The 56,241-nt window shown below is 62.4% G+C and carries 51 protein-coding genes (1 of these 51 only partly in view); 23 read left to right on the top strand and 28 right to left on the bottom strand.

The genetic code is table 11. The features are described 5' to 3' along the window. Positions 1–3,357, top strand: the 3' portion of a protein-coding gene (locus HU767_RS18050; RefSeq protein WP_186730143.1) for a DUF6543 domain-containing protein. Its footprint begins 621 nt before the window's first position; only the last 3,357 of its 3,978 coding nucleotides appear in the window; the start codon falls outside the window, past its left edge; the stop codon is at positions 3,355–3,357. 78 nt (positions 3,358–3,435) lie between these two features. Here HU767_RS18050 and accC read toward each other — a convergent pair whose 3' ends face one another. From accC to HU767_RS18025, 5 genes are all read right to left on the bottom strand, one after another. Beyond that, positions 3,436–4,791, bottom strand: coding sequence for an acetyl-CoA carboxylase biotin carboxylase subunit (gene accC, locus HU767_RS18045; RefSeq protein WP_186707891.1), 1,356 nt, complete (start codon positions 4,789–4,791; stop codon positions 3,436–3,438). Positions 4,792–4,808: 17 nt separating this feature from the next. Continuing rightward, complete coding sequence (gene accB, locus HU767_RS18040; protein ID WP_060739348.1) at positions 4,809–5,270, bottom strand: acetyl-CoA carboxylase biotin carboxyl carrier protein; 462 nt, start codon at positions 5,268–5,270, stop codon at positions 4,809–4,811. A 48-nt stretch (positions 5,271–5,318) separates the two neighbouring features. Then, entirely contained in the window at positions 5,319–5,771 is a 453-nt protein-coding gene (aroQ, locus tag HU767_RS18035) for a type II 3-dehydroquinate dehydratase (RefSeq protein WP_018605716.1), read from the bottom strand. Between the two features lie 451 nt (positions 5,772–6,222). Continuing rightward, entirely contained in the window at positions 6,223–8,169 is a 1,947-nt protein-coding gene (locus HU767_RS18030; protein WP_186730142.1) for a methyl-accepting chemotaxis protein, read from the bottom strand. 52 nt (positions 8,170–8,221) lie between these two features. Next, positions 8,222–9,892 carry a PleD family two-component system response regulator gene (locus tag HU767_RS18025; RefSeq protein ID WP_186730141.1) on the bottom strand — a complete coding sequence of 557 codons (1,671 nt, stop codon included), beginning with the start codon at positions 9,890–9,892 and terminating at the stop codon, positions 8,222–8,224. A gap of 284 nt (positions 9,893–10,176) precedes the next feature. On the opposite strand from HU767_RS18025, the gene HU767_RS18020 reads away from it, so the two are divergent. The 6 genes from HU767_RS18020 to HU767_RS17995 all read left to right on the top strand — a co-directional run bounded on the left by HU767_RS18020 (position 10,177) and on the right by HU767_RS17995 (position 16,970). Then, positions 10,177–11,244 (top strand): DUF2333 family protein, encoded by a 1,068-nt coding sequence (locus HU767_RS18020; RefSeq protein WP_186707897.1) that lies wholly within the window; start codon positions 10,177–10,179, stop codon positions 11,242–11,244. A gap of 3 nt (positions 11,245–11,247) precedes the next feature. Beyond that, positions 11,248–11,805, top strand: coding sequence for an NUDIX hydrolase (locus HU767_RS18015; RefSeq protein ID WP_186707899.1), 558 nt, complete (start codon positions 11,248–11,250; stop codon positions 11,803–11,805). Positions 11,806–11,974: 169 nt separating this feature from the next. Continuing rightward, positions 11,975–12,346: a translation initiation factor Sui1 gene (locus HU767_RS18010; protein ID WP_003197435.1), complete on the top strand. Its 372-nt coding sequence runs from the start codon at positions 11,975–11,977 to the stop codon at positions 12,344–12,346. Positions 12,347–12,557: 211 nt separating this feature from the next. Next, the gene (gene speA, locus HU767_RS18005) at positions 12,558–14,471 is read left to right on the top strand and encodes an arginine decarboxylase (RefSeq protein WP_186707901.1); all 1,914 of its coding nucleotides are present in this window, start codon (positions 12,558–12,560) and stop codon (positions 14,469–14,471) included. A 397-nt stretch (positions 14,472–14,868) separates the two neighbouring features. Further along, positions 14,869–16,176, top strand: a complete 1,308-nt coding sequence (locus tag HU767_RS18000) for a contractile injection system protein, VgrG/Pvc8 family (RefSeq protein ID WP_186730140.1) — start codon at positions 14,869–14,871, stop codon at positions 16,174–16,176. Further along, positions 16,173–16,970: a DUF4123 domain-containing protein gene (locus HU767_RS17995; protein WP_186730139.1), complete on the top strand. Its 798-nt coding sequence runs from the start codon at positions 16,173–16,175 to the stop codon at positions 16,968–16,970. Before HU767_RS18000 ends, HU767_RS17995 begins: the two co-directional genes overlap by 4 nt. 6 nt (positions 16,971–16,976) lie before the next feature. Here HU767_RS17995 and HU767_RS17990 read toward each other — a convergent pair whose 3' ends face one another. Continuing rightward, a complete protein-coding gene (locus HU767_RS17990) occupies positions 16,977–18,323 on the bottom strand; it encodes an MATE family efflux transporter (protein ID WP_186730138.1) in 1,347 nt (448 codons plus the stop codon). A gap of 197 nt (positions 18,324–18,520) precedes the next feature. Next, positions 18,521–18,814 carry a hypothetical protein gene (locus HU767_RS17985; protein WP_186730137.1) on the bottom strand — a complete coding sequence of 98 codons (294 nt, stop codon included), beginning with the start codon at positions 18,812–18,814 and terminating at the stop codon, positions 18,521–18,523. Between the two features lie 165 nt (positions 18,815–18,979). Between HU767_RS17985 and HU767_RS17980 the strand changes: the two genes are divergently transcribed. The 4 genes from HU767_RS17980 to HU767_RS17965 are packed head-to-tail and all read left to right on the top strand — an operon-like array spanning position 18,980 to position 21,252. Then, positions 18,980–19,285, top strand: a complete 306-nt coding sequence (locus HU767_RS17980) for a MazG-like family protein (protein WP_003186192.1) — start codon at positions 18,980–18,982, stop codon at positions 19,283–19,285. Continuing rightward, entirely contained in the window at positions 19,282–20,031 is a 750-nt protein-coding gene (locus HU767_RS17975) for a methyltransferase (protein WP_186707912.1), read from the top strand. The genes HU767_RS17980 and HU767_RS17975 overlap by 4 nt, the downstream gene beginning before the upstream one ends. Positions 20,032–20,056: 25 nt before the next feature. Further along, the gene (locus HU767_RS17970; protein WP_186707914.1) at positions 20,057–20,674 is read left to right on the top strand and encodes a DUF4136 domain-containing protein; all 618 of its coding nucleotides are present in this window, start codon (positions 20,057–20,059) and stop codon (positions 20,672–20,674) included. A gap of 20 nt (positions 20,675–20,694) precedes the next feature. Continuing rightward, on the top strand, positions 20,695–21,252 hold the full coding sequence (locus tag HU767_RS17965; RefSeq protein ID WP_186707916.1) for a DUF4136 domain-containing protein: 558 nt from the start codon (positions 20,695–20,697) through the stop codon (positions 21,250–21,252). A 226-nt stretch (positions 21,253–21,478) separates the two neighbouring features. Here the strand turns inward: HU767_RS17965 and HU767_RS17960 are convergent, their stop codons facing one another. Together HU767_RS17960 and HU767_RS17955 are read right to left on the bottom strand one after the other, a co-directional pair. Then, positions 21,479–22,333: a MaoC family dehydratase gene (locus HU767_RS17960; RefSeq protein ID WP_186730136.1), complete on the bottom strand. Its 855-nt coding sequence runs from the start codon at positions 22,331–22,333 to the stop codon at positions 21,479–21,481. 2 nt (positions 22,334–22,335) lie between these two features. Further along, positions 22,336–23,688 carry a 3-oxoacyl-ACP reductase gene (locus tag HU767_RS17955; RefSeq protein WP_186707920.1) on the bottom strand — a complete coding sequence of 451 codons (1,353 nt, stop codon included), beginning with the start codon at positions 23,686–23,688 and terminating at the stop codon, positions 22,336–22,338. 249 nt (positions 23,689–23,937) lie between these two features. On the opposite strand from HU767_RS17955, the gene HU767_RS17950 reads away from it, so the two are divergent. Next, complete coding sequence (locus tag HU767_RS17950) at positions 23,938–25,215, top strand: acetyl-CoA C-acetyltransferase (protein ID WP_186730135.1); 1,278 nt, start codon at positions 23,938–23,940, stop codon at positions 25,213–25,215. On the opposite strand, the gene HU767_RS17945 is transcribed toward HU767_RS17950, so the two are convergent. Next, positions 25,202–26,230: a bile acid:sodium symporter family protein gene (locus tag HU767_RS17945; protein WP_186707924.1), complete on the bottom strand. Its 1,029-nt coding sequence runs from the start codon at positions 26,228–26,230 to the stop codon at positions 25,202–25,204. The genes HU767_RS17950 and HU767_RS17945 overlap by 14 nt on opposite strands. A 79-nt stretch (positions 26,231–26,309) precedes the next feature. Between HU767_RS17945 and HU767_RS17940 the strand changes: the two genes are divergently transcribed. Further along, positions 26,310–27,101 (top strand): helix-turn-helix transcriptional regulator, encoded by a 792-nt coding sequence (locus tag HU767_RS17940; protein WP_186707926.1) that lies wholly within the window; start codon positions 26,310–26,312, stop codon positions 27,099–27,101. A 238-nt stretch (positions 27,102–27,339) separates the two neighbouring features. Beyond that, a complete protein-coding gene (locus tag HU767_RS17935; protein ID WP_014336406.1) occupies positions 27,340–28,233 on the top strand; it encodes a PA4780 family RIO1-like protein kinase in 894 nt (297 codons plus the stop codon). 318 nt (positions 28,234–28,551) lie between these two features. Here HU767_RS17935 and cueR read toward each other — a convergent pair whose 3' ends face one another. The 3 genes from cueR to HU767_RS17920 all read right to left on the bottom strand — a co-directional run bounded on the left by cueR (position 28,552) and on the right by HU767_RS17920 (position 31,888). Next, positions 28,552–28,953 carry a Cu(I)-responsive transcriptional regulator gene (gene cueR / locus HU767_RS17930; RefSeq protein WP_109752292.1) on the bottom strand — a complete coding sequence of 134 codons (402 nt, stop codon included), beginning with the start codon at positions 28,951–28,953 and terminating at the stop codon, positions 28,552–28,554. Continuing rightward, positions 28,950–31,343 carry a heavy metal translocating P-type ATPase gene (locus tag HU767_RS17925; RefSeq protein WP_186730134.1) on the bottom strand — a complete coding sequence of 798 codons (2,394 nt, stop codon included), beginning with the start codon at positions 31,341–31,343 and terminating at the stop codon, positions 28,950–28,952. The genes cueR and HU767_RS17925 overlap by 4 nt, the downstream gene beginning before the upstream one ends. 161 nt (positions 31,344–31,504) lie before the next feature. Further along, the gene (locus HU767_RS17920) at positions 31,505–31,888 is read right to left on the bottom strand and encodes a hypothetical protein (protein WP_186730133.1); all 384 of its coding nucleotides are present in this window, start codon (positions 31,886–31,888) and stop codon (positions 31,505–31,507) included. Positions 31,889–32,036: 148 nt separating this feature from the next. On the opposite strand from HU767_RS17920, the gene HU767_RS17915 reads away from it, so the two are divergent. Next, on the top strand, positions 32,037–32,234 hold the full coding sequence (locus HU767_RS17915; protein WP_186707934.1) for a cation transporter: 198 nt from the start codon (positions 32,037–32,039) through the stop codon (positions 32,232–32,234). A gap of 95 nt (positions 32,235–32,329) precedes the next feature. Then, entirely contained in the window at positions 32,330–33,532 is a 1,203-nt protein-coding gene (locus tag HU767_RS17910; protein WP_186730132.1) for a multidrug effflux MFS transporter, read from the top strand. A 1-nt stretch (position 33,533) separates the two neighbouring features. Here HU767_RS17910 and HU767_RS17905 read toward each other — a convergent pair whose 3' ends face one another. Both HU767_RS17905 and HU767_RS17900 read right to left on the bottom strand, forming a co-directional pair. Further along, complete coding sequence (locus HU767_RS17905; protein WP_170866862.1) at positions 33,534–33,704, bottom strand: hypothetical protein; 171 nt, start codon at positions 33,702–33,704, stop codon at positions 33,534–33,536. Between the two features lie 249 nt (positions 33,705–33,953). After that, on the bottom strand, positions 33,954–34,967 hold the full coding sequence (locus HU767_RS17900) for a zinc-binding alcohol dehydrogenase family protein (RefSeq protein ID WP_186730131.1): 1,014 nt from the start codon (positions 34,965–34,967) through the stop codon (positions 33,954–33,956). A 114-nt stretch (positions 34,968–35,081) separates the two neighbouring features. Between HU767_RS17900 and HU767_RS17895 the strand changes: the two genes are divergently transcribed. The 3 genes from HU767_RS17895 (at position 35,082) to HU767_RS17885 (ending at position 38,376) form a co-directional block, all read left to right on the top strand. After that, positions 35,082–36,011 carry a LysR family transcriptional regulator gene (locus HU767_RS17895; RefSeq protein ID WP_186730130.1) on the top strand — a complete coding sequence of 310 codons (930 nt, stop codon included), beginning with the start codon at positions 35,082–35,084 and terminating at the stop codon, positions 36,009–36,011. 141 nt (positions 36,012–36,152) lie between these two features. Further along, complete coding sequence (locus tag HU767_RS17890; RefSeq protein WP_186730129.1) at positions 36,153–36,887, top strand: helix-turn-helix transcriptional regulator; 735 nt, start codon at positions 36,153–36,155, stop codon at positions 36,885–36,887. Between the two features lie 106 nt (positions 36,888–36,993). Then, positions 36,994–38,376, top strand: coding sequence for an MFS transporter (locus tag HU767_RS17885; protein WP_186730128.1), 1,383 nt, complete (start codon positions 36,994–36,996; stop codon positions 38,374–38,376). Positions 38,377–38,493: 117 nt separating this feature from the next. Here HU767_RS17885 and HU767_RS17880 read toward each other — a convergent pair whose 3' ends face one another. From HU767_RS17880 to HU767_RS17870, 3 genes are all read right to left on the bottom strand, one after another. Next, on the bottom strand, positions 38,494–39,447 hold the full coding sequence (locus tag HU767_RS17880; protein WP_186707946.1) for an adenosine deaminase: 954 nt from the start codon (positions 39,445–39,447) through the stop codon (positions 38,494–38,496). Positions 39,448–39,531: 84 nt separating this feature from the next. After that, positions 39,532–40,497, bottom strand: a complete 966-nt coding sequence (locus tag HU767_RS17875; RefSeq protein ID WP_186730127.1) for a 2-oxoglutarate and iron-dependent oxygenase domain-containing protein — start codon at positions 40,495–40,497, stop codon at positions 39,532–39,534. Positions 40,498–40,639: 142 nt separating this feature from the next. Then, positions 40,640–41,722 carry a BMP family ABC transporter substrate-binding protein gene (locus HU767_RS17870; RefSeq protein ID WP_186730126.1) on the bottom strand — a complete coding sequence of 361 codons (1,083 nt, stop codon included), beginning with the start codon at positions 41,720–41,722 and terminating at the stop codon, positions 40,640–40,642. 356 nt (positions 41,723–42,078) lie between these two features. Here HU767_RS17870 and HU767_RS17865 point away from each other — a divergent pair, with 356 nt between their 5' ends. Then, positions 42,079–43,170: a calcium:proton antiporter gene (locus tag HU767_RS17865; protein WP_186730125.1), complete on the top strand. Its 1,092-nt coding sequence runs from the start codon at positions 42,079–42,081 to the stop codon at positions 43,168–43,170. 97 nt (positions 43,171–43,267) lie between these two features. On the opposite strand, the gene HU767_RS17860 is transcribed toward HU767_RS17865, so the two are convergent. The 3 genes from HU767_RS17860 to HU767_RS17850 all read right to left on the bottom strand — a co-directional run bounded on the left by HU767_RS17860 (position 43,268) and on the right by HU767_RS17850 (position 45,953). Continuing rightward, a complete protein-coding gene (locus HU767_RS17860; RefSeq protein ID WP_186730124.1) occupies positions 43,268–44,626 on the bottom strand; it encodes an 8-oxoguanine deaminase in 1,359 nt (452 codons plus the stop codon). 264 nt (positions 44,627–44,890) lie between these two features. Beyond that, positions 44,891–45,577, bottom strand: a complete 687-nt coding sequence (locus HU767_RS17855) for an SDR family oxidoreductase (protein ID WP_186707956.1) — start codon at positions 45,575–45,577, stop codon at positions 44,891–44,893. A 25-nt stretch (positions 45,578–45,602) separates the two neighbouring features. Further along, entirely contained in the window at positions 45,603–45,953 is a 351-nt protein-coding gene (locus HU767_RS17850) for a MerR family transcriptional regulator (RefSeq protein WP_186707958.1), read from the bottom strand. Between the two features lie 81 nt (positions 45,954–46,034). Here HU767_RS17850 and HU767_RS17845 point away from each other — a divergent pair, with 81 nt between their 5' ends. Further along, positions 46,035–46,469, top strand: a complete 435-nt coding sequence (locus HU767_RS17845) for a hypothetical protein (protein WP_186730123.1) — start codon at positions 46,035–46,037, stop codon at positions 46,467–46,469. Between the two features lie 53 nt (positions 46,470–46,522). Here HU767_RS17845 and HU767_RS17840 read toward each other — a convergent pair whose 3' ends face one another. The 6 genes from HU767_RS17840 to HU767_RS17815 all read right to left on the bottom strand — a co-directional run bounded on the left by HU767_RS17840 (position 46,523) and on the right by HU767_RS17815 (position 53,035). Then, positions 46,523–47,449, bottom strand: coding sequence for an ABC transporter permease (locus HU767_RS17840; protein WP_186730122.1), 927 nt, complete (start codon positions 47,447–47,449; stop codon positions 46,523–46,525). Beyond that, positions 47,449–48,555: an ABC transporter permease gene (locus tag HU767_RS17835; protein ID WP_186730121.1), complete on the bottom strand. Its 1,107-nt coding sequence runs from the start codon at positions 48,553–48,555 to the stop codon at positions 47,449–47,451. Before HU767_RS17835 ends, HU767_RS17840 begins: the two co-directional genes overlap by 1 nt. A gap of 11 nt (positions 48,556–48,566) precedes the next feature. Next, positions 48,567–50,120, bottom strand: coding sequence for an ABC transporter ATP-binding protein (locus HU767_RS17830; protein ID WP_186730120.1), 1,554 nt, complete (start codon positions 50,118–50,120; stop codon positions 48,567–48,569). A 535-nt stretch (positions 50,121–50,655) separates the two neighbouring features. Continuing rightward, positions 50,656–51,237 carry a YigZ family protein gene (locus HU767_RS17825; RefSeq protein WP_186707968.1) on the bottom strand — a complete coding sequence of 194 codons (582 nt, stop codon included), beginning with the start codon at positions 51,235–51,237 and terminating at the stop codon, positions 50,656–50,658. 7 nt (positions 51,238–51,244) lie between these two features. After that, the gene (locus tag HU767_RS17820) at positions 51,245–51,895 is read right to left on the bottom strand and encodes a TetR/AcrR family transcriptional regulator (RefSeq protein ID WP_186707970.1); all 651 of its coding nucleotides are present in this window, start codon (positions 51,893–51,895) and stop codon (positions 51,245–51,247) included. Between the two features lie 219 nt (positions 51,896–52,114). Beyond that, positions 52,115–53,035: a LysR family transcriptional regulator gene (locus tag HU767_RS17815; RefSeq protein ID WP_186730119.1), complete on the bottom strand. Its 921-nt coding sequence runs from the start codon at positions 53,033–53,035 to the stop codon at positions 52,115–52,117. 123 nt (positions 53,036–53,158) lie between these two features. Between HU767_RS17815 and HU767_RS17810 the strand changes: the two genes are divergently transcribed. Next, the gene (locus tag HU767_RS17810; protein ID WP_060739305.1) at positions 53,159–54,508 is read left to right on the top strand and encodes an aspartate aminotransferase family protein; all 1,350 of its coding nucleotides are present in this window, start codon (positions 53,159–53,161) and stop codon (positions 54,506–54,508) included. A gap of 60 nt (positions 54,509–54,568) precedes the next feature. Continuing rightward, positions 54,569–56,062, top strand: coding sequence for a CoA-acylating methylmalonate-semialdehyde dehydrogenase (locus HU767_RS17805; protein ID WP_186730118.1), 1,494 nt, complete (start codon positions 54,569–54,571; stop codon positions 56,060–56,062). On the opposite strand, the gene HU767_RS28865 is transcribed toward HU767_RS17805, so the two are convergent. After that, positions 56,036–56,241, bottom strand: a 206-nt coding sequence (locus HU767_RS28865; protein ID WP_238349493.1) for a hypothetical protein, incomplete at its 5' end; no start/stop codon positions are given. The genes HU767_RS17805 and HU767_RS28865 overlap by 27 nt on opposite strands.

The following is a 56,241-nucleotide window of genomic DNA, read 5'->3' as shown; positions in this document are numbered from 1 at the left end:
CAGGAGCGGCAGCAATTGGCGGCGTTGGCGCGTGTGCAATTGCCTGATTGGCTGCGCTGGCTGGGCGAAGTGGATCGAAACTGGCTGGAGACTTTGCAATCGCACGCCGTGCAAGCGCAGGCTCTGGTCGACGACTTGCTCGACGGCTTCGGCTCGCTGAAAGCATTCGCCCGACGTCAGGCCAAGGACTACATCAGGCATGAGCTGGACATGGATGTCGAGCCGGATAATGTCCGCGTGCAATTGCAGTGGCGAACCGTCATTGGCCAGCCCGTGCGAACCAATAGCCTGAGCGAGTGGGTGGCAGCGGGCCTGATCAGGCCAGATGCCGTCTCGGTATTGCTGGTGGAAAATGGCGACATGTTACGCAACCAGCCCCTGGCACCCGCGTTCATCAGTCAATTGCTGGCTGTAGTGGATGCGTCGGCTGACTATTTGCCCGCATTGTCGAGCCGATATAACCGCGCGGACCTCAAGGACGCCATGCTCGATTGGTTCATGGCGCGGGTGAAGTACAGCGCGTATGTCGCACGTTGCGCCGGTCAGATGACGGTAGTCAGCCACGGTGAGCTCAACGCGTTATGGGGGAGTGAGCCCTCGGCGCAAAACTTGGGCGGATTGCAAGTCTCCAACGTTCAGTTACCCGGTGCCTTGACCTGCGCCGATCTGTTGCTGTTTTACCGTCAGGACGTGCGTGGGGAAGCCAGCCAGCTGTTGTTGTATGCCCCAGGCAAGCCAAATGGCCAGGAATGGATCAGGTTGGCTTCGCTTCGGGCCGTCAGTGCGGAAATCGGAGGCTGGACCGCAACCGAAGCCGGTCGCGAGTATTTATTACAGCAACTTTCACCGGTCGATCGTTCCAGGGGCCGGGAATACTTCGTCAACGTGACGGAGAAACCAACCCTATGGGATTTGAACGCTGATCCCAGGGGGAGGGTACGAGGTTTCGCGGCATGCCTCGAACATGCTGTGCTAACGGGGTTGCGCCATAACCTGATGCAGGTGGATATGAGCGAGTCGCCTCGTTGGTATTCGGCGTTGCCGTTGGAGTCGCGCCGGAACATCAGTGGCTTGGGCCAGGAGTTCCGGGTTCATCAGCAGGTTTTCAATGATCAACTCGCTGATTATGAAGTCTTCTTGAGCTTCGCCAAACGTACCGTCGCGCAGGCGATTGAACCCTACATGCGTAGCAAGGGCGTGTACGAGCCCGTAGATCCCGAAACGGTGCTTATCGACTACCAGCCAGGGTTGGCTGGCCAGGGAAAGGTCGCCACCTTGTTGGAATTGGCGATTCATGGCTATGACGATAACTCAGGCATCGATAATCCCAACAAAGGTGTGCGTTCCTCGGTTGGGCAGGCACTGGAACAGGTCCGCAGTGCTGACCTGGCGCGCTACATTCGCAGGGCGTACCTGGGCGAGCAATACGCCAGGCAGGTTCGCGCCAGCTTCCTCGATACCCGTGCGCCGGAATACTCGGGGCGCCGCGTCGCTTGTCGCCACATGCTGTTGGCGAGGATGGATCGTGACTTGCGTATCGCCTATGGCCAGTCTTTGTTAAGCGCTGATCAATTCAAATGGCTCACCCGCCAAGTCACGCTATTGAGCGACAACGGGCTTGATGACCGAGCCAAATATCCCGGCACGGCCGTGACACGTGAAGGTGTGCTCAGGTTTACCGTCGGCGGGCATGTGGTATTGGGCGTCTATGTGTTTGCCTACTTTGACCCCAAGGGTTCCTACTGGCTCTACATGCCCGATGCCCCGGACGGCATCCTGTTTCGCAACTACCTGGCGTTCGCCGGGGGCATCGCCGCGCAGTTACATGATTACGTGCTGGAGCGGGTAGCGTTGACGGCGCGTTCCGAGGTTGGCGGTTTGCTGCGAGCCCTGGCGACCGGTTCTTCGCGCGTCGATACATTGCGAGAGTTCAATCGGGTGGTCGACATCGGTGCAGAGTTCGACGCCTGCATCGAGCGCGCGATAACCGATGTGGAGGATGTCACCAGCAGTCGCGCCGAGGTCATCAAGCATCAGGTCATCAAAGGACTGCTTTTTGCGGCTGTGCCCGTGTGCATGGTCTATCCGCCCTTTGCCTTGCTGCTGGACCTCGCCTTTATCGGCATCAGTACCAGGCAGGCGATCGTGGCACATGTGCGAGGCGATACCCAGGAGGCACTTGAACAGTGGCTGGCCGTGTCCTGGGGGGCGTTGTTCGCCGTGCTGGGAGCGGCCAGCATGGCGGCAGTGCTCGGGCGGACGGCGATGAACTTGAAACTTGCGCTGAGGTCCCTGTCGCTGTCGGCGCAGCGCTTGAAAAGAACCGCGCCATCGGCCGCTGCCAAAGAAACCGGGCCGCTGGTCCAGCCCCTGCGCTTGAAGCCAGGGCAGGCAGTCAAGGCAACGCCCGAGAACCTGGAGCCGGTAACCGAGGAGGGTATCTTCTATGGGACCTACCGTAGCCCGCCCAGCGTATCGCAACCGCGAGCCGCCTATTACATTCGGAGCCGAGGTCGGTATTTCCAAGTCTTGGAAGACCCTTATTTCGGTGGTGTGTGCCTGGTGGATGCCAGCCGCCCCGGCGCGTTATACAAACTGCCCATCCGCAGAATGGCGAATGGCAAGTGGGCGCATAACATTGTCGGCTTGAGGGGGGGTAATAACGGTGTGCGCTATTTGGGGCGAGTCGATGATTTGCGGGAGGCATTTCCCGGGCGCATCCCCCCCAGCGTGACAAGAGGGGCGATGCAGGGCGAGACCGTCGTAGCCAGATTCAGCGAGGCGGCGATGGACAATTACCTGTTCTCGTTGAATGCACAGACCTGTGTGGTCGCGTCGATGTACAACCCCGCCACCCGGATGGGGGCAGTCATTCATTTCGATCACAACATTCGAAAACTCATCGAGCGAGGCATCAAGGCTGTAACGTCGCGCCTGGGCGGACCTGCGAAAGACGTTCGTGTCACCCTGGTGGGCGGAGACTGGCTGACGGGGGCGGACATTGGTGAGCCGGTCAGGCAGGTGATGAGGCGCCAAGGCTTCCAGCCAACCTGGGATTACTGGTCGTATTCGTCTTGCTTTGGTAATACATACGGTGTTTCGCTGGATCTTAAAACCGGTATCACATCGGTCTTCAAGACATCACAGAGCCTGGTCGAGCGCTATTACATCCCGGTGCTGGCTCGGGCGAAAAACAGTTCCGACCCCGTATCGATGCGTGCGCGTAAATTCATGGCGCGTGTGCGCAGTGAACCGCTGGTGGTCAATGCCAATGGTGCTGTTCGCACCCGCCAGGGCAGGCCGGCGACTGCGGCGCAACTTGAAATGAACGAGTTCTCGCTGGTTGTGTTGACCTGATCCTTGATTCCGAGACCGCTGTAAAAAAAAGACCCCGGTTCAAATGAGCCGGGGTCTTTTTCTACATCCCTTGGAACATCAGTGCTGGTTACCCAGCTTGTGTTCCAGGTAATGGATGTTGACGCCGCCTTTGCAGAAGCCTTCGTCACGTACGAGGTCGCGGTGCAGTGGGATGTTGGTCTTGATCCCGTCTACCACGATTTCGTCCAGCGCATTGCGCATGCGCGCCATGGCTTCTTCACGGGTCGCCCCGTAGGTGATCAGCTTGCCGATCAGCGAATCGTAGTTCGGCGGAACGGCGTAGCCGCTGTACAGGTGCGAATCGACACGAACGCCGTTGCCGCCCGGGGCATGGAAATGCTTGACCGTGCCTGGGCTTGGCATGAAGGTCTTCGGGTCTTCGGCGTTGATCCGGCATTCCAGCGAATGGCCGCGGATGACCACGTCATCCTGGGTGAACGACAGCTTGTTGCCGGCGGCGATGCTGAGCATCTCCTTGACGATGTCGATACCGGTGACCATTTCCGAAACCGGGTGCTCCACCTGAACACGGGTGTTCATTTCGATGAAGTAGAAACGACCGTTCTCGTAGAGGAACTCGAAGGTACCGGCGCCGCGATAGCCGATGTCGATACAGGCCTTGACGCAACGTGCCAGGACTTCCTGGCGAGCCTGCTCGTCGATGCCGGGTGCCGGCGCTTCTTCGAGGACCTTCTGGTGACGACGTTGCAGCGAGCAGTCGCGGTCGCCCAGATGGATGGCTTGGCCCTGGCCGTCGGACAGCACCTGGACTTCGACGTGACGTGGGTTGGTCAGGAATTTTTCCAGGTAGACCATCGGGTTGCCGAACGCCGCGCCAGCTTCGGAGCGGGTCAGTTTCGCCGAGGAAATCAGGTCTTCTTCCTTGTGTACCACGCGCATGCCGCGACCACCGCCGCCGCCAGCGGCCTTGATGATCACCGGATAACCGACTTCGCGACCGATGCGCAAAGCGGTTTCTTCGTCTTCAGGCAGCGGGCCGTCGGAACCCGGAACGGTCGGCACACCCGCTGCAATCATGGCGTGCTTGGCCGAGACCTTGTCGCCCATCAGGCGGATGGTGTCGGCTTTCGGGCCAATGAAGGCAAAACCGGAGTTTTCCACCTGTTCGGCGAAGTCGGCGTTTTCCGCCAGGAAGCCGTAGCCAGGGTGAATGGCGGTGGCGCCGGTCACTTCGGCAGCGGCGATGATCGCAGGGATGTGCAGGTAGGAGTGCGCAGCCGACGCCGGACCGATGCAGACGGATTCGTCCGCCAGGCCCAGGTGCATCAGTTCTTTGTCGGCCTTGGAGTAAACGGCGACGGTCTTGATGCCCATCTCTTTGCAGGCACGCAGAATCCGCAGGGCGATCTCACCGCGGTTAGCGATCAGAACTTTTTCCAACTTCGCAGTCATCAAAGGCTCTCCGCGGTTCAAACGATGGTGAACAGCGGTTGGTCGTACTCAACCGGCTGGCCGTCTTCGACGAGGATGGACTCGATCACACCGCTGGTTTCAGCTTCGATGTGGTTCATCATCTTCATGGCTTCGACGATGCACAGGGTGTCGCCTTTCTTCACGGTCTGGCCGACTTCAACGAAGGACGGCGAGGATGGCGAAGACTTGCGATAGAACGTGCCCACCATTGGTGAACGGGCAACAGTGCCGTTCAGCGTTGGTGCCGCCGGTGCGGCGGGGGCTGCGGCGGCAACCGGGGCTGCTGGAGCTGGCGCGGCGGCCGGAGCCTGCATCGGGGCCGGTGCATAGAACTGCTGGGCCGGGGTCTTGCTGTGGCGGCTGATGCGTACGGACTCTTCGCCTTCCTTGATCTCAAGCTCGTCGATGCCGGACTCTTCCAGCAATTCGATCAATTTCTTAACTTTACGGATATCCATGAATCATCAACTCCCAAGGGTCGGTCAGGGGCGCTTAACGCTTGTTGTTCAAGCTGTTGCCTGTTTCTCAAGCTGCTCTAGGGCGGCCTCCAGGGCCAGTCGGTAACCGCTGGCGCCAAGGCCGCAGATCACTCCCACTGCTACATCGGAGAAGTAGGAGTGATGGCGGAAAGGTTCGCGTTTGTGCACGTTGGACAAATGCACTTCGATGAATGGGATGCTCACCGCCAGCAGCGCGTCACGTAATGCGACACTTGTGTGTGTAAAAGCTGCTGGATTGATCAAAATGAAGTCCACGCCTTCGCCACGCGCGGCATGGATACGGTCGATCAATTCATATTCGGCATTGCTTTGCAGATAGAGCAAATGATGGCCGGCGTTGCGGGCCCGCTGTTCCAGGTCCTGGTTGATCTGGGCCAGGGTCACGGCGCCGTAGACGCCCGGTTCGCGGGTGCCCAGCAGGTTCAGGTTGGGTCCGTGCAGGACCAATAGGGTCGCCATCTGCTGTTCCTTGTTATCTGTGAGCAGGTATCAGAACCCGGCGACTATGCCGCAAAGCCTTAATGACTGTCCAGTTCTCGGCAATAGCCAGCACGATGACCGATGTTTGCGCGAAATTTATGACCATGCCCCCGGATCCGGTCACCCGCTCGCGAACCTGGGGGAGCGAGCCTGCTCGCGATGACGGCGGCCCATTCAATCCTGGTGCAAACTGACCCACCGCTATGGCGAGCAGGCTCGCTCCCACAGGCGATGGCGGTTGACGGTGAGTGTCCACTTTCTATCGGAATCGACCCTGTGGCGAGGGAGCTTGCTCCCGCTGGGCTGCGCAGCAGCCCCAAGACCATTCAACATGGTGTATCGGAAAAAAACAGTAGGCAGGTTCTACGACTGCTGCGCAGCCGAGCGGGAGCAAGCTCCCTCGCCACGGTGATTCATAGGGTGCTTGGTGCTAAACCCGAAACGCCTGGACTGCGGTGTGCAATTGCCCGCCCAGCACCAAGAGATGGTCGCCTTGCTCCCGGCCCTGGCCGATGCGCAGCAGGTTGTCCCCGCCCAGTTGGTGGATCCGCTCGCTGTGGTCGCGGATTTCGCTGACGGCTCCGCTCTGTTGGGCGGTGACGTCGGCGATGCGGACCGCTGTGTCGGCGATGGTCTGGATGGCGCCGACGATTTCATCCAGTGCACCGTCCGCCGCTTGCGCCTGGCTGGCGGTGGCTTCGGCGTGTTCGACCTGGGCGCGCATGCCGTCCACCGATTGGCGCGCGGCCAATTGCAGGCGGGCGATCAGGGTCTGGATTTCGGCGGTGGCGCCGGCCGTGCGTTGGGCCAGGGAGCGGACTTCCTCGGCCACCACCGCAAAGCCCCGGCCCATTTCCCCGGCACGGGCTGCTTCGATGGCGGCGTTGAGGGCCAGCAGGTTGGTCTGGTCGGCAATCGAGCGAATCACCGTCAGCACGCCGCCGATAGTGGCCGACTCCTCGGCCAGTTGTTCGATCATCTGCGCGTTGCCTTGCACTTCCCCCACCAGCGCGTGCAGGCCCGTGAGGCTCAGGCCGATGACTTTCTGCCCTTGCTCCACTGCTTGCCCGGCGCTGCGGCTGGCGTCTGCGGCCTGGCTGGCGTCGCCGGCGACTTGCTGGATCGTCGCTTCCAGTTCGCTGAGGGAATCACGGATCAGCGCCGTGTCGCCGGCCTGATGCTCGGCCCCGCTGTGCAATTCGCCGCTCAGCTCGGCCAGGGCCCGGCTGCTGCCCGCGACCTGTTCGGCATTCACCCGAATGGTGCCCACCAGGTCCACCAGATAAGCGCGCAGGCGATTGAGCGAAGCCTCGATGTCTTGCATTTCGCGGTTGCTGGCGCCCACGTGGATGCTCCGGCTGAAGTCCCCTTCGGCCCAGGTCGACAGGGCCGGAGCCAGGTGCGTCAAGGTGCGGGCCAGGCGTCGCTGCAAGGTGTCGATCAACAGTGCGATCAGCAGGATCAGGCCGATCATCACCCCCTGAATCAAGCGTACCTCCCCCTGGATCTGCCCATGCTGGGCCCGCACGGCCGGTTCCAGGGTATCGATCGCGGTTTGCACGTCGGTGATTTTCAGGTGCGTGGCGCTGCTTAGCTCGGTGCGTTTCTGGATCAATTCACGGGTGCGGGTCAACTCCGCCGGATAACGGCCGAGCAGGCTGTTGAGTTCGCGCTTGAGGGCGATGCCAGCGTCTTCGGCGGCGGCTTTTTCCTGAGTCTCCAGGCCCATCAGCGCGGCGAAATCATCGCTGCCCGAATCGCTGCTGGCGGTGACACCCAGCAGCGGTAGGCTATCGAGGCGTTCGGCCTCGACACGGATGCTCGCCAGTTCCCGTTCGACATCGGCGGCCAGTTCGCTGCGGCCGCTGCTGACCAGTTTGTCCCGCGTGAGGGACAACCGGCCCAGGTGCTGCGACGCGGCGAACAAGGGAGGCAAGTAAGCTGGGGCGCCGTTGGCGTATTGGGCCAGTTGATCGAGGCTGGCGCTCAGTTCGCGCTCGGCCTGCAGCAGCAACGCCTGCGGATCGCCGGCCAGTTTGCCGGCGGCCAGCAGATCGGTCTTGCTGAAGCTATCGAGGTTCGACAGGCTCGGACGCAAGGTTTTGGCCAGCTCCAGGGGAAACTGGTCGAGGTCTTTTTGCAGCGTTTCCAAGGCCTGGGTGGCCGCGCTCAGGCGCAAGGCGTCGCCGCTGGCCAGGTAGTCCTCGATGTTGCGCGCCACTTCGCCCTGGAACTGCCGCGACAGGCCCAGATAACGCTCCATCAGCAAGTAGGGCCGCTCCAGGGCGATCTGCGACCACCATAGGGTGACCCCGAGGCCCAGGCAAACGGCAACTAAAAGAAGGGTGTTGAGATTGGTCAGCAGCTTCAGGCGCATCAAGGGTCTACCGGGGGCAGAATCGTAAGTGCCTGAATTTATTGCGCTTGAGTTACAGGTTTATGACCGAATCAGTCGATTCCGATGAAAAAGTGGCACTTTGCTTTGATTGACGGGCGCTCTGTACCCGGTTGCGTCCGGCGTGCTTGGCGCGATACAGCGCTTCGTCCGCCTGGCTGGCCATCATCAGGCTGTCGGAATCATCGCTCATCTCCACCACGCCAGCGCTGAAGGTGCACCACAAATCATGGGGCTGGGCCGGGTAATGGATTTCGGCAAAGCGCTGGCGAATCTCATCCAACACCTTGCAGGCAGCGTCGATGTCGGTGTCGGGCATGACAATGGCGAACTCTTCGCCGCCGTAACGGCCGATGAAGTCGGTCTTGCGCAGGCGTTGCTTGAGAAACAGCGCCAGGCTCTTGATCACCCGGTCGCCCATGGGGTGGCCGTGGCTGTCGTTGACCCGTTTGAAGTGGTCGATGTCGAGCATGGCGAAGCTCAGGGGCTTGCCTTCGCGGCGGGCGCGGAAGCTGCAATCTTCGAGTAATTGCAGGATGTGGGTGTGGTTGTACAGGCCGGTGAGGCTGTCGCGCACCATCCGCGCCTTGAGGTTGCGCGCCCGGGCCGCACGGTTGCGCACGGTGGTGATCAGATGCCGAGGCTTGATCGGCTTGGTCAGGAAGTCGTCGCCACCTTCGCTCATGGCGTCGAGCTGCTTGTCCAGGTCGTCTTCGGCGGACAGGTAGATGATCGGCACGCTGACGTAGCGGTCATTGTGGCGGATCACCTTGGCCAGTTCCGTGCCGGTGCAGGCGGGCATGTACATATCGAGGATGATCAGGTCGGGCTGGAAATCCGCCAGCTCGGCCATGGCCTGGATCGGTTCGATCAGCGTGCGGGTAATGATGCCGGCGCTGTTGAGCAGGCGCTCGGTGTGCAAGGCCTGGGCACGGGAGTCATCGATGATCAGCACTTTGTAGGGATCGTATTGGGCAACGCAGGTCAGCACCTCGATCTTTTCCAGCAGGCTCGAGGCTTCGAGGGTGCCGGTGAGGAATTCCTGCCCGCCGGCGCGTACCGCGGCCAGGCGTGTCGGCGTGTCGGTTTCCAACAAACTGAAGAACAACAGCGGCAAAGGTTGCTCCAGGCCTTCCTGGGCTTCGGCGGCCAGTTTCAGGCCGGCGCCGGGGCCGCTGAAATCCACATCCATGACAATCGCCGCCGGCAGGCGCTCGACCATCGAGGCGCGGAACGCCACGACACTGTTCAGCGCCTGGGCACTGAGGCCGAAGAACTCCAACTGCTTGGCCAGGCGCTCGGCGCGGTCATGGTCCTGCAGCATCACGTAGACGGGTTTGCGCAGCGGCGGCAGGAAAGTTTGTTCGAGCTGGTCGCCGTGGCGCAGGCCGGTGCGCGACAAACGCTGCATCAGGCGGTTGATTTCGGTGATCAGGTGGCTGCTCAGGCGCCCGCGATTGGCATCCACCGCTTGCAGCGACTGGCTGATGCCTTGGGCCAGTTGGGAGTGCTCGGGCTGTTCGAAGCGCTCGGCAAAGCGCAGCAGGCGCAGATTGGCTTCGCTGAGTTCCGAGAGGTCGGTGCTTGACCATTCGCTGCGTTGCAGGCGCTGCCAAATCTCCAGGATCTGACGAGCCTGATGAATTACCCGCTGGGCAAAGTGGTGCTTGAGGCGCTCACGGCTGGGGTCTTCTGGCTCGGTCATATCCTGACTACTAGTTAGGGTGCATGCTGAGATCGACTGGTGGCTCTATGCTAGCACCTCTTTTCCCTCGCATGAGTGTCGTACGTCAATATTCTGTCCAGTCGCGAAATTCAGTTTGTGACTGGACAGTCTCGTAGGCCGATGGCAACGCTTCCTTTATAGTGCTGTTCGATTGCCCTGTCGCGCCCGGCATGATTGGCGCCGCATTATCGCGTTTCAAATCAGGCACGATGGCGTAGGGTTGTGGTCGAACCGAGAACTCAAGTGATTGAAGGAACATCGCCATGCTGGACTGGAAAAACCGCGCGGGCAGCGCGCCTGAACGCGCCGCCGAGCCGAAATCGGCCACCCGCAGCTACCTGGGTGGGCTTTTTTTCAGCCGCGCACTGGCCACGCTGATCGCCCTCTACCTGCTGGTGACCATTGCCGTCGGCTGGTACTGGAGCCAGGAGCCCGCGTTGTTCCCTGTGCAGCAGAACGCCCAGGCCGCGGCCGAGAAGGACGGTCGGCAGATGGTGGTGGGCTACACCACGGTCGAGACCCTCAAGACCGTGGCCGGGACCTTGCTGACCAAGCAAGGTGGCTACATCTCCAACGACCGCTTCCCGCCGGGCCTGTGGATGGACAACATGCCGAGCTGGGAATATGGCGTGCTGGTGCAGGTCCGCGACCTGAGCCGTGCCCTGCGCAAGGACTTCGCCCGCTCCCAGTCCCAGTCCGCCGAGGACGCCGACCTGGCCAAGGCCGAGCCGCGCTTCAACTTCGACAACCGCAGTTGGGTGCTGCCCTCCAGCGAATCCGAATACCAGGAAGGCATCAACTCCCTGAGCCGCTATCAGGCGCGGCTGTCCGACCCGAACCAGAAAAGCGCGCTGTTCTACGCGCGCGCCGACAACTTGAACAACTGGCTGGGCGACGTCGGCACGCGCCTGGGTTCGTTGTCCCAGCGCCTGTCGGCCAGCGTTGGCCGGGTCAAGCTCAACACCTCGCTGAAAACCGAAGTCCCGGCCCCGGGCCAGGTGCCGCAGGTGGATGAAGAGGTGGTCGAGACCCCATGGCTGCAGATCGACAACGTGTTCTATGAAGCCCGCGGCCAGGCCTGGGCGCTGTCGCACCTGCTGCGCGCCATCGAAGTGGACTTCGCCGATGTGCTGGCGAAAAAGAACGCCACGGTCAGCGTGCGGCAGATCATTCGTGAACTGGAAGCGTCCCAGGAACCGGTCTGGAGCCCGATGATCCTCAACGGCAGCGGCTTCGGTGTGTTGGCGAACCACTCGCTGGTCATGGCCAACTACATTTCCCGGGCCAACGCAGCGGTCATCGACTTGCGGCAACTGCTGAACCAGGGTTGATCCATGAACGAAAGCCCCCGGGAGGTCGCTCACCGAGTGGCCTCGGATGCCGAGTTGATCGCGTGGGTCGACGAGCACGACAACCTGCTCGGCAGCCTGGTGCGTTCGCAGTTGCGCGAACGCGGGCTGATCGGACGTGGCACCTACATCATGCTGTTCAACTCGGCCGGTGAACTGTGTGTTCACCGGCGCACCCTGAGCAAGGCCATCTACCCGGGGTTCTGGGACGTGGCGGCGGGCGGCATGGTCCAGGCCGACGAGACCTATGCCGAATCGGCGGCCCGTGAACTGGCGGAGGAGCTGGGCGTGAGCGGCGTGGAACTGACCGCCCATGACCATTTTTATTTCGAAGACCCCGGCAGTCGCCTGTGGTGCTCGGCGTTCTCGGCGGTGTGGGACGGCCCATTGGTCCTGCAACCCGAAGAAGTCCTCGAAGCGCGGTTCCTGCCCCTCGAACAGGTGCTCGACGAAATCCAGCGCATGCCTTACTGCCCGGACTCCCTGGCGGCACTTGAGCGCTATTTGCGCGTCCACGGTGGCAGCGTCGCAAAGAAGCTATAAATTGGCGCTGATTGGCCCTTAGCAAGTCGGCTTTTTGCCGTTACACTGCGCGACTTTTCAAGCTGAACCGTGTCTGCGGTCCAGTAGCGCTGCCCCTGCCTGAGTGGGGTTTCGCGGTCGAGGCCCATTCTCCCCTCGACCAGTCTTTGTCCTCCCAAGAGGATTGCCGGTGGCCAAAAAAGCCGCATCCTTCGCCGCCCTGGGCGGCCTGGTATTTTCTACCGACGCCGGTCGTCATTGCCCTGATTGCCGTCAGCCGGTGGATGCCTGCATCTGCAAACAGACCGCCATCCCCGCCGGTGACGGCATTGCCCGTGTGCGCCGGGAAAGCAAAGGGCGCGGCGGCAAGACGGTGACCACTATCACCGGTGTGCCGTTGGCCGAAGACGCGCTCAAGGAACTGGCCACCACGTTGAAGAAACGCTGTGGCACCGGTGGTGCGTTGAAAGACGGCATCATCGAGATCCAGGGCGATCACGTCGAGCTGCTGCTGGCGGAACTGGTCAAGCACGGCTTCAAGGCAAAGAAATCCGGCGGCTAGCAGCTTCTGTGAAAACCACCCTCGGCTTGACCCGGACCCGCCGTCCGAGGTCGCCCGCATGGTTTTCACAGAGCCTGTTCTGAACGGGTTTCTAAACTCATCGCTGGGAGCAGGGTCTACCTTGCTAACAGGCAATTCGTCATTTTCACTCTCTAGACTGCCCCAGCCTCCGACCGGATGGTGCATTTTGACTTCTTTATAGGGGACTTCGATGTCCGTACGACGCACACGCAAAGACGATGGCAGCCAATGGACAGTTGCGGACAGCCGCAGCGTTTACGGGATTCGCCATTGGGGGGCCGGGTATTTCGCGATCAATGAAGCCGGTCGCGTCGAAGTCCGTCCGAACGGTCCAGGCAGTTCGCCCATCGACCTGTTCGAGCAAGTCGACCAGTTGCGCCAGAGCGGCCTCTCGCTGCCGTTGCTGGTGCGCTTCCCCGACATCCTGCAAGACCGTGTGCGCCAGCTTACCGGCGCGTTCGACAGCAACATCGCGCGCCTGGAATACCAGAGCAAGTACACCGCGCTCTACCCGATCAAGGTCAACCAGCAGGAAGCGGTGATCGAAAACATCATTGCCACCCAGAACGTCTCCATCGGCCTGGAAGCCGGTTCCAAGCCGGAGCTGCTGGCGGTGCTGGCTCTCGCACCGAAGGGCGGGACCATCGTCTGCAACGGCTACAAGGACCGCGAATTCATCCGCCTGGCGCTGATGGGCCAGAAGCTTGGCCACAACGTCTTCATCGTCATCGAGAAAGAGTCCGAAGTCGGCCTGGTGATCGAAGAGGCCGCGGTGCTCAAGGTCAAGCCACAGGTCGGCCTGCGGGTGCGCCTGTCTTCCCTGGCGTCGAGCAAGTGGGCCGATACCGGTGGCGAGAAGTCCAAGTTCGGCTTGTCGGCCGCGCAACTGCTGTCGGTGGTCGAGCGTTTCCGCGCGGCTGGCCTGGACCAGGGCATCCGCCTGTTGCACTTCCACATGGGTTCGCAGATCGCCAACCTGGCGGACTACCAGCATGGCTTCAAGGAAGCGATCCGTTACTACGGTGAGCTGCGCAACCTCGGCCTGCCGGTGGATCACATCGACGTCGGCGGCGGCCTCGGCGTGGACTACGACGGCACGCACTCGCGCAATGCCAGCTCGATCAACTACGACATGGACGATTACGCCGGTGTCGTGGTTGGCATGCTCAAGGAGTTCTGCGACGCCCAGGGCCTGCCGCACCCGCACATTTTCTCGGAAAGTGGCCGCTCGCTGACCGCTCACCACGCGATGCTGGTGGTGCAGGTGACCGACGTCGAAAAACACAACGACGACGTGCCGGCGATCGACAACAAGCAGGAACTGCCGGAAACCGTGCAATGGCTGGTTGACCTGCTGGGCCCGACCGACATCGAGATGGTCACCGAGACCTACTGGCGCGCCACGCACTACATGAGCGACGTGGCGGCGCAATATGCCGACGGCAAGCTGACCCTGGCGGAAAAAGCCTTGGCCGAGCAGTGCTACTTTGCCGTGTGCCGTCGCCTGCACAACTCGTTGAAGGCCCGCCAGCGCTCGCACCGCCAGGTGCTGGACGAACTCAACGACAAGCTGGCCGACAAGTACATCTGCAACTTCTCGGTATTCCAGAGCCTGCCGGACACCTGGGCCATCGGCCAAGTGCTGCCGATCCTGCCGCTGCATCGCCTGGACGAAGAGCCGCTGCGCCGCGCCGTGCTGCAAGACCTGACCTGCGACTCCGACGGCAAGATCAAGCAGTACGTCGACGAGCAGAGCATCGAGACCAGCCTGCCGGTGCACGCCCTCAATCCCGGTGAAGACTACCTGCTGGGCATCTTCCTGGTGGGCGCCTACCAGGAAATTCTCGGCGACATGCACAACCTGTTCGGCGATACCGACTCGGTGAACATCTACCAGAACGCCGACGGCAGTGTGTACCACGCAGGCATCGAAACCCACGACACCATCGAAGACATGCTGCGCTACGTGCACTTGTCGCCAGAGGAGTTGATGACGCACTACCGCGACAAATGCGCCAGCGCCCGCATCAGCGCCGCCGAGCGCACCCAGTTCCTCGATGCGCTGCGTTTGGGGCTGACGCGTTCGTCGTATCTGTCGTCCTGATAGAAGATAGCCCCACAGCCGCTCCCTCAAGGTTGGCGCGATTCACTGTGGCGAGGGAGCTTGCTCCCGCTTGGCTGCGCAGCAGACCCATTCGTTGTGGCTGCTTCGCACCCAAGCGGGAGCAAGCTCCCTCGCCACAGGATTGCATCAGGTCCACCTCTTGGCTGATCGACACTGCCCGCCGGGGCTGTCAGAAAAAACACCGTACATTGCGGTTTTTTTCGGACAGTCCCGGAGGGCATTTTTGTTTATGCCACGGCTATTTCTTCACACCGGTTCATTTAATCGGCGATGTCCTTATTTCATGTAGTCCCTTTCCTAACTTGTACTTGGCCCCTCTACGCGGCCATGTCGGTCGGCGAGAATCCCCGGCCGCCCCTCCTGTAGAGAAACGCCGATGTCCGATCCAGCCCGCGAGCCAGCTTTTCGTCTGGAGATAGCCGGTCTGCCCGAGCCCGTTGACGTGGTCGCTTTTACGGGCAGTGAAGCGATCAGCGAACCCTTCGTCTATGAAGCGGAGCTGCCGTTGCTCGATCCGAGCCTGGACTTGGCGGGCTTGCTGTACCGCAGCGTCTGGTTGAGTTTCGGAGCGCCAGGCCGAGGCATTCATGGGCAGATCCATGAGTGGGTCCAGCATTCCCATGGCGCCGGCTGCCGGGTGCGTATCAGCCCCAGGCTGGCCTGTCTGGCTCAGCGCTTCAACCAGCGAGTGTTCAGCGCCCGCTCGGTGCCGCAGATCATTCGCCAAGTGCTCAAGGCCCATGGCATCAGCGGGCGCAGCCTGTGCCTGGACCTGAGTGGCGATTACCCACCGCAGGATTTCTGTACCCAGTATCGGGAATCGGACCTGCAGTTCCTCCAGCGCGTGTGCGCCCAAGCGGGTATCCACTTTCATTTCGAACACGCCCGCGACGGGCATTGCCTGGTGTTCGCGGACAACCCGCACAGTTTCCCCCCTGCCGGCCAGGCGGTCTATGCGGACGACGGGCCGACTGCCGCGGTGCGGACCTTCAGCGTGCAAACCGCTGTGGCGGGGCAGCAAGTCGCCCAGGGTCGTAGCGACCTGACGAACCTGCACGCGGGCCAGATACTGACGCTGATGGCCCATCCGTTTGCCAGCTGGAACCGGCGCTGGCTGTTGACCAAGGTTGAGCATCGCGCCCAGGCGGGCATGTATGGCAATCATTTCAAGGCCATTCCCCGGGGCGTGCTGTTCAGGCCGGACAACGTCCCGGTCAAGCCCCGCATGGCAAGCCGGCAACGCGGTTGGGTCGTGGCGGTTGACGAGCCTCCGGTGCTCGGGGCAGGGCGCGTGGCGGTGGAGTTCGACTGGGTCTATCAGGGCGAAGGTTCCAGTCCCAGCCATTGCTGGTTGCCTTTGGCGCCCGAGCTGGCGGCTGGCGGGGTGGACGCGATGGGTGACGGTACCGAGGTGCTGGTGAGCTTTATCGAAGGCGATCCGGATCGGCCGTTGATCAGTGCATTTCTGAGCGAGCCTGCCTCGGTAGAGGGGGCGGATGAGTCATTCTCGGGCGAAACACTTGGGCCATCCGTGGTCGATCCGGTGCTGTTGTCGGCGCTGCGGGAGGCCGAGCCGCTGATCTTGTTGTGCCTGTTGCCCGAAGGCGGGCCTTTCAACCCTTGCACCCAACCCCTGTGCACCTGCCGCATGCTCATGGGCCGCGGCGCGGGCATTGCTCGATGAGCGCCGTGGCCGTGCCTGGATCGACGCCGCAGTGGTTGTTGCTGGACGCACCGAGTGCGCCTGAGGCGGTGCAGCGTGTTCACGCGCAGTTCGCCGATGCCCAGCACTTTGCCCTGTTCGAAGGTACTGAGCTGCATGGGCTTCGCGACCACGGCCCGCTGTTGGTGGATCTGCGCCAATCGCCCGCGTTGACGAGTCTTTGCCACCTGGACCCGCGCGCCTGGCCAGGGCTGTTGCTGGCCTGTCCACAGCCTGCGGTGCAATTACTGGCGCATCTGCGGCGCATGCTGACGGTGACGCTGGGCCTGCATCACAAAGCCTTGTTGAATTACTACAACCCGCACACCGCCAGCTATTTCTTCGACGGTTGCGACGCCCATGAACTCAGTTGCTGGCTGGGTCCGATCAGCCTGTTGCGCTGGTTCGGCGGCACATGGGCCGACCGGGCGATCGGCAGCCAGGGCTGGCAGCAACTGTCCAACCCCGGATTGCCGGTGGCGGCGTTGGAGAAGGAGCACGGCCTCAGCGATCGACAGCAGGGCCAGTTGCAGCGCTGCCTGCTGGAGCGTCACGCGTGGCAATGGTCCCATTCCACCGGCCGTGATTACCGCCGGCTCTGGGAGGATGTGCAGCAGGGGCTGGCGCTGGGTTTTACCGAGCGGACGGTGCTCGACGACTGGCTCTGGCTGCGGCTGCAATACCCCAATGCCCGGCTCTTGCCGGGGCCGGAGGGTGGTTCGCAGCGCGAGCGGCTCGATCACCTGCGGCGACGCTGGCAGGGCCGTCAGGGTTGAGGATTATTACGTCGGCGCGCCGAGCCAACGGTCGTGCCGCTGCAAGTGCCAGGCAAACGCACCGAGGGTGAGGCTGCGCAAGGCCATGAACAGCAAGAAGGTGATCCACAGTCCGTGGTTGCCCAACCCCAGCAGCATCCAGGCGATTGGCGCCACCAGCAGCAGGGTCAAGACCATGCCGTTGCGCATTTCCCGGGCGCGGGTGGCACCGATGAACAGGCCGTCGAGCAGGTAGCTCCAGACCGCGATCAGCGGCAAGGTCGCCAGGTAGGGCAGGTAGCCATAAGCGGTGGCGCGTACGTCGGGGATGTCGGTCTGCATGTCGATGAAGACGTGGCCGGCGAGCAGGAACAGCAGGGCAAAGCCGAGGCTGGCAATCAGCGACCAACCGCCGGCCACCACCAGCGAACGACGCAGGGCGAGGCGGTCGCGAGCGCCGATGGCATGGCCGCACAACGCCTCCACGGCGTGGGCGAGGCCGTCCAGGGCATGGGCGGTCAACAGCAGGCCGTTGAGCAGCAGGGCATTGGCTGCCACGGTCGCGTCCCCCAGGCGCGCGCCTTGCACCGTGATCAGGAAGAACACCGCTTGCAGGGCCAGGCTGCGAATGAAAATGTCCCGGTTCACCGCCAGCAGCGGACGCCAGTTCCGCCACACGCCCAGGGCTGCCCAGGCGATTTGTCCGGGCCAGGCCCGCAGTGTCTTGCGAGCCAAGGCCAGGCCAACCAGCGCACCGGTCCACTCGGCAATCACCGAGGCCCGGGCCGAACCGGTCACGCCCCAGTCCAGGCCGATCACGAACCACAGGTTCAGGGCGATGTTGACCAGGTTGGTCACCAGCAGGATCGCCAACGGCGCCCGGGCATTCTGGGCGCCAAGGAACCAGCCCACCAGCGCATAGCTGGCCAGCGCCGCCGGCAAGCCGAAGAGCCGGGTGTGGAAGAAGTCGCGGGTCAACTGGTTGAGCTCAGCGGACGGCTGCATGAAGTGCAAGGCCACGTCGCTCAACGGCACGCCGACGGCGCCGAGCAACATCGCCAACCCCATCGCCAACAGCAGGCCTTGCAGCAACACTTGCCGCAACGCCGCGCCGTCACCCCGCCCGGCGGCCTGGGCGGCGAACCCGGTGGTGCCCATGCGCAAGAAACCCATGGCCCACGCCAGCACCGTGTACAAACTCGCCCCGACCGCCACCGCGCCCAACTGATGGGCATGGGGCAAGTGGCCGATGACCGTGCTGTCCACCAGCGCCACCAGCGGTACGGAAATGTTCGAGAGGATCATCGGCGCAGCCAATGCCCAGACCCGGCGATGGGTGAGGCGGTCGCGCCAGTCGGTGGTCAGGTTGGGCATGCGGGCTCCTTGATGGAGCGCGATTGTAGCGGGTTCTTGCCTGCTCGTTCCCTGCGGAACTTGGATTCATTGTGGCGAGGGAGCTTGCTCCCGCTGGACTGCGCAGCCGTCCCCAAAAACAGGGCCGCTGCGCGCCCCAGCGGGAGCAAGCTCCCTCGCCACAGAGTGTTGTGTCGGGCGAGGGGATGCTGGAGGCTCTAGTGAATGATCCAGCTCAACAACCACAACCCCAGCACCAGCCAGATGATGCCCATGACGATCGAGGCCCGCATGAACGCGCGAATGGCCGTGTACAGCAGCATCAGCCCGAGGATCAGGGCGATGATGCTGATGATCGAGGTGTCCATGCCCAGGGTGCGTGACAGCCCGTCGACGAAGTTGCCGCCGGCGTTGGCCAGGGTGTTGAAGAGGCCGCTGAGCAGGTCGACGATGAACCGGATCACCGAACCGAGCGCCTGGCCGAGCCATTCGAAAAAGCTTTCTGCCTGCATATGTGCATCCTGATGGGAGGGAATCTGCGTTGAGCCGTTGGCTCCTGATTGTAGGAGCTGTGGCGGCCGAGTTGGTTCGATTATGGGGCAAACCGCCGCTTCGTACCGAGGACTCTTGCCTTCCCCGATCATCCCCGTGAAGCTATGCGCATTCAGGAGAACCCGATGAACCTTGTTGAACTGACCGAACGCCTGCATGCCATTCGCGATCGTAACGATTGGCGGCAATTTCACAGCCCGAAAAACCTCGCCATGGCCGCCAGCGTGGAAATGGCCGAGCTGGTGGAAATTTTCCAGTGGCTGACCGAGGATCAGTCCCGCCAGTTGCCGGCGGACAAACTGGCCCACGCCGGGCAGGAAGTCGGTGACATCGTGTTGTACCTGTTGCTGCTGTGCAGCGAGTTGGGGCTGGACATGGACGCCGTGGTGCGCAGCAAGCTGGCGGACAGCGAACGGCGGTTCGGCCAATGAGCGACCGTCATTTCGATCAGCTCGCCACGCGTTTCGCGGAGAAAATCTACGGCGGGGCCAAGGGCGCGATCCGCCTGGCAGTGCTTCAGGCCGACCTGCTGGAAAGCTTGCCGCAACGCCCGTTGCGCGTGCTGGACATCGGCGCCGGCCTGGGCCATATGTCGTTGTGGCTGGCCGAGCGCGGCCACCAGGTGACCCTGGCCGAGCCGGCCGAACCCATGCTCGAAGGCGCCCGCCAACGCTTTGCCGAGGCCGGCCAGCAGGCCACGTTTATCCAGGCGCCGTGGCAGGACCTGCTCGGCCAGTTGACCGAGCCTTACGACCTGGTGCTGTGTCACGCGGTGCTGGAGTGGCTGGCCGAGCCCCACGCGATCCTGCCGGTGCTGCATCAACTTACGGTCCCGGGCGGTTGGTTGTCCCTGGCGTTCTACAACCGCGACGCGTTGGTCTATCGCAACCTGCTCAAGGGGCATTTTCGCAAGTTGCGTAAAAACGACATGGCCGGCGAAAAACAGAGCCTGACACCACAACAGCCCCTTGATCCGCGCGAATTGGCGGCGCAACTTGAAGGCCTGTGGCAGGTCGAAAGCCAGAGTGGCGTGCGGGTTTTCCATGACTACATGCCCGTAGAATTCCAGGGGCGGGTGGAGCTAGCGCAGTTGCTGGAAATGGAGCTGGCCCACCGTCGCCATCCGGCATTTGCCGGGTTGGGGCGTTATCTGCACTGGATCTGCCGTCCCCTCTGATCTGAACGTGCAATCGGAGCGCGAAATGAAAGGTCGTTCAGGGTTGTTGGTGCTGTGCCTGGGGCTGGTGGCCTGCCAGGGCAGCAATCCCTATGTCGCCACGTCCAACCCGCTGCCGCCGGCGCCGCCCGAGGCCGCCACGGTGTTCGACCGCAGCGCCTATCCGGCGCCGCCCCGTGATTATGGGCGCTATCGCAGTTGGGCCTGGCGTGACGGGCGTTTGCCACCGGGCACTGCCTGGGCGGATTCGGCCCAAGTGGCCGAAGCGGTGAGCAATGCCCTCGACCAGCGGGGCCTGCGGCCGCTGCATGACAACCGGCCCGCCGACCTGTTCGTCAGCGCCGACCTGCGCCTGGAAACCCGCGTGCGTCAGGTTCGGGACGACTATGATGCGGGGTACTACGGTGGCTACAACCGTTACGACCGCTACGGTCCGGGTTATGGCGTGTACCGTCCGATGCCGATGGTGCGCACGTATCAGGAACAAGTCGTGGTGGTTCGGGTGGACCTGTTCGATGCCCGCACCGGTCAGCCGGTGTGGAGCGCCAGCGCCGAGACTGGCCAGCGGGGCAGCCAGACCGAGCGCACCGACGCCATTCGTGAAGCGGTGGAAAAAGCCCTGTCGGCGTATCCGCCAAGTTGATTACGCAACGGAGAAAAACCATGTTTCGCCGTCTTGCTCTACTGGCCTTCACCTTGCTGCTGGGGGCCTGTGCTTCTAACCAGGTCAATCATGACTTCGACACCAGCCGTGATTTCGCGGCATATCGCAGTTGGAGCTGGAAAGACCCGGCGCTGCAATATCGTCCTGATGACCCCCGTATCAAGAGCGACCTGACCGAGCAGCGGATCCGCCAGGCGGTGGCCGATCAACTCGACCAGCGCGGCCTGCGCCCGGCCGCGGCAGGTGGGCGCGGCGATGTGCTGGTCCAGGCCTATTTGATTGTCGAGGACCGCCAGCAACAGGTCACGACCAACTATGGCGGCGGTTGGGGCGGCCCTTGGAACGGGTATTGGGGCGGGCCGATGTACAACGAAACCCGCAACATCAGCTACAAGGTCGCCACCGTGCAGATCGACCTGCTCGATGGCAAGGACGGCAAGCTGGTGTGGCGTGGCAGTGATGAGCAATTGCTCAGCAACTCCCCCAACCCGACCGACCGCAACACGGCTGTGCGCGAGACGGTCGGGCGGATCCTGTCCAACTACCCGCCGCGCTGAGTGGGGTGATTCAAGATGGATGCAAGCTGACCCACCGCCATCGCGAGCAAGCTCGCTCCCACAGGGATTGGTGGTGGCTATCGGATCTATGAACATCCCTGGACAAACTGTGGGAGCGGGCTTGCTCGCGAAGACGGCTGCACAGTCACATTGATTCAGACTGACCCACCGCTTTCGCGAGCAAGCCCGCTCCCACAGGGGGGCGCGGTGAATACCATCGACCTGCTCAGGCCACCGGCCGCCATGCTCCCACCATATGCTCCAGCGCCCCGGCGCCCATCAGTTGCAGTTGCCCACTGGAGCCCGCCGCGCTGGCCAGCAGGGTCACTTCGCTGGGCAGGCGCACTGGTTTTTTGAAGGTCACGTCAATTTCGATGTTGGCCTCGGCCAGGTGGTCATCCAGCGCCGCCAGGGTCCTGGCCTTGTTCCACAGACCATGGGCGATGGCGGTGGGGAAGCCGAACAGCCGAGCGCTCATGCCACTCAGGTGGATCGGGTTGTAGTCGCCGGAGACCTTGGCGTACTGCCGACCGATGTCAGCCGGTGCGGCCCAGCGCGCGACTTCAATCAAGGGCAAGCTGGCCTCGGGCGAGTCGTCCACCAGTGCGCCGTCAAGCTGGACCCCTTTGCACAGCATCTGGCTCCGAGCTTCCCACAGCGGCCCCAATTGATCATCCAGGCGGGTCACCAGGTCGAAGACCGCGCCCTTGGCATGGGCTTGCAGGTTCTCGACATGGACGCTGGTCCGCACCTGGCCGACGCCGCCCATGGGCCGCAATACACGAATGCGGTTGCTCAAGTGGATCAGCCCCAACAACGGAAAAGGGAAGTCCCGCCCCGTGAGCAATTGCATTTGCAGGGCGAACGCCAAGACGTGGGGATAGGTCGGCGGCAGCAGTCCGTTATCGACGAAACCGCAAACCTTGCGATAAGCCGCCAGCCGTTGCGGGTCGACCTGGAGCACCTGGCGCAACCCTTCCTCGGGCAAGGTCGTTCCGGTGATCTTGCGCCGTGTCGCCGCTTTCGAATACAGCCCGGACATGGAGGGCGGGCTGCTGACGTCATGCCATTGAATCGTCATGGTCACGCTCCCAGAAGGCTTTGCCCGCATACCCGCAGGGCCTGACCGGTCACGGCCCCCGTGCCTGGTTGCGCGAGCCAGGCCACGGCTTCGGCGACGTCCTGGGGCAAACCGCCCTGGCCAAGGGAACTCATGCGCCGTCCGGCCTCGCGCAAGGCGAAGGGGATCTCGGCGGTCATGCGGGTTTCAATGAAGCCCGGCGCCACGGCATTGATGCTGATCCCGCGTGTTTGCAACTGCGGCGCCCACGCCTGGGCCAGGCCGATCAGCCCGGCTTTGCTCGCCGCATAGTTGGTCTGCCCACGGTTGCCGGCAATGCCGCTGATGGACGCCAGCAGAACCACCCGGCCATTGTCCCGCAGGGTGCCGCTGTCCAGCAGGGCCTTGGTCAGTACTTGCGGGGCGTTGAGGTTGACGGCCAGCACGGCGTCCCAGAATTCCGGGGTCATGTTGGCGAGGGTCTTGTCCCGGGTGATGCCGGCGTTGTGCACCACGATATCGACGCCGTCGGGCAAGTGCTCGATCAACTGAGGGGCAGCCTCTTCTGCGCAGATATCCAGCGTCACGCTGCGCCCGCTCAAGCGTGCCGCCAGGGCGTCGAGATCGGTCTTGGCCTGGGGGACGTCCAACAGGATCACGTCGGCGCCATCGCGGGCCAGGGTTTCGGCGATGGCGGCGCCGATCCCGCGGGCTGCACCGGTGACCAACGCCTTGAGCCCCGTGAGCGGCCGGGTCCAGTCCTGGACTTGGGTGTCACAGGCGTTAAGACGAATGACCTGCCCGGAAATGAAGGCGCTTTTGGGCGACAGGAAAAACCTCAGCGCACCTTCCAACTGGGTTTCGGCACCGTCGCCGACGTACAGCAATTGCAGCGTCCCGCCGTGGCGCAGCTCTTTGGCCAGGGACCGGCTGAAACCCTCCAACGCTCGCTGGGCACTGGCGGCGAACGGATCGCCAAGGCTTTCCGGTGCACGCCCGAGGATGACGACATGGGCGCCGTGGTCGAGGTTTTTCATCAGCGGCTGGAAAAATTCCCGCAGTTGCTTGAGCTGGTCGGCCTGGACCAAATGGCTGGCGTCGTACACCACCGCCTTGATTTTCGGGCCGTGGCCGGGGATCCATTCCGTGGCCAGGGTCGGTTCGCCGCCGTAGATGAAAATGCTGTCGGTCAGGCGCTTGGCAAAGGTGCTGACCTGTTCGGTCAACGGCCCACCGCCCAGCAGCAGCGCGCCTTCGATCGGCCGCAGCCGCCCGGCCTGCCAGCGTTCCAGGCGTACCGGCGAGGGCAGGCCGAGGGACCCGACCATGCGCCGGCCAATGGGCGAATTGGCGAAGTCGATATAACGGTCAGACATGGAACACACTCCGGCTGATGAGGTTCCAAGTGTGGACCATGATTGGCAATCAGTCGTTCGATCGGCGAGATAAAGCCTAAGCTTGTGCCGGAGCGCTGTTTCCAGGGTACGGGATACCTGTGGGAGCAAAGCTTGCTCGCGATGCAGACACCGCGTTTTTCAGGTAGGTCGCGTCATCGTTCATCGCGAGCAAGCTTTGCTCCCACAGGGTCCGGTTGAGTTTTCACAGGGTACACAGGGAGTTCTTTCATGACACAACTACGTCGCGTCGCGATCATCGGCGGTAACCGCATTCCCTTCGCCCGCTCCAACGGGCTCTATGCCACCGCCAGCAACAAGGCGATGTTGACGGCTGCCCTCGAGGGGCTGATCGAACGCTACAACCTGCATGGCTTGCACATCGGCGAAGTGGCGGCCGGTGCGGTGCTCAAGCACTCCCGGGATATGAACCTGACCCGCGAATGCGTGCTCGGTTCGCGGTTGTCACCGATGACGCCGGCCTATGATGTACAGCAGGCCTGCGGTACGGGGCTGGAAACGGTGCTGCTGGTGGCCAACAAGATCGCCCTGGGCCAGATCGACAGCGGCATTGCCGGCGGCGTCGACACCACATCGGACGCGCCGATCGCCGTCAACGAGGGGTTGCGCAGGATCCTGCTGCAAGCCAATCGCGCCAAGACCACCGCCGAGAAAATCAAGACTTTCCTGCAATTGCGCCCCCAACACCTGATACCGGATCTGCCGCGCATCAACGAACCGCGCACTGGCCTGAGCATGGGCGAGCACTGTGAATTGATGGCCCAGACCTGGCAGATCCCTCGGGAGGCGCAAGACCAGTTGGCCCTGGAGAGCCATCAGAAAATGGCCGCGTCCTACGCAGAAGGTTGGCAGAACGACTTGATGACGCCGTTTCTCGGCCTGACCCGGGACAACAACCTGCGCCCGGACCTGACCCTGGAAAAACTCGCGTCCCTCAAGCCGGCCTTCGAAAAAAGCGCCAAGGGCACGATGACCGCCGGCAACTCCACGCCACTGACCGACGGTGCCTCGTTGGTGCTGCTGGGCAGCGAAGAATGGGCCAAGGCCCGGGGCCTGTCGATCCTGGCGTACCTGCGTGACGGTGAAACGGCGGCGGTGGATTTCGTCAACGGTGCCGAAGGGCTGCTGATGGCCCCGGTCTACGCCGTGCCGCGATTGTTGGCGCGCAACGGCCTGACCTTGCAAGACTTCGATTACTACGAAATCCACGAAGCGTTCGCCGCCCAAGTGCTGTGCACGCTCAAAGCCTGGGAAGACCCGGACTACTGCAACACCCGCCTGGGTCTCGACGCGCCGCTGGGGTCCATCGACCGCAGCCGGCTGAACGTGAAGGGCAGTTCCCTGGCCGCCGGGCATCCGTTTGCCGCCACGGGCGGGCGCATTGTCGCCAACCTCGCCAAGTTGCTGGATGCCGCCGGGCGAGGTCGAGGGTTGATCTCCATCTGTGCCGCCGCCGGCCAGGGCGTGACGGCGATCATCGAGCGTTGACGAGGGCGCCGTCCTGGCCGGATGTCAGCGCCTTGTGCTGGCTGGCATAGCGCTCGGCCAGGATCGAGCAGACGATCAACTGCAGCGGGTGATAGATCATGATCGGCAGCAGAATCAGCCCCAGGCCCGGATGGTTGCCGAAAATCAACGCCGCCATCGGCACCCCGGCGGCAAGGGATTTCTTGCTGGCGCAAAACACCGCGGCGACTTCATCGGCGCTGTTGAACTTCAGGGCGCGGGCGGTACGGGTGGTCGCCCACAGGATGATTGCCAGCAGCACGGCACTGCCCACCACTGCGCTGAGCAACACGCCGTTGCCTTGCTGGCGCCAGATGCCGGACACCATCGAGTTGCAGAACGCCGCATAGACCAGCAGCAGGATGACCAACTTGTCGATGAGGCTGGTGTAGCGTTTGTATCGTCCGAAAAAGCCGGCCAACCAACGCCGCAGGAACTGCCCCAGCACCAGCGGCAGCAGCAACATCAGGCACAGGTCGAGCAAGGTTGACCCCAGGTCGATGCCCCCGGCGCCACTGCCGACGACGAAACTGACCAGCAACGGTGTCAGGAAAATCCCCAGTACGCTGGACAGGCTCGCGTTGAGAATTGCCGCTGGCACGTTACCTTTCGCACTGCCCGTCAGGGCCACCGAGGAAGAGATCGTCGAGGGCAGGGCGCAGAGGTAGAAGAACCCCAGCATCAGCAGCGCCGGCACATGGCTGCCCAGCAGCCAGTTGCTGAGTAGCCAGATCAAGGGGAACACGCCAAAGGTGAAACCCTGCACCATCGCATGCAGCCGGATGTTCTTCAGGCCGTGGCGGATCTGCTCGCCGGACAGGTTGACCCCGTGCAGGAAGAACACCACGAAGATGCCGATGTTGACCACCCATTCGGCATGCATGGCACCGCCCGTGGCGCCAAAGGTCGGGAAGAAATACGCCAACAGCGTGGCGAGCAACATGCCGCACAGGAACCAGTCGGTCACCAGGCGTTTGAGGTGTCTGACGATATGCATAGGGCACCGCAAGTTGTAGGAAAAGTCGACTTAGCCTAATGTCATCTTCATTAGTCGTCTTGCGACATAAGGCCAATCAATGCCGCCTAACGGACATCAGCAGCTGGAACGCCATATCCCCGACCTGGCGCAATTGCCGAGGCCGTTGTACGCCCGTGTCGAAAGCCTGAGTGCCGGTTCCTGGACCCAAGCCCATCGTCATGATTGGGTGCAGTTTTCCTACGCCATCAGCGGCGTTCTTGGCGTACACACCGCCGCCGGCAGTTTTTTTGCCCCGCCACAACGGGGTATCTGGATTCCGGCGGACCTGGAGCATCAGGTGGTGACCTCGACCCGGGCGGAAATGCGCAGTCTGTACGTCCATCGCCACGCTTGCCCCTGGGCCGATGAGCGCTGTCGGGTGCTGGAGGTCACGCCACTGGCCCGTGAACTGATCAAGGTGTTCTGTCAGCTGCCGGTCGATTATCCCCAGGGTAATACCCAGGAAGAACGGCTGGTGCAGGTGCTGCTGGATCAGTTGGCGACGCTGCCGGAGGTGGGATTTTCCTTGCCACTGCCGCGACATGCCCGCTTGCTGGCGCTGTGCAACGAATTAATCGAACAGCCCGAACAGAACGTCACCTTGCACGCTTGGTCCGAGCGTCTGGGCACGTCGGAAAAAACCCTGATGCGTCTATTCCAGCGCGAGACCGGCCTGAGCTTTCGGGCCTGGCGCCAGCGCATGCGTTTGTTGTCGTCCCTGGGCTCGTTGGAGAAAGGCGACAGCGTTACCAGCGCCGCGTTGTCCTGTGGGTATGATTCAACGTCCGCGTTCATTGCCGCGTTCAAGGGGATGTTCGGGTTTACCCCGGGGGAGTTGTTCAAGCATTGAGTCGCCGCACTGGCCTACGGCGGCTGTAGGCATGGCTGTCAGCTCTTGTCGCAAATACCTGGGCATTCAGTTGCCAACGCCAGGTCCGGTCTCGGCTATGATTTGGCGCGGTCGATAATCCGGCACATTGTGTGCATCACCGGTTCATAGGTCGGCAACCCCTCCCCGTGGAGCAAGGATTGCCGTATAACGACTGTCATTCGCGTGTTTGGTAATAAAGGACCCACAATAAAAGCTGATGAAGACTCCAAAACGCATTGAACCCCTGATCGAGGACGGTCTGGTCGACGAGGTGCTGCGCCCACTCATGAGTGGTAAAGAAGCAGCTGTTTATGTGGTGCGCTGCGGCAACGAGCTACGTTGCGCGAAGGTCTACAAGGAGGCGAACAAGCGAAGTTTTCGTCAGGCGGCCGAATATCAGGAAGGCCGCAAGGTGCGCAACAGCCGTCAGGCCCGGGCCATGGCCAAGGGCTCGAAGTTCGGGCGCAAGGAAACCGAGGACGCCTGGCAGAATGCCGAAGTGGCGGCCCTGTTCCGCCTGGCGAGCGCGGGTGTGCGTGTGCCCAAGCCGTACGACTTCCTCGAAGGCGTGCTGCTGATGGAGCTGGTGGCCGACGAGTATGGCGATGCGGCACCGCGCTTGAACGATGTGGTGCTGGAGCCGGACCAGGCCCGTGAATATCACGCCTATCTGATTTCCCAGATCGTGCTGATGCTGTGTACCGGTCTGGTGCATGGTGACCTGTCGGAGTTCAACGTCCTGCTCACGCCAACGGGACCGGTGATCATCGACCTGCCACAAGCCGTAGATGCCGCGGGTAACAACCATGCCTTCAGCATGTTGGAGCGGGACGTGGGCAATATGGCGTCCTACTTCGGCCGGTTCGCCCCGGAGCTCAAGCGCACCAAGTACGCGAAGGAAATGTGGGCACTGTACGAAGCCGGCACCCTGCACCCGGCCAGCGTGCTGACCGGCGAGTTCGACGAGCCGGAAGAGCTGGCGGATGTCGGCGGGATCATGCGTGAAATCGAGGCTGCACGCCTGGACGAAGAACGCCGCCAGGCGGTCCGCGCCGCCGACGATGCACCGCCCGGCAAGACCGAAGAACCACCGCCGCCGTGGATGCAATGATCGGTTGAACAAAAAACCGGCCAATGGCCGGGTTTTTTGTGGCCCTAAAACAGCCCCACCGCCCATCCCCTGTGGCGCAACCCTCCTTGTGGGAGCGGGCTTGCTCGCGAAAGCGGTGGGTCAGCTTGGATCAATGTTGAATGTGCCGCCGCCTTCGCGAGCAAGCCCGCTCCCACAGAGGTTTTGTGTTGGAGCTCGAATCTGATGTCCCCCACCAAGCCCCCTGTGGGAGCGGGCTTGCTCGCGAAAGCGATGTGCATGGATGTTGAATGGGCAACCGTCTTCGCGAGCAGGCTCGCTCCCACAGGGCGGTTGGCATCAATTCTTACAGCACCCCGACGCCAGTTCCTTGAGGATCGGACAGTCCGGGCGGTGGTCGCCGTGGCAGTGTTCGACCAGGTCTTGCAGGGTGTCGCGCAGTTCGGCCAACTCGCGGATTTTCTGGTTCAGCTCATCGATGTGTTGCCGGGCCAGGGCCTTGACGTCGGCGCTGGCGCGTTGGCGGTCTTGCCAGAGGGTCAGCAGTTTGCCGACCTCTTCCAGGGAAAATCCCAAGTCGCGGGAGCGCTTGATGAACGCCAGGGTGTGCAGGTCATCGGTGCCGTAGATCCGGTAACCGCTGTCGGTACGATGTGCAGCCTTGAGCAGGCCGATGGATTCGTAATAACGGATCATCTTCGCGCTCAGGCCGCTCTGGCGGGCCGCTTGGCCGATGTTCATCGCTTGTCCTCCAATGGCTTGGGTGTCCAGAACTTCAACAGTAACGCATTGCTCACCACGCTGACGCTCGACAGCGCCATGGCCGCGCCGGCCAGCACCGGGTTGAGAAAACCGAACGCCGCCAGGGGGATGCCGATCAGGTTATAGATAAACGCCCAGAACAGGTTCTGGCGGATCTTGGCGTAGGTCTTGCGGCTGATGTCCAGCGCCGCCGGCACCAGGCGCGGATCGCCGCGCATGAGGGTGATGCCCGCGGCATGCATCGCCACATCGGTGCCGCCGCCCATGGCAATGCCAATGTCGGCGGCGGCCAGGGCCGGGGCGTCGTTGATGCCGTCGCCCACCATCGCCACCACCGAATGGCGCTTCAATTGTTGGACGATGGCGGATTTATCCGCCGGCAGTACCTCGGCATGGACATTGGAAATCTCCAGCGCCTGGGCCACTACTCGGGCGCTACCTTGGTTGTCGCCGGTGAGCAGGTGGCTGGCGATGTGCTGTTCATCCAAGGCTTGTACGGCTGCCAGAGCACCAGGCTTGAGGGTGTCACCGAAGGCAAACAGGCCTAGCATCCGCGGCACTTCGCCTTGTTCGATCAGCCAGGACAACGTGCGCCCTTCGGTTTCCCAAACCTGCGCAGATTCGGCCAGCGAACCGGGCTCCAGACCCCGTTCTTCAAGCAGACGACGATTGCCCAAGGCCAGGCGGCGCCCGTCGAGGCTGCCGGCAATACCGCGTCCGGCCAGGGACTGGCTGTCGCTGACATCCGGCACGTGCAGGCCGCGCTCGGCGCAGGCATCCAGTACCGCTTTGGCCAGCGGATGTTCGCTGCCGCGTTGCAGCGCCCCGGCCATTTTCAGCAGCGCGTCCTCGTCGCCGTCGAGGGCGGTCAGGTGGGCGATGCGGGGCGTGCCGGAGGTGAGGGTGCCGGTCTTGTCGAACACCACGGTCGTGACTTCATGGGCGCGCTCCAAGGCCCCGGCGTCCTTGATCAGAATCCCGTGGCGCGCAGCCACACCGGTGCCAGCCATGATCGCCGTGGGCGTCGCCAGGCCCAGGGCGCAGGGGCAGGCGATTACCAGCACCGCAACGGCGTTGATCAACGCGGTTTCCAGTGGGGCTCCGTACAGCCACCAGCCGATCAATGTCGCCAGGGCCAGCACCAGCACCACCGGCACGAAGACCTGGCTGACTTTATCCACCAGTTTCTGGATTGGCGCCTTGGCGGCCTGGGCGTCTTCCACCAGGCGGATGATGCGCGCCAGAACGGTTTCGGCGCCCAAGGCTTGCGTGCGGACCAGCAGCCGGCCTTCGCCATTGATAGCGCCACCCGTGACTTTGTCGCCGGGCTGCTTGGGCACCGGCAGGCTTTCGCCGCTGATCAGCGCTTCGTCGGCATGGCTCTGGCCTTCCAGCACTTCACCGTCCACCGGGAAGCGTTCGCCGGGCTTGACCAGCACCCGGTCATTCAAGCGCAGGGCGCTGATGGCAACGTCCCGCTCCTGGCCATCGATCACCTGGATCGCCCGCTCCGGGCGCAAGGCTTCGAGGGCGCGGATGGCGCTGGCGGTCTGGCGCTTGGCGCGGCTTTCCAGGTATTTGCCGAGCAGCACCAGGGCAATCACCACCGCCGAGGCCTCGAAATACAGGTGTGGCATGCCGCCGGGACGGGCGATCGCCCATTCATACACGCTCAAGCCATAGCCGGCGCTCGTACCCAGGGCCACCAGCAGGTCCATGTTCCCGGCACCGGCCCGCACGGCCTTGAAGGCGGCGACGTAGAACCGCGCGCCGAAGATGAATTGCACCGGCGTCGCCAGGGCGAACTGCACCCAGGCCGGAAGCATCCAATGCACGCCGAACGGCTGCAGCAACATGGGCAGCACCAACGGCACGGATAGCAGGATCGCCAGCACCAGTGCCAGGCGTTCACGATTCAGGCGGTGGTTCTGGGTATCGGCGGCCCGCTCGGCCTGCCAGACCGTGGCGTCGTAGCCCGCGCGCTTGACCGCATCGATCAGGATTTGCGCATCCACGTGGCCGAGCAGTTCGAGATGGGCTCGCTCGTTGGCCAGATTGACGTTGACGTTGTTCACGCCATCGACCTTGTCCAGGGCGCGTTCGACCCGACCGACACAGGAGGCGCAGGTCATCCCTTCGATGTTCAACTCCAGGGTTTGCACGGGAACGCTATAGCCCGCCTGTTCGACGGCCTGCTTCAAGGCCGGCAGGCTGCCTTTGGGGGCCTGGACTCGGGCCAGTTCCGTCGCCAGGTTGACGCTGACAGCACGGGTACCGGCGACTTTGCTCAAGGCTCGCTCGACCCGCCCGGCGCAACTGGCACAGGTCATCCCGGCAATGGGTAGATCGAACGTGGTGGATTCGGACATGGGTCAGGCTCCCTGTAGTGAATGACTACAGGATCAACCTTGCCATGCTGGCAAGGTCAAGCGCCAATCCAAAACAGCGTTGCCGATCCCTGATCTGGGGAGTTGGCTCTGTGGGAGCAAAGCTCGCTCCCACAGGGGTTGGCAACCACAAGATGGGGGTGTCAGTAACCGAGCCCAGCCTGCTTGAGGTACATGCCTTGTTCATTCATGGCGATGCGGAACTTCAAGATGTCACCGGCCTTGAGGGTGATGTTCTGAGACCCTGGCGCGAGCATGCCCGGATTACAACCCGGCGCCTGCCCCGGCAGCAACTTCAGGCGCAAGGAGACTTGACCTGGCGGCAGGTTGAACGAGGTGCTTTGCTCCTGGAACAGCCGGGCCGAGAGTTGGTCCTGGATATAGATGCCGATTTCGCAATTGGTCGACACCTCCAGGCGCTCGCGGGAAATGATCAACACGCCATAGTCTTCGCCGGCGGCCGAGGCCTGGGGCGCTACCGCTGAAAGACCGAGCATGCAAAACAGGCTGAACGCTGACCAGCGCATGGCTGAACCTCCGGTGTGAAATCCTTGATGTGTGCAGCTTGGCTGAGGGCGAGGCCGATTGCCAGCCCGGCAGTTTTTGTCAGAACTTGACCTTTCCGTCGTGGCAAGCTTGAGACTGGCGGCAACCTCAATCCCAAGGAGTCATCTCATGCAAACTTTTAATGTCGAGGGCATGTCCTGCGGTCACTGCGTCAAGGCCATCACCGAGGCGGTCCAGGCCAAGGATCCGGCGGCTGACGTGCGCGTCGACCTGGGCGCGAAGACCGTCCAGGTCCAGAGTTCGTTGCCGGCCGATGCCGTGGTCGCGGCCATCAAGGAAGAGGGTTATGGGATCAGTGTGGCTTGAGTTTTTTTAATCGTTAGCGACCTATCGGAATGTTCAAGAGCGCCCGGCACGGCTAGACTGTCGGGCTGTCGAACGACGCCTGAGCTGGACGCCCGATGAACCTCCGTACGATTCTGATTCTTGGCGCCTTGAGCGCTTTCGGTCCCTTGGCGATCGATTTCTACCTGCCCGCCTTTCCGGCGATGGCCACGGCCTTCGGTACTGACGAAAAACACATCCAGCTGACCCTGGCGGCCTATTTCCTCGGCTTGTCCATCGGGCAGTTGGCCTATGGGCCTGTGGCGGACCGCTTCGGACGGCGGATTCCGCTGCTGACGGGCGTCGGCCTGTTCACCCTGGCGTCCCTGGCCTGCGCCTATGCGCCAAACCTCGAATGGCTGATTGGCGCCCGCTTCGTCCAGGCCTTGGGCGGCTGCGCCGGGATGGTGATTTCCCGGGCCGTGGTCAGTGACAAATGCGACGCGGTGGGCTCGGCGAAGGTGTTTTCGCAACTGATGCTGGTGATGGGCCTGGCGCCGATTCTCGCGCCGATGCTGGGTGGGTTGCTGGTGAACCTGCATGGCTGGCAGTCGATCTTCATTGCCCTGACCGTGTTCAGCGCATTGGCGTCGACGGCGGTGGCCTTGTGGTTGCCGGAAAGCTTGCCGGACCATGTGCCACGCCCCCCTTTGTCGGGCGCGTTGCGCCAGTATGGCCGATTATTGACCGACGCCGTCTACCTCGGCCATGCGCTGACGGGGGGCATCGCTATCGCTGGGATGTTTGCCTACATCGCCGGTTCGCCTTTCGTCTTCATCAAGCTCTACGGTGTACCGGCCGAACATTTCGGTTGGCTGTTCGGCACCAACGCGGCGGGCTTCATCCTGGTTGCCCAGGTCAACGCCCGGTTGCTGTCCAAGCGCGGCCCGGCGTTCCTGTTGAACCGCGCGGTATGGGTCTACCTGGGGGCGGGGCTGAGCCTGCTGGCGGTCAGTTCATTGCAACCTGCGCAGTTGTGGCCGCTGCTGGTCCCACTGTTTATCTGCATCGCCAGCCTGGGTTGCATCCTTCCCAATGCCTCGGCCTGCGCCATGAACGGGCAGGGCGCCCGGGCCGGCAGTGCCTCGGCGATGCTGGGATGCCTGCAGTTTTCCGTGGCGGCGGGAGCCGCTGCGTTGGTCGCTGCATTGCATGACGGCACCGCTGTGCCGATGGCCTTGGTCATAAGCCTTTGCGGGTTATTGGTGGTGGCTGCCGCCATGCTCACCCGTCGTCTGCAAAACGCCCGGGCACTGGTCCAGGCCAGTCGCGAAGGCTGACTCAGCCGGCCGCGCGCTGCTGTTGTTCGGGGAAACGATGGGGCGCGTGGATCCGCGCCTGCAAGGTCGTGGCAAAAGCCTGGGCTTCGGCCTCGGTACGGAAGGTGACGACGTGCTGGTCAAGACGCACTTGCCATTGAGATTTTGCCACTTCTTTTATCAGGATCTTCATTGCTGACCTCCTCACGAAAAGATTGCGTTGCAAAGGCCTCGAGTGTAGACCCGAATGCGATCGCATTTGTGACAAGGATCAACTCTCAGACTGACGGTTAGTCGCCGGCTAATGAGGCAATCACTGTGGCGAGGGAGCTTGCTCCCGCTCGGTTGCGCAGCAACCGCAAAAACCAGGGGCCGCTACGCAGCCCAGCGGGAGCAAGCTCCCTCGCCACGGGATTGTTAGCGGGGCGACCGCCGTGTTCGGTCAGAAGCCCTCGAGCACAATCTTGCCCTTGGCCTGGCCGCTTTCCAGCAAGGCATGGGCCCGACGCAGGTTTTCGGCGTTGATGGTGCCGAAATGCTCGCCCACCGTGGTCTTCAGCGTGCCGGCGTCGATCAGGGCGGCCACGCGATTGAGCAGCTTGTGCTGTTCAAGCATGTCGGCCGTTTCGAACAGCGAGCGGGTGTACATGAATTCCCAATGCAACGACAGGCTCTTGCGCTTGAGCTTGGTCACGTCCAGCGCCTTGGGGTCGTCGATCAGCGCCAGCTTGCCCTGGGGTGCGAGGGCTTCGACCAGTTGGTCCAGATGCTGGTCGGTCTGGGTCAGGCTGGCGACGTGAGTCACCTGGGGCTGGCCCGCTTCTTTCAATACTTCGCTCAAAGGGCGGCTGTGGTCGATCACCAGGTCAGCACCCAGGCTGCGCACCCATTCCTGGGTTTGCGCACGGGACGCGGTGCCAATCACCTTCAACCCGGTGAGTTGGTGGGCCAGTTGCGTCAGGATCGAACCCACGCCTCCCGCCGCGCCGACGATCAACAGGCTCTGACCCTGGTCATCCTGGTCTTCCTGGATGTGCAGGCGCTCGAACAACAGTTCCCAAGCGGTAATGGCCGTCAGCGGCAGCGCCGCAGCGTCGGCGAAACCGAGGGTCTTGGGCATATGGCCGACGATGCGTTCATCCACCACATGCAGCTCGCTGTTGCCACCGGCCCGGGCGATGGAACCGGCGTAGAACACCTTGTCCCCGGCTTTGAATAGCGTGACCTCGCTGCCGACTGCCTTGACCACGCCGGCCACGTCCCAGCCCAGCACCTTGGCGGTGCCACCTTCGGGCTGGACGTTCTGGCGGACCTTGGTGTCCACCGGATTGACCGAAATGGCCTTGACCTCCACCAGCAGGTCCCGGGGGCCTGCGACCGGTTCCGGCAGCTCGATGTCCTGGAGCGATTGCGGGTCGGTGATGGGCAACGAATGGTAGTAAGCGATGGCTTTCATGAAGCGGCTCCGTGAGGTGAGTTTCGATGAAGGCCATGTTTAGCTATTTATCACCGAGATAAAACCGGCTAAAACAACAGGCTCTTTCAATAATATTTTGATAATGGAGTCGTCATGCTTCGCTTCGATGACTTGCAATTGTTTGTCCGGGCGGCGGACCTGGGCAGTCTCTCGGCGGCAGCCAGGGTCATGGACCTGTCGGCGGCGGTGGCCAGTGCCGCGTTGAAACGGATCGAACAGCACCTTGGTGCGCGGCTGTTGGCCCGTTCCACCCGCAGCCTGCGCCTGACGGCCGAAGGCGAGGGGTTTCTCGAATACGCCCGTGCCGCGTTGAGCAGTCTCGACGAAGGACGGCGGTTATTGACCAGCGGCCAGGATCAGGTCAGCGGGGTGTTGCAGTTGTCCGCGCCCTCGGACCTGGGGCGCAACCTGCTGTTGCCCTGGCTGGATGAGTTCCAGCGCGAGCATCCCGGGCTGACGGTGCGGCTGCTGCTGGGAGATCGCATGGCCGACTTGTTCAAGCAGCCGGTGGACATCGCCCTGCGTTATGGCGAGCCGGAAGATTCAAGCCTGGTGGCCTTGCCCGTCGCCCCGGATAACCGCCGGGTGCTGTGTGCGTCGCCAGACTATCTGGCGCGCCAGGGTGAACCTCATCAACTGGAACAACTGGCCCAGCACAACTGCCTGTTGTACATGCTGGGCAGCCGGATCCATGACCGATGGGTCTTTCATGACGGCAAACGGGAGGTGAGCCTCACCGTCGGCGGCGATCGCTTCAGTGATGACGCTGATGTGGTGCGCCGCTGGGCGGTGGCGGGGGCCGGGATTGCCTACAAGTCGTGGCTGGATGTGTCCACCGACGTACTGGCCGGGCGCTTGAAAATCCTCTTGCCGCACCTGCAATGCGAGCGCGCGCCCCTCAATCTGCTGTGTGCCCACCGGGCGCAATTGAGCAAACCCATCAACCTTTTGCGCGACATGCTCCGGGACCGCTGCGGTGAGTTGACGGCTCGATTTCCACTCCCGGCGGGGGCGGGCCATTAGTCGCACGCAATTAGAGACTTTTCCCTCACGAACAATCGCCTCCAAAGGTTTCCGGAGGACAGGAAAGCGCGGTCACCGCGCTTATACTAGTGACCGCCTGCGCCAGAGCAGTAGACGAATGATTCAACAGGGAGTGAATACATGGAACATGCACCTTGCATCAGCCAGATCGCCACGCTGCTGGCTGACCCCAAGCGCAGCGCAATGATGTGGGCCTTGATGGACGGCACGGCCCGCCAGGCCGAGGAGCTGGCGTTGCTCGCCGGATTGTCGCCGTCCTCGGCCAATGCGCACCTGGGGCGCTTGTCCGCGGGAGGTCTGTTGAAAGTCGAGGCCCGGGGCCGCAAGCGGTTCTTCCGCCTGGCCGCGCCTGAAATCGGCGCCGCCGTCGAAGCGCTGGCCAGCGCGACCCTGGTCAGTACGCCACGGAAGATTCCGGAGGTCTTCAGGCGCCGGGTGATGCCGACCAAGGCCCCGTCGGTCCCCGCTTCGTTGATGCGGGCCAGGCTGTGCGACGACCACCTGGGGGGAACCCTGGCGGCCGACCTCTACCAGCGCCTGCTGGACGCCGGATGGATCGAGCAGTTCGAACAAAGGGTGATCGTCACGCACAAGGGTGCCAATCAACTGGCCGAGCGGGGCTTGTTCATCCAGGCCCTGGCTTATCGCAATGCCCGTATCGCGTGCCCCTGCCCGGACTGGAGCGAGCGTCGTCCGCACCTGGGGGGCGCGCTGGGGGCGGCGTTGTTGCAACTGTTCATGCAGTCAGGTTGGCTGGCCTTGCCCAACGATTCGAGGGCCTTGCAGGTGACGACGCTCGGCCAGCAGGAAATCCACCGGTTCGCCCGGCAGGATGCCGTGGAGATGGCGTTCTAGGGAACTGGCACGTCGTTCAGGGCTGTCGACAGGTCGTATTCAGCAATAGCCGCTCGCAAGGTTCGCGCACACTCGGTCCGGGGAATTCTCGGATTGGGGAGGCAGCATGGACACTCACGGTTACAGCGCGGCGGAACGCCTGGAGCGGTTACCCATCAGTGGGTATCACCGGGTGATTTTCATCATCATTGCCCTGGCGTTTTTCTTCGACTCGATGGACCTGGCAATGATGACGTTCCTGCTGGGCTCGATCAAAACCGAGTTCGGCCTGAGCACCGCCCAGGCCGGTTTGCTCGCCAGCTCCAGCTTCTTCGGCATGGTGCTGGGGGCGTCGCTGTCGGGCATGCTGGCCGATCGGTTCGGGCGCAAGCCGGTGTTCCAGTGGAGCATCGTGTTGTGGGGCATTGCCAGTTACCTGTGCTCCACCGCCCAGGATGTCGAGACCTTGACGCTGTTTCGCGTCCTGCTGGGTATCGGCATGGGCATGGAGTTTCCGATTGCCCAGTCGATGCTGTCGGAGTTGATCCCGGCCAAGCGTCGAGGGCGCTACATCGCCTTGATGGATGGCTTTTGGCCCCTGGGCTTCGTGGCGGCGGGGGTGCTGTCGTATTTCCTGCTGCCGGTGATCGGCTGGCGCGACATCTTCCTGGTGCTGGCGGTGCCGGCGGTGTTTGTCCTGGCGATTCGCTTCTTCATTCCCGAGTCGCCGCGCTGGCTGGAACAGGCCGGTCGGGGTGACGAAGCGGACGCGGTGCTCAAGCGGATCGAAGACAAGGTCCGGACCTCGCTCGGACGTCGCGATCTGCCGGAGCCGATCCGCCTGCCAAGGGTGGAGAGTGTGCCGGGCAATTTCTTTTCGGCCCTGGCGCAGATCTGGTCGCCGCTGTATCGCCAGCGCACGATGATGATCTGGAGCGTCTGGTTCTTTGCCTTGCTCGGTTTTTATGGCCTGACGTCCTGGCTCAGCGCACTGTTGCAGCAGTCGGGGTTCGCCGTGACCCAGTCGGTGTATTACACCGTGGTGATTTCCCTGGGCGGGATTCCCGGCTTCCTGATGGCGGCCTGGCTGGTGGAGCGTTGGGGCCGCAAGCCGGTGTGCATCATCACGTTGCTGGGCGGCGGGGTGATGGCGTTTCTGTATGGGCAGAGCGCGGTGTTTGGCGGTAACGTCGGGCTGCTGATCGGCACCGGGTTGCTGATGCAGTTTTTCCTGTTCGGCATGTGGGCGGTGCTCTACACCTACACGCCGGAGTTGTACCCGACCTCCGCCCGGGCCACCGGCTCGGGTTTTGCTTCAGCGGTTGGGCGTATCGGTTCGCTGCTCGGCCCCTTGGTGACCGGCCTGGTGTTTCCCATCACCGGCCAGGGCGGCGTATTCGCCCTGGGCGCGCTGTGCTTCGCCGTGGCGGCGGGGGTGGTCTGGTTGTTCGGGATGGAAACCCGGGGCAAGACGTTGGAAGAGTTGAGCGAGGCTACTGTCGCCGATTAAACACGATCCCCTGTGGGAGCGGGCTTGCTCGCGAAAGCGGTGTGCCAGTCGACATCATGTTAGCTGACACACCGCTTTCGCGAGCAAGCCCGCTCCCACAGGGGTTGATTGTCGGGGTTAAGGTTTCACCAACCGCGCATCCAGGCTGTTCTGCGCCAGGCGCTTGGCCTGGTCCTGGGTCATGCCCAGGTGGGTGTGCAGGGCGTGGAAGTTTTCGGTGACGTAGCCGCCGAAGTACGCCGGGTCATCGGAGTTCACCGTCACCTTCACGCCGCGCTCGAGCATGTCGAGGATGTTGTGTTGCGACATGTCGTCGAACACGCACAGCTTGGTATTGGACAGCGGGCATACGGTCAATGGAATCTGCTCGTCGATGATCCGCTGCATCAGCCGCTCATCTTCGATGGCGCGCACGCCATGGTCGATGCGCTGGATCTTCAGCAGGTCCAGGGCTTGCCAAATGTACTCGGGCGGGCCTTCTTCGCCGGCGTGGGCAACGGTCAGGAAGCCCTCGTTGCGTGCGCGGTCGAATACGCGCTGGAACTTGCTCGGTGGATGGCCCATTTCCGAACTGTCCAGGCCCACGGCCACGAAGGCGTCGCGGAACGGCAGCGCCTGGTCGAGGGTCTTCTCGGCTTGTTCTTCGCTCAGGTGACGCAGGAAGCTCAGGATCAGGCCGCTTGTAATGCCCAGTTGCTGCTCACCGTCCTTGAGGGCGGCGGCGATGCCGTTGAGCACCACTTCGAATGGGACGCCACGGTCGGTGTGGGTCTGCGGGTCGAAGAACGGTTCGGTGTGGATCACGTTCTGCGCCTTGCACCGCAACAGGTAGGCCCAGGTCAGGTCGTAGAAGTCCTGGGAGGTGCGCAGCACATCGGCGCCCTGGTAATAGAGGTCGAGAAATTCCTGCAGGTTGTTGAAGGCATAGGCCTTGCGCAGCGTATCGACGTCGTTCCACGGCAGGGCGATCTTGTTGCGTTCGGCCAGGGCGAACAGCAGCTCGGGTTCCAGCGAGCCTTCCAGGTGCAGGTGCAGTTCAGCCTTGGGCAGGGCGTTCAGCCAGTCGTACATGGTCTTTTCTCATCAGCGAATCGATGGCGGGCATTCTACAGGGGGCTGGCCGCCCTGTCGGGTAAAACCTGACCGGCTGATCCACTACACGGCCTGGGGCTCCCGCCGGTAAGCATAGGTGTCGGCGAAGCGCGACAGCAGGAATTCGGCGCAGGTCGTCGTTGGGTACTTGAGTGGGTGGGCGTCCTCCTGGCAACCGGGCAGGCACTGGATCAGCGTGTCGGGGTGCGGTTCGGCAAAGAATGGCATCGAATAGCGGTCCACTCCCAGCGGGCTGATCACCCGATGCGGCGTGGACAGGTAACGGTCGTTGCTCCAGCGCGCCATCATATCGCCGAGGTTGACCACGAAGGTGCCATCGATGGGCGGCGCGTCGATCCACTGGCCATTGACGTTGCGCACTTGCAGGCCACCGGCGGCGTCCTGGTAGAGCAGGGTGATGCAACCGTAGTCGGTATGGGCGCCGGCACCTTGCTGTTCGGCGCAACTGGCGGTGTCGCGGGGCGGGTAATGGATCAGGCGCAGCACGCTCACCGGTTCGTTGAAGCGCGTGTCGAAAAAGTCCCGTTCGATGCCCAGGGCCAGGGTCATGGCCCGCAGCAGGGTTTGCGCAAGCGCCTGCATGTCACGGTAATGCTGCTCCATCAAGGCTTGCCAGCCGCTCAGGTCTGGGTGGCGGTTGGGGCCGCGCAACGGTTTTTCCGCCAGCACCTCGGGGTGATCGGCCGGCAGATGCAGGCCCATGTCGAAGGTTTCCTTCAGGTCGCTGGGCTTGGTCGGGTCCAGTTGTTCCGTGGCGACGGCGCCGTAGCCACGATGGTGGCGGGTCTGGGTGATGTCGATCTTGAGTTTTTCTTCGACGGGCAAGGCGAAGAAGCGTTGGGCATTGCCCAGCACCTCGGCGATGCGCGCCGGGCTGATGGGGTGGCCCTTGATGTAGAAGAAGCCCCACTGACGGCAGGCGCGGTCGATCTGCTCGGCGACGCCTTGCCAGGCGTCGGGCTCATCGCCGTAGAGCGGGCTGATGTCGATGATGGGCAGGCTGTTCATACTGCTTTCCTGAATTCGGATGCGGACTTCTGTGGGAGCGGGCTTGCTCGCGAAGGCGGCGGGACATTCAGCATCAATGTTGACTGACACTCCGCCTTCGCGAGCAAGCCCGCTCCCACAGGGTTTTGTGTTGATTCGCCAGCTATTTCGGAATCTCAGCCTTCATCCCTTCGACGTAATAATTCATCGACGCCAGTTCCGCGTTGGTGGCGCTCACGCCCGCGGGGATTTTCTCGACGCCGGCCTGGTCCTTGATCGGGCCGGTGAACGGGTGAAAGGCGCCGTTCTCGATATCGGCGATGATCTGCTCGGCTTCGCCCTTGACCGCTGCCGGCACCAGGTCGCTGATCGGCAGTTTCACCGTGCCTTCCTTCAGGCCACCCCAGTAGTCCTGGGGTTTCCAGTTGTGGTCAAGCACGCTCTGGGTCGCCTGGATGTAATGCGGGCCCCAGTCATTGACGATGGAGGTCAGCACCGCCTTGGGCCCGAAATGGGCCATGTCCGAAGCGTAGCCCACCGCATAGACGCCGCGGCGTTCGGCGGCCTGGATCGGTGCTGGGCTGTCGGTGTGCTGGAACACCACGTCCACGCCCTGGTCGATCAGCGCGTTGGCGGCGTCGGCTTCCTTGCCCGGGTCGAACCAGGAATTGACCCACACCACTTTGATTTCGGTGCCGGGGTTGTATTTGTTCAGGGCCAATTGGATGGCGTTGATATCGCGAATGACTTCCGGGATCGGGAACGAGGCGACGTAGCCGATCTTCTTGGTCTTGGTCATCTTGGCCGCGAGGAAGCCGCCGACGTAGCGACCTTCATAGGTGCGAGCCAGGTAGGTGCCGAGGTTCTTGTCCTGCTTGTAGCCGGTGGCGTGTTCGAAGGTTACCTTGGGAAACTGCTTGGCGACTTTCAGCGTCGGGTTCATATAGCCGAAGGACGTGGTGAAGATCAGGTCGTACTTGTCCTTGGCCATGTTACGGATCACCCGCTCGGCGTCGGCCCCCTCTGGTACGTTTTCCACGTAGTGGGTGGTGATCTGCTCGCCGAACTTCGCCGCCAGTTCCTTGCGCCCTTGTTCATGCTGATAGGTCCAGCCGTGGTCGCCGATGGGGCCGATGTAGACGAAGCCGACCTTCAGCGGGTCGGCGGCACTGGCATTCAGGCCGGCACCCAGGCCGACGGCCGCGACGACGGCGCAAAGCAATTTCTTCAAGGGACGTTTGTGCATGAACTCGAACTCCATTTTGTTGTGAGGTTGGCTGTGCAGCAGCAATGCAAAATGCTGACCAACAGGACAACTAATCGACACGACCTTATTGTGGCGAGGGAGCTTGCTCCCGCTGGGCTGCGCAGCGGCCCTGTTTTTTACGGTTGCTTCGCAACCGAGCGGGAGCAAGCTCCCTCGCCACAGGTTCTACATCCGCATAACCCGTGGGAGCGAGCTTGCTCGCGATGGGGCCGTCCAGATCGATAACGGTGCACCTGCCAGCCACTCGCCACCCCCTGGTGCGTCACAATCGGACGAAACGTTCGCGTCCCTCCACAGTCAGTAACTCATGATCCGTTCACAGTGACAGGCCCGCGATGCTCACTTTGATCAAGCAAGAAAAACTGCTGTTGCTGGCGCTGGCCGCCGTATGTGTCGCCTACCCGCTGGAGCACTGGCTGCTGGGCAGCGGGCAACTGGTGGCGTTGATCGGCGGCCTGGTCCTGATCGGTTTCATCGTCGCCGCCTCCATGCGCGTAGCCCATCACGCCGAGTTGCTGGCGGAAAAGGTCGGTGATCCTTACGGCACCATGATCCTGACCTTGTCGGCGGTGCTGGTGGAAGTGGTGATCCTGGCGATCATGATGAACAACGAAGCCTCGTCGACGCTGGTGCGGGACACGATCTACTCGGCGGTGATGCTCGACATCAACGGCATCCTCGGGCTCGCGGCGCTGATGGGCGGGATCAAGCATGGCGAGCAGGTCTATAACGACGATTCGGCGCGCACCTACAGCGTGATGATTCTCACGGCCATGGGCGTGTCGATGGTGGTGCCGGAGTTCATCCCCCGGGATAGCTGGAAAACCTATTCTGCCTTCACCATCGGCGCGATGATCGTGTTGTACACGCTGTTCCTGCGCATGCAGGTCGGGCCCCACAGTTACTTCTTCAGCTACAGCTACCCGGAAAAGCGCCGCAAGAAAGAACCGGTGGAAAACGAACCAGAACCTATCAGCCTGACGATTTCCATCGGTGCGCTGGTGTTTGGCGTGGTGGTGATCGGTGCGTTGGCTGAAGTGATGTCCAAGGCCATCGACCTGGGGCTGGAAGGCTCGGGTGCTCCGCCCGTGGTCACGGCGATCCTGGTAGCGGCGATCTCCGCCGCGCCGGAAATCCTCACCGCCCTGCGCGCGGCCCTCGCCAATCGCATGCAGGCGGTGGTGAACATCGCGCTGGGCGCGTCGTTGTCCACCGTGATCCTCACCGTGCCGGTGATGGAAGCCATGGCCCTCTACACCGGCCAGCCTTTCCAGATGGCGATGACCCCGGTGCAGACCGTGATGATTTTCATCACCCTGATCGTCTGCGCGATCAACCTCAACGATGGTGAAACCAATGCCATCGAAGGCATGACCCATTTTGTGTTGTTCGCGACGTTTATCATGTTGTCCCTGCTGGGCCTCTAGAAGAGCATCGCGGGCAAGCCTTGCTCCCACAGATCAATGCAAATCTATGGGATTCATGAAAACTGTGGGAGCAAGGCTTGCCCGCGATGGCGTTGGGTCAGGCGCCGGCGATCAATTCCCGCGCCGCCTGGCTGTGATCGGCAATCAAGCCCTTCAAGTCCAACCCCTCGACTTGCCCGTCGATCACCCGCCATTGCCCACCGATCATCACCCGATCCGCCCGGTCCGCGCCGCACAGCAGCAGGGCCGAGACCGGGTCATGGCTGCCGGAGAAGCGCAGCTCATCGAGCTTGAACAGCGCCAGGTCGGCCTGTTTGCCCACGGCCAATTCGCCGATATCGCTGCGCCCGAGCAGTTGCGCCGAGCCCCGGGTCGCCCAGCCCAGTACGCGCTCCGGCGTGATCGCTTGCGCGCCGTAGCGCAGGCGCTGGATGTACAGCGCCTGGCGGGTTTCGAGGATCATGTTCGAGGCATCGTTGGATGCCGAGCCGTCGACACCCAGGCCCACGGGTGCGCCGGCGGCGGTCAGCTCCAGGGTCGGGCAAATGCCCGAGGCCAGGCGCATGTTCGAACTGGGGCAATGGCAGATGCCGGTGCCGGCGGCACCGAGTCGGGCGATTTCGTCAGGGTTGAAGTGAATGCCATGGGCCAACCAGGTCCGAGGGCCGAGCCAGCCGACGCTGTCCAGGTAATCCACGGTGCGCAGGCCGAAGCGTTGCAGGCAGAACGCTTCTTCGTCGAGGGTTTCGGCCAAGTGGGTGTGCAAGCGAACGTCGAGGGTTTCCGCCAGCTCGGCGCTGGCGCTCATGATCTGCGGCGTGACCGAAAACGGCGAGCAGGGCGCCAGGGCAATCTGGATCTGTGCGCCGTCGCCGCGCTCGTGGTATTCGGCGATCAGGCGCTGACTGTCGTCAAGAATCACCTCGCCCTGCTGCACGGTCTGTTGCGGTGGCAAGCCACCGTCGGCCTCGCCCAGGCTCATGGAGCCACGGGTCAACATCGCCCGCATGCCCAGCTCACGGACACTTTGCACTTGCACGTCGATGGCATTTTCCAGGCCCTGGGGAAACAGGTAATGATGGTCGGCCGCCGTGGTGCAGCCCGACAGCAGCAACTCGGCCAAGGCCACTTTGCTCGCCAGGGCGAGTTTTTCCGGAGTCAGCCGCGCCCACACCGGGTAGAGGGTCTTTAGCCAAGGAAACAACGGCTGGTTCACCACTGGTGCCCAGGCGCGGGTCAGGGTTTGGTAGAAGTGATGATGGGTGTTGATCAACCCCGGCAGGATCACATGCTCGCGCGCGTCGAAGACGTGGTCACAGGGCTGGGCGGGTTGTTGGCCGGCGCTCAGCAGTTCGACGATCACACCGTCCTGCAGGACGAGACCGCCACGGGCATCGAGGTCGTTGGCCGTGAAAATGGCGAGGGGATTTTTTAACCAGGTACGGGTCGCAGGCATGGTGGCCGGCTCCTCTGAAAGTGGGTTCAGGTTAGCCAGCTCAGTGATGCCCTGTCTGCTGATCCAGGGTCGCCCATTGGATAGGGCGAGGTGCGGAGTTTACTCAGGTTGTGCTGCAGTTTTCCAGAGCTCGCCGAGATCAAATGTGGGAGCGGGCTTGCTCGCGAAGGCGGTGTATCAGGCGATATCTATGTTGAATGACAATCCGCTTTCGCGAGCAAGCCCGCTCCCACAGGGGATCGGTGTGCCACAGGTATCGGGTGGTTACCAGGGGATTGTTTCGCCTTTGTAATTGACGAAGTGATGCCCACCCTTGCCGGCGAAGGCGTTCACCTGGTCGATCAGCCCACGGGTGCTGGTCTCGACATCGAGGTCCGCGCCTTCGCCGCCCATGTCGGTCTTTACCCAACCCGGGTGCAGCGACAGTACCGTCAATGACTGCTCGCCCAGTTGGCTGACGAAGCTGTTGGTCATGGAGTTGAGCGCTGCCTTGCTGGCCTTGTACAGCGCCAGTTCCGGCGCGTCGGGCATGGTCACGCTGCCCAGCACTGAACTCATGAATGCCAGCACGCCGCTGCCGTCGCGGATCTGGCCGACGAAGCGCTGGGCCAGGTTGATCGGCGCCACCGCGTTGGTGAAGAACAGCTGGCCGACTTCGGCCAGCGTCGCGCCGCCCGGGCTCTGGTTATCCGGGCCCTTGACCCCGGCGTTGACGAACAACAGGTCGAAGGTCTCGCCCTTGAGCTGCTGGCTCAAGGCGATGACGGCTTGCTGGTCGTCCATGTCGAGTTTTTCGATCCGCACCGGGCCCAGCGCTTTCAAAGCCTCGGCGTTCTGCGGGTTGCGCACGGTGGCGGTCACGTTCCAGCCATCGCTGAGCAGCGTCTTCACCAGGCCGAGGCCCAGGCCCCGGGAGGCGCCGATGATCAATGCGTTTCTTGCCGAAGTCATGAGGGGCATCCTTGAAAGAAAAAGGTCACGGGTTTAATGGACAACGTTGCCCGAGCCGTTGTTTCAGCTCTTGACGCAACGCGTCGAGTTCGGTCATGCGGGTTTCGATCAGGTTCAGCTTGTCTTGCAGCAATTGCGTCACGGCGCAGTCGGGGTCGGGGGCGTTCCACAGGGCGGCGACGCTCGCGCCGATCTCGCCCAGGGTAAAGCCCAGGCGCTGGGCGGTCTTGATATAGAGCACCAGTTGGACGATGTCGGCGGGGTAGTCGCGATAGCCATTGGCGCTGCGCGATGCTGCGATCAGGCCACGTTGCTCGTAGAAACGCAGCGTGTCTCGACTGACGGCGCAGGCTTGGGCTAATTCACCGATACGCATTGCGAAGCTCCAGAGGACTTGACCTTGGAGCATACCCCAGGCTTTAGCCTCTTTGCTCCTCGATTATCTGGAGCAACGTGTATGTGGAGTTCGATGCAATATCGCCGGGTGGTGCTTGGCAGCGCCTGGTACGACCTGATCGTGTCGGCCGCGCTGGCCACGCCGTGGAGCTTTGCGGCGGTGCATGGCGTGTTGGTGAGCATGACTCAGCTCTTTGACCTGCCTGGGGACCTGCCACCGTTTGCGCCGGCGCATGTGCTGATGGTGAATCTGATGGGCTCGATTGTCTGCGTGTGGGCGGTGCTGCGGATTCGTGATCCGCAGGCGCTGTATGGGCGTTATGACGCGGTGGGGCGGTTTCTGTTCTCGGCCTGGATGCTGTATGCGCTGCTTCATGGAGCCAGTGCGGTGTTGTGGGTTTTCCTGTTTTTCGAAGTGGTGTGGGGCGTCATGCAGATGCTGCCCGTCCGTGGCGAGGGAGCTTGCTCCCGCTGGGGGGCGCAGCACCCCTCATAGGCAGGCGACTGCTGCGCAGTCGAGCGGGAGCAAGCTCCCTCGCCACAGGGTTCTCAATGCCCCGCCTGCCAAGGCTGCCCCAGGGACACCGGCGCATACAGTCGCGTGCGCACGGCATCCCGGGACAGCAACACCAGCACCAAAATGGTCGCGGCATACGGCAGCATTGCCAACAGGCTCGACGGAATCGCCAACCCCAATCCCTGGGCCACCAGGTGCAGGATGCTGGCGAGGCCGAACAGGTAGGCGCCCAGCAGCAGGCGCCACACCCGCCAACTGGCGAACACCACCAGCGCCAGGGCGATCCAGCCGCGCCCGGCGCTCATGTTCTCGGCCCACATCGGCGTGTAGGCCAGCGACAGATAGGCGCCGGCCAACCCGGCCATGGCGCCGCCAAACAGCACCGCCAAGGTCCGCACCCACAACACCGGCAGGCCCATGGCACTGGCGGCATCGGGGTTCTCGCCGACGGCCTGGATGATCAGCCCGGCGCGGCTCTTTACGATCACCCACGCCACCAGCGCAAACAGCGCAAAAGAGAGGTACACCAGCAGGTCCTGGGCGAACAGCATTCGTCCGATCAGCGGGATGTCACTCAAGTAGGAAATGGCCAGCGGCTCGAAGCCGGCCAACGGCTTGCCGACCCAGGCCGCCCCGACAAAGCTCGACAGGCCCACCCCGAAAATCGTCAGCGCCAGTCCGGTGGCGACTTGATTGGCGTTGAACACCAGCGCCACCAGCGCGAACAATGCCGACAACAGCATCCCCGCGGCCATTGCCAACAGCACGCCGAGCCAGAGGTGGCCGCTGTTGAACGCGACGATAAAACCAATCACCGCGCCGAACAGCATCATCCCTTCCTGGCCCAGGTTCAGGACGCCGCTTTTTTCGCAAACCAACTCACCCAGGGCCACCAGCAGCAGCGGTGTGCCGCAGCGAACCATGGCATAGAAAATATTGCTCAACAGGTCGATATCCATCACAAGGCTCCTGCCTGTACCGCGGTCGTTCGGGCGCGCCGAGTCCAGCGCAGGTTCAGGCGTGGCCGGTAGAGAATCAGCACGTCGCAGGCCAACAGGAAAAACAGCATCATCCCCTGGAACAATTGGGTGATTGCCTGGGGCAGGTTCAGCGACATCTGCGCACTCTCACCGCCGATATACAGCAGGGCCATCAACAGGCTGGCAAACAGAATGCCGATCGGATTGAGGCGCCCGAGGAATGCCACGGTAATCGCCGCATAGCCATAGCCCGGCGACACCTGCGGCACCAGTTGGCCGATCGGCCCGGCGACTTCGCAGACGCCGGCCAGACCGGCCAGCGCACCGCTGATCAGCAGCGCCAGCCACACCAGCGGCTTCTGGCGAAAGCCGGCAAAACCAGCGGCGCGGGCATCGAGGCCCAGCACCTTGATCTGAAAACCAACAAAGCTTTTCTGCAGCAAGACCCACACCGCTACCAGCGCCAGCAGGGCGAAATACAGCCCGGCATGAACCCGGCCATCGTCCAGCAGTAACGGCAGGCGACTGGCCTCGCCGAACATCGCCGACTCGGGGAAGTTGAACCCCGCCGGGTCTTTCAACGGCCCGTGGACGCAAAAGAGCAGCAGGTTCAGGGCGATGTAATTGAGCATGATGCTGGTCAGGATCTCGTTGGCGTTGAAGCGCGTGCGCAGCCACGCCGTGAGCGCGGCCCAAGCCGCCCCGGCCAGGGTGCCGGTCAGCAGGATCAACACCAATGCCCAGCGACTCTGCACGTCGATGATGTTCACCGCCACGGCACTGCCGGCCAGGGCGCCCAGCAGCAATTGGCCTTCGGCGCCGATGTTCCAGATCCGCGCCTGATAGGCCACTGCCAGGCCGAGGGCGCAGAGCAGGATCGGCAAGGTCTTGATCAGCCATTCGGACACGCCGTACAGGTCGCTGATCGGGGCGATCAACAGGGTGTACAACGTTTGCAACGGGTCATGCCCAAGGGCGATAAACAGCAGCGAGCCGCAGCCCAGGGTCAACACGGCGGCCAAGAGCGGCGAGCACCAGAGCATCAGGCGCGATTGCTGGCCGCGGGGTTCGAGAGAAAGCAGCATGTGGAACTCCGTTAAACCGGCGCGGGGGCAGGGGATTGAGGGGCGTCGAACTGGCCGGCCATCCAGGCGCCGACGTCGCTGAGGCGGGTCTCGACGGTGGGACGCAAGGCCGACAGACGCCCGCCGCACAAGGCCCCGAGACGGTCGCTGATCTGAAACAGTTCATCGAGGTCTTCGGAGATCACCAGGATCGCCGCGCCCGCGTCGCGCAGGGTGATCAGGGCGCGATGGATGGTCGCCGCCGCGCCGACGTCCACGCCCCAGGTCGGGTGCGCGGCCACCAGCAGCTTCGGCTGTTGAAGGATTTCCCGGCCCAGGATGAATTTTTGCAAGTTGCCCCCCGAAAGGCTGCGCGCTGGGGTTTTGGTGTCGGGCGTCTTCACGCCAAAACGACGGATGATCTCCTCGGCCAGGTGTTCGACCTTGCTGCGTCGAACCAGCCCATGGCTGACCAGGCCCTGTTGGAAGGCGCTGAGCAAGGCGTTATCCGCCAGACTCAATTGCGGCACGGCGCCATGGCCCAGGCGTTCGGCGGGGACGAATGCCAGGCCAAGCCGGCGACGAGCGTCGGGGCGCAGGTGCGCTACGGGCTGGCCGCCGAATCGAATCGTTTCGCCTTGCTGGCGGGGAAGCGGCGTTTCCCCACTGAGCAACGCCAGCCATTCATCCTGGCCATTGCCCGCCACCCCGGCGATGCCGACGATTTCGCCGCTGCAAACCTCAAGGTCAATGTCCCGTAGCGAGCAGCCGAACGGGTCCGGGTTGTGCCAAGACAGCTTGTTGATGTGCAAGAAGGCTTTGTCTGCGCTGACCTTGGGGTAATCCGTGATCAATCCTGCAGCCTCGCCAACCATCAGTTGCGCCAGCTCTCGGTCCGAGCAATGCGCCGGGGTGCAATGCCCTGAGACGCGTCCGCCACGCAGCACCGTGGCGCTGTGGCACAACGCGCGCACCTCCCCGAGCTTGTGACTGATAAACAAAATGCTGCAGCCCTCGCTCGCCAGGCGGCGCAAGGTCACGAACAGTTCTTCGGCTTCTGCGGGCGTGAGTACCGAGGTCGGTTCATCGAGAATCAACAGCCGAATGTCTTGCATCAGGCAGCGAATGATCTCTACCCGCTGGCGTTCGCCAATCGACAGGCTGTGGACCAGCCGCTGCGGTTCCAGGGCCATGCCGTAGCGCCGGGAAACTTCGCGGATCCGGGGCTCCAGTTGCGCCGGCGTACCGGCTGCCGCGCCCATCGCCAGGGCAATGTTCTGCGCAACGGTGAGGGTTTCGAACAGCGAGAAATGCTGGAACACCATGCCGATGCCCAGGCTGCGAGCTTGGGCCGGGTTACGCAGGTTGACGCGCTGGCCTTGCCAGATCACCTCACCCGAATCGGCAGCGGTGACGCCGTAGATAATCTTCATCAGGGTGCTTTTGCCCGCACCGTTTTCCCCCAGCAGGGCGTGGATTTCGCCGGGCTGGATGCTCAGGTCGATGGCGTCGTTGGCCAGGCAACCGGGGTAGCGTTTGCTGATCTTGCGCAATTGCAGGCGCGCGATGGAGTCGGGGTTGGACATGACAGGCTCGGGCCGATGGACAGGAATGCCTGTGGATAAAGCAATTTCCTGGCCATCAGGTCAGGAAATTGCCTTGAGGGCCGTTGCTGAGGCCTTCCGCGTCAGGTCTGAGCATCTGTAGTGGGGAAATTCTGCACCGCCTTGGCGCGCACGGGTCTGGCCCAGGCAGCGGTTTGCCCTGAAATGGGTGGTCAAAATTTGAACAAGCGGCTGTGAGCCATGTCCTTCATGGGGCGGAAGGAGCCATGAACGGGTTATCCACAGCTTGCTCCACAGTTATTGTGTGCAAGCCGGAAACTCGGGCATAAGCACTGCGAGGCTTTCTTCTAAAGGTGATAAACCGCCGCAAGCGGTTGTTTTGTGGATGGATTTGTCGTTTCTGCAGGACTTTGGCTGAAAAATGAGCAACCCGCTGAAACCCGCATGACAGAAGGGTTACAGAGGGATGTGCTCAGGTTATCCACAGTCGGGTGCACAGTGGATGTGGGCAAGTTGAACGATTGCGCGATGCCCTGAAAGATTGCAGCCTGCGAACTCAACGCTCCAACAGGATCCGTCCACGGCTCAGGTCGGCCAGTTGCGTTTGCAAGGTTTCGATGTGGGCTTCGCCCACGGCCAATTGCAGGTCCACGCCATTGGCGGTGAAGCGCTCTTCATTCACCAGCCCACCGCACTCGGCGACGCGCAGTTTCACCAGGGGCAGTTCGGCGAACCCGCAACTACAGTGCAGCGGCACGCGGCTGATCAATTCGATTTTCTCAGCGTTTTGCAGGCACTTGTTCGCGCCGCCGCCGTAAGCCCGGGCGAGCCCACCGGTGCCCAGTTGAATCCCGCCATACCAGCGAATCACCAGCACCACGACCTGATCGCAGGCCTGGGCTTCGATCGCGGCCAGGATTGGCCGCCCGGCGGTGCCACCCGGCTCGCCATCGTCGTTGCTGCGGTACTGGTCGCCGAGTTTCCAGGCCCAGCAATTGTGGGTGGCATCCAAGTCGCTGTGCTGCTCGATGAAAGCCTGGGCATCGGCGGGGCTGGTGATGGGCGCGGCGAAGGTAATGAAGCGGCTTTTGCGAATTTCTTCGCGGTGCTCGCAAAAACCGGCAAGGGTAAAGGGCATGGCGATCTTAAAGAGTGGGTGTCAGGCCGCAGCCCTTGAGAATGATGCGGATCAGGTTGTCGCCTGCGTCGATCATGTCTTGTTTGGTCAACTTGCTGCGACCGGTCACGCGACAGATCTGGGTGGCGAAGTCGGCGTAATGCTGGGTGCTGCCCCACAACAGGAAGATGAGATGCACCGGGTCGATCGGGTCCATCTTGCCGGCGTCGATCCAGGCTTGGAACACGGCGGCCCGGCCATTGAACCAGGCACGGTAATCCTGGTTGAAATATTCGGTCAGGCATTCGCCCCCGCTGATCACTTCCATGGCGAACAGTCGCGAGGCCTGGGGCTGGCGACGAGAGAACTCCATTTTGGCGCGGATGTAGCGGGTCAAGGCTTCGGCCGGATCATCCTCGGCGGTGAGGGTGTTGAAGGTGCTGTCCCACAATTCGATGATGTTGCTCAGCACCGCCACGTACAGGCCGAGTTTATTGGTGAAGTAATAATGCAGGTTCGCCTTGGGCAGCCCGGCCTTGAGGGCGATGGCATTCATGCTGGTGCCTTTGAACCCGTGGCGAGCGAATTCATCTTCGGCGGCCTTGAGAATCGTCTCTTCGTTCTTTTGACGAATGCGGCTGGTGGGCTTGCCACCGTGGGCAGGGACTTCAAAGGTCATGGGCGTTTCCGGGCTGGGTCTGTGGGCAAGCAAATGCGTTGATAGCGCACCGGCATCGATCCGACAAGTGCCATCACACTAAAAAGCCCTCGACCAAAGACTTTGCCAACCCAACCAATGTGGGAGCGAGCCTGCTCGCGATAGCGGTGTGTCAGTCACATATTTGTTGCTGACACACCGCTATCGCGAGCAGGCTCGCTCCCACAGGGTGTAAAAAGGTTAGCGGGTGGCTGCGAGGCTCTCGAGAAAACTCTCCAGCACCAAGTGAGGCCGGCGCCCCTTGCGCGTGACCGACGCCAGACTCAGGTCATAGAACCGTGCCGCAGGCTTGAGGGCCCGCAACCGACCTTGCTGGACCCAGAGGTTGGCGTAGTGATCGGGCAGGTAGCCGATGTAGCGCCCGGTAAGAATCAGGAACGCCATGCCTTCGCGGTCCGATGCACTCGCGGTGCAATTAAGCGCCTGGTAGTGGGCCTGGATCTCGGCCGGCAGGCGGAACGTCGGGGCGATGGCGTCCTGGCTGTTGAGGCGTGCGTCTTCAAGTTGTTGGTCATCGACATAAAACAGTGGATGCCCGACCGCGCAGTACAGCAGCGAACGTTCACTGTAGAGCGGTTGATATTCCAGCCCGGACAGGGCACTGGCCTGGGGCACCACGCCGACATGCAAGCGACCGTCGAGCACGCCTTGCTCGACTTCGTTGGGGGCGATCATGCGAATCTGGATCTGCACGTCGGGCCCGCGCTCTTTCAATTGCGCCAGGGCGTGGGTGATGCGCATGTGGGGCAGGGTGACCAGGTTGTCGGTGAGGCCGATGGTCAACTCACCGCGCAGATGCTGGTGCAGCCCGTTTACCTCGGTGCGAAAGCTTTCCAGTGCGCTCAATAACTGCAACACCGATTGATAGACCTCGCGCCCTTCTTCGGTCAGGGAAAACCCCGCGCGCCCACGTTGGCACAGACGCAGGCCGAGGCGCTGCTCGAGGTCGCTCATCTGCTGGCTGATGGCCGAGCGGCCGATGCCCAGTACGGTTTCCGCGGCGGAGAATCCACCGCACTCCACGACGCTGCGAAAAATGCGCAGCAGGCGAATATCAAAGTCGCTGACCTGGGCCAGAGGATCGGGACGACGAGCGCTCATAGTTTAGTGATCCGCCGACTGAAGGTTACAAAAGTTGGATTTCATTGACTTTATCGTCGTGGCAACTTAGCTGCAAGAACGCCTTTCGATCCCCTGTCGCTTATGACCTGCGAGGTTTTGTCGATGAACATGCCCGAACACGCTGCCGGTTCCCTGGCTAGCCAGCTCAAGCTGGATGCCCACTGGATGCCTTACACCGCCAATCGCAATTTCCAGCGCGATCCGCGCCTGATCGTCGCTGCCGAAGGCAGCTGGTTGGTGGATGACAAGGGGCGCAAGGTCTACGACTCGCTGTCGGGCCTGTGGACATGTGGCGCCGGGCACACCCGCAAGGAAATCCAGGAAGCGGTCGCCAAGCAACTGGGTACTCTCGATTATTCGCCGGGGTTCCAGTACGGTCATCCGCTGTCATTCCAACTGGCGGAAAAGATCACCAGCCTGACCCCGGGCAACCTCAATCATGTGTTCTTTACCGATTCCGGTTCCGAGTGCGCCGATACCGCAGTGAAGATGGTCCGCGCCTACTGGCGTCTCAAGGGCCAGGCGACCAAGACCAAGATGATTGGCCGTGCCCGTGGCTATCATGGTGTGAACATCGCCGGCACCAGCCTCGGCGGTGTCAGCGGCAACCGCAAGCTGTTCGGCCAGGCCATGATGGACGTCGATCACTTGCCCCACACCTTGCTGGCCAGCAATGCCTATTCCCGTGGCATGCCGAAAGAGGGTGGCATCGCCTTGGCGGATGAGCTGTTGAAGCTGATCGAACTGCACGATGCGTCCAATATCGCTGCGGTGTTTGTCGAGCCGATGGCAGGATCAGCCGGCGTATTGGTGCCGCCTGAGGGTTACCTCAAGCGCCTGCGGGAAATCTGCGACCAGCACAGCATTCTGCTGGTGTTCGACGAAGTGATCACCGGTTTCGGCCGCACCGGTTCGATGTTTGGTGCCGACAGCTTTGGCGTGACCCCGGACCTGATGTGCATCGCCAAGCAAGTCACCAATGGCGCGATCCCCATGGGCGCGGTGATTGCCAGCTCCGAGATCTACCAGACCTTCATGAACCAGCCAACGCCCGAGTACGCAGTGGAATTCCCCCACGGCTACACCTACTCGGCACACCCGGTGGCCTGCGCGGCGGGCCTGGCGGCGCTGGACCTGCTGCAGAAGGAAAACCTGGTGCAGAGCGTGGCCGAAATCGCCCCGCATTTCGAGAATGCCTTGCACGGCCTGAAGGGCGCGAAGAACGTCATCGACATCCGCAACTACGGCCTGGCCGGCGCGATCCAGATCGCCGGGCGCGATGGCGATGCCATCGTGCGTCCGTTCGAAGCCGGCATGGCGTTGTGGAAAGCCGGGTTCTATGTGCGGTTCGGCGGCGACACTCTGCAGTTCGGGCCAACGTTCAACAGCAAGCCACAGGACCTGGATCGCCTGTTCGATGCAGTCGGTGAAGTGCTGAACAAACTCGACTGACGCATTCTTTTTACAACGGGCGCCCGGCCACGGGCGCCTGTGGATAATTCTGGAGTCCCCATGAGCCTCATCCCGCATTTGATCAATGGCGAACTGCTGAGCGACAGCGCTCGCACCGCCGATGTTTTCAATCCGTCCACTGGCCAGGCCATTCATAAGGTGCCATTGGCTGATCGTGCGACTATCCAGCAGGCCATCAATGCCGCCAAGGCGGCTTTTCCGGCCTGGCGCAATACGCCAGCGGCCAAGCGCGCCCAGGTGATGTTTCGTTTCAAGCAATTGCTGGAGCAGAACGAGGCGCGTATCGCCCAGTTGATCAGCGAGGAACACGGCAAGACCTTGGAAGACGCAGCCGGTGAGCTCAAGCGCGGCATCGAAAACGTCGAGTTTGCCTGTGCAGCGCCGGAAATCCTGAAGGGCGAATACAGCCGTAACGTAGGGCCGAACATCGACGCTTGGTCAGACTTTCAACCTTTAGGCGTGGTGGCGGGCATCACTCCGTTCAACTTCCCGGCGATGGTGCCGCTGTGGATGTATCCGCTGGCGATCGTCTGCGGCAACTGCTTCATTCTCAAGCCGTCCGAGCGTGATCCGAGTTCGACGCTGCTGATCGCCCAGTTGTTGTTGGAAGCCGGTTTGCCCAAGGGTGTACTGAGCGTCGTCCATGGCGACAAGGCTGCGGTGGATGCACTGATCGAAGCGCCGGAAGTCAAGGCGCTGAGTTTTGTCGGTTCGACGCCGATTGCCGAGTACATCTATGCCGAGGGCACTCGACGTGGCAAACGTGTCCAGGCGCTGGGTGGGGCGAAGAACCATGCGGTGCTGATGCCGGATGCCGACCTGGACAATGCCGTCAGCGCGCTGATGGGCGCGGCATACGGTTCATGCGGTGAGCGTTGCATGGCAATTTCGGTGGCGGTGTGTGTCGGCGACCAAGTGGCAGATGCGTTGGTGTCCAAACTGGTGCCGCAAATCAAGGCGCTTAAGATTGGCGCCGGTACGTCTTGCGGGTTGGACATGGGGCCGCTGGTAACCGGTCAGCATCGGGACAAGGTCAGTGGCTATATAGAAGAGGGCGTGGCGTCAGGCGCTTCACTGGTGGTTGATGGTCGCGGCTTGAGTGTGGCCGGGCATGAGGAGGGGTTCTTCCTTGGTGGTTGCCTGTTCGATCGCGTGACCCCCGAGATGCGTATCTATAAGGAAGAGATCTTTGGACCGGTGCTGTGCATCGTCCGGGTCAATAGCCTGGAAGAGGCAATGCAACTGATCAATGATCACGAGTATGGCAACGGCACCTGCATCTTCACCCGCGATGGCGAAGCGGCGCGGTTGTTCTGCGATGAGATCGAAGTCGGCATGGTGGGCGTCAACGTTCCATTGCCGGTGCCAGTGGCCTATCACAGCTTTGGTGGCTGGAAGCGCTCGCTATTCGGCGACCTGCATGCCTATGGCCCGGACGGCGTGCGTTTCTATACCCGTCGCAAGGCCATTACCCAGCGTTGGCCGCAGCGTGCCAGCCATGAGGCTTCACAATTCGCTTTCCCCAGCTTGTAATTGGAAGTGAAGAGGCCGGCGCCCTTGGGCACCGGCCTCTGTGTTTACGGGGCTTTTTGGCTGATATGACAGAATTGTTAAAATAGGTGTTGACGGCAGATTCTGGAAGTCTATAATTCGCCCCACTTCCGGCGCAGTCGAAACGGAAAACTCCTTGAGATTCAATGAGTTAAGTAGGT

The sequence above is a fragment of the Pseudomonas sp. SWRI179 genome, assembly GCF_014268705.1.
GTDB classification, from domain to species: domain Bacteria; phylum Pseudomonadota; class Gammaproteobacteria; order Pseudomonadales; family Pseudomonadaceae; genus Aquipseudomonas; species Aquipseudomonas zanjanensis.
Note: the sequence above shows the minus strand (reverse complement) of the source record. Positions and strands in the feature narration are given on the sequence as shown.

Bases quoted from the DNA above. Each gene is read 5' to 3' on its own strand.
- accC (WP_186707891.1), bottom strand. From the start codon at position 4,791: ATGACTGCGAAGTTGGAAAAAGTTCTGATCGCTAACCGCGGTGAGATC.
- accB (WP_060739348.1), bottom strand. From the start codon at position 5,270: ATGGATATCCGTAAAGTTAAGAAATTGATCGAATTGCTGGAAGAGTCC.
- aroQ (WP_018605716.1), bottom strand. From the start codon at position 5,771: ATGGCGACCCTATTGGTCCTGCACGGACCCAACCTGAACCTGCTGGGC.
- HU767_RS18030 (WP_186730142.1), bottom strand. From the start codon at position 8,169: ATGCGCCTGAAGCTGCTGACCAATCTCAACACCCTTCTTTTAGTTGCC.
- HU767_RS18025 (WP_186730141.1), bottom strand. From the start codon at position 9,892: ATGACCGAGCCAGAAGACCCCAGCCGTGAGCGCCTCAAGCACCACTTT.
- HU767_RS18020 (WP_186707897.1), top strand. From the start codon at position 10,177: ATGCTGGACTGGAAAAACCGCGCGGGCAGCGCGCCTGAACGCGCCGCC.
- HU767_RS18015 (WP_186707899.1), top strand. From the start codon at position 11,248: ATGAACGAAAGCCCCCGGGAGGTCGCTCACCGAGTGGCCTCGGATGCC.
- speA (WP_186707901.1), top strand. From the start codon at position 12,558: ATGTCCGTACGACGCACACGCAAAGACGATGGCAGCCAATGGACAGTT.
- HU767_RS18000 (WP_186730140.1), top strand. From the start codon at position 14,869: ATGTCCGATCCAGCCCGCGAGCCAGCTTTTCGTCTGGAGATAGCCGGT.
- HU767_RS17995 (WP_186730139.1), top strand. From the start codon at position 16,173: ATGAGCGCCGTGGCCGTGCCTGGATCGACGCCGCAGTGGTTGTTGCTG.
- HU767_RS17990 (WP_186730138.1), bottom strand. From the start codon at position 18,323: ATGCCCAACCTGACCACCGACTGGCGCGACCGCCTCACCCATCGCCGG.
- HU767_RS17985 (WP_186730137.1), bottom strand. From the start codon at position 18,814: ATGCAGGCAGAAAGCTTTTTCGAATGGCTCGGCCAGGCGCTCGGTTCG.
- HU767_RS17980 (WP_003186192.1), top strand. From the start codon at position 18,980: ATGAACCTTGTTGAACTGACCGAACGCCTGCATGCCATTCGCGATCGT.
- HU767_RS17975 (WP_186707912.1), top strand. From the start codon at position 19,282: ATGAGCGACCGTCATTTCGATCAGCTCGCCACGCGTTTCGCGGAGAAA.
- HU767_RS17970 (WP_186707914.1), top strand. From the start codon at position 20,057: ATGAAAGGTCGTTCAGGGTTGTTGGTGCTGTGCCTGGGGCTGGTGGCC.
- HU767_RS17965 (WP_186707916.1), top strand. From the start codon at position 20,695: ATGTTTCGCCGTCTTGCTCTACTGGCCTTCACCTTGCTGCTGGGGGCC.
- HU767_RS17960 (WP_186730136.1), bottom strand. From the start codon at position 22,333: ATGACGATTCAATGGCATGACGTCAGCAGCCCGCCCTCCATGTCCGGG.
- HU767_RS17955 (WP_186707920.1), bottom strand. From the start codon at position 23,688: ATGTCTGACCGTTATATCGACTTCGCCAATTCGCCCATTGGCCGGCGC.
- HU767_RS17950 (WP_186730135.1), top strand. From the start codon at position 23,938: ATGACACAACTACGTCGCGTCGCGATCATCGGCGGTAACCGCATTCCC.
- HU767_RS17945 (WP_186707924.1), bottom strand. From the start codon at position 26,230: ATGCATATCGTCAGACACCTCAAACGCCTGGTGACCGACTGGTTCCTG.
- HU767_RS17940 (WP_186707926.1), top strand. From the start codon at position 26,310: ATGCCGCCTAACGGACATCAGCAGCTGGAACGCCATATCCCCGACCTG.
- HU767_RS17935 (WP_014336406.1), top strand. From the start codon at position 27,340: ATGAAGACTCCAAAACGCATTGAACCCCTGATCGAGGACGGTCTGGTC.
- cueR (WP_109752292.1), bottom strand. From the start codon at position 28,953: ATGAACATCGGCCAAGCGGCCCGCCAGAGCGGCCTGAGCGCGAAGATG.
- HU767_RS17925 (WP_186730134.1), bottom strand. From the start codon at position 31,343: ATGTCCGAATCCACCACGTTCGATCTACCCATTGCCGGGATGACCTGT.
- HU767_RS17920 (WP_186730133.1), bottom strand. From the start codon at position 31,888: ATGCGCTGGTCAGCGTTCAGCCTGTTTTGCATGCTCGGTCTTTCAGCG.
- HU767_RS17915 (WP_186707934.1), top strand. From the start codon at position 32,037: ATGCAAACTTTTAATGTCGAGGGCATGTCCTGCGGTCACTGCGTCAAG.
- HU767_RS17910 (WP_186730132.1), top strand. From the start codon at position 32,330: ATGAACCTCCGTACGATTCTGATTCTTGGCGCCTTGAGCGCTTTCGGT.
- HU767_RS17905 (WP_170866862.1), bottom strand. From the start codon at position 33,704: ATGAAGATCCTGATAAAAGAAGTGGCAAAATCTCAATGGCAAGTGCGT.
- HU767_RS17900 (WP_186730131.1), bottom strand. From the start codon at position 34,967: ATGAAAGCCATCGCTTACTACCATTCGTTGCCCATCACCGACCCGCAA.
- HU767_RS17895 (WP_186730130.1), top strand. From the start codon at position 35,082: ATGCTTCGCTTCGATGACTTGCAATTGTTTGTCCGGGCGGCGGACCTG.
- HU767_RS17890 (WP_186730129.1), top strand. From the start codon at position 36,153: ATGGAACATGCACCTTGCATCAGCCAGATCGCCACGCTGCTGGCTGAC.
- HU767_RS17885 (WP_186730128.1), top strand. From the start codon at position 36,994: ATGGACACTCACGGTTACAGCGCGGCGGAACGCCTGGAGCGGTTACCC.
- HU767_RS17880 (WP_186707946.1), bottom strand. From the start codon at position 39,447: ATGTACGACTGGCTGAACGCCCTGCCCAAGGCTGAACTGCACCTGCAC.
- HU767_RS17875 (WP_186730127.1), bottom strand. From the start codon at position 40,497: ATGAACAGCCTGCCCATCATCGACATCAGCCCGCTCTACGGCGATGAG.
- HU767_RS17870 (WP_186730126.1), bottom strand. From the start codon at position 41,722: ATGCACAAACGTCCCTTGAAGAAATTGCTTTGCGCCGTCGTCGCGGCC.
- HU767_RS17865 (WP_186730125.1), top strand. From the start codon at position 42,079: ATGCTCACTTTGATCAAGCAAGAAAAACTGCTGTTGCTGGCGCTGGCC.
- HU767_RS17860 (WP_186730124.1), bottom strand. From the start codon at position 44,626: ATGCCTGCGACCCGTACCTGGTTAAAAAATCCCCTCGCCATTTTCACG.
- HU767_RS17855 (WP_186707956.1), bottom strand. From the start codon at position 45,577: ATGACTTCGGCAAGAAACGCATTGATCATCGGCGCCTCCCGGGGCCTG.
- HU767_RS17850 (WP_186707958.1), bottom strand. From the start codon at position 45,953: ATGCGTATCGGTGAATTAGCCCAAGCCTGCGCCGTCAGTCGAGACACG.
- HU767_RS17845 (WP_186730123.1), top strand. From the start codon at position 46,035: ATGTGGAGTTCGATGCAATATCGCCGGGTGGTGCTTGGCAGCGCCTGG.
- HU767_RS17840 (WP_186730122.1), bottom strand. From the start codon at position 47,449: ATGGATATCGACCTGTTGAGCAATATTTTCTATGCCATGGTTCGCTGC.
- HU767_RS17835 (WP_186730121.1), bottom strand. From the start codon at position 48,555: ATGCTGCTTTCTCTCGAACCCCGCGGCCAGCAATCGCGCCTGATGCTC.
- HU767_RS17830 (WP_186730120.1), bottom strand. From the start codon at position 50,120: ATGTCCAACCCCGACTCCATCGCGCGCCTGCAATTGCGCAAGATCAGC.
- HU767_RS17825 (WP_186707968.1), bottom strand. From the start codon at position 51,237: ATGCCCTTTACCCTTGCCGGTTTTTGCGAGCACCGCGAAGAAATTCGC.
- HU767_RS17820 (WP_186707970.1), bottom strand. From the start codon at position 51,895: ATGACCTTTGAAGTCCCTGCCCACGGTGGCAAGCCCACCAGCCGCATT.
- HU767_RS17815 (WP_186730119.1), bottom strand. From the start codon at position 53,035: ATGAGCGCTCGTCGTCCCGATCCTCTGGCCCAGGTCAGCGACTTTGAT.
- HU767_RS17810 (WP_060739305.1), top strand. From the start codon at position 53,159: ATGAACATGCCCGAACACGCTGCCGGTTCCCTGGCTAGCCAGCTCAAG.
- HU767_RS17805 (WP_186730118.1), top strand. From the start codon at position 54,569: ATGAGCCTCATCCCGCATTTGATCAATGGCGAACTGCTGAGCGACAGC.